The sequence below is a fragment of the Allobosea sp. MMO-172 genome, assembly GCF_037147855.1.
Classification (GTDB): domain Bacteria; phylum Pseudomonadota; class Alphaproteobacteria; order Rhizobiales; family Beijerinckiaceae; genus Allobosea.
In genome coordinates this window covers 396,748-454,418 of sequence record NZ_JBBCUM010000002.1, presented here as the reverse complement: position 1 = coordinate 454,418, position 57,671 = coordinate 396,748, and the positions used below count along the sequence as shown (strand labels likewise).

At 67.8% G+C, this 57,671-nt stretch carries 39 protein-coding genes (2 of these 39 only partly in view); 16 read left to right on the top strand and 23 right to left on the bottom strand.

What is annotated here, in order from left to right; translation table 11 throughout:
* Positions 1-44: the start of a GDP-mannose 4,6-dehydratase gene (gmd, locus tag WFK61_RS05260; protein WP_336810473.1), read on the bottom strand. The gene continues 1,024 nt to the left of window position 1, outside the view; the window shows 44 of its 1,068 coding nt (coding positions 1-44); it begins with the start codon at positions 42-44; its stop codon lies beyond the left edge, outside the window.
* A 387-nt stretch (positions 45-431) separates the two neighbouring features.
* Here gmd and WFK61_RS05255 point away from each other — a divergent pair, with 387 nt between their 5' ends.
* The 3 genes from WFK61_RS05255 (at position 432) to WFK61_RS05245 (ending at position 5,590) form a co-directional block, all read left to right on the top strand.
* Positions 432-3,764, top strand: a complete 3,333-nt coding sequence (locus tag WFK61_RS05255; protein WP_336810472.1) for an autotransporter domain-containing protein — start codon at positions 432-434, stop codon at positions 3,762-3,764.
* Positions 3,765-3,926: 162 nt separating this feature from the next.
* A complete protein-coding gene (locus WFK61_RS05250; protein ID WP_336810471.1) occupies positions 3,927-4,517 on the top strand; it encodes a TetR/AcrR family transcriptional regulator in 591 nt (196 codons plus the stop codon).
* A gap of 287 nt (positions 4,518-4,804) precedes the next feature.
* Positions 4,805-5,590 (top strand): hypothetical protein, encoded by a 786-nt coding sequence (locus WFK61_RS05245; protein ID WP_336810470.1) that lies wholly within the window; start codon positions 4,805-4,807, stop codon positions 5,588-5,590.
* A gap of 28 nt (positions 5,591-5,618) precedes the next feature.
* Here the strand turns inward: WFK61_RS05245 and WFK61_RS05240 are convergent, their stop codons facing one another.
* From WFK61_RS05240 to WFK61_RS05210, 7 genes are all read right to left on the bottom strand, one after another.
* On the bottom strand, positions 5,619-6,329 hold the full coding sequence (locus WFK61_RS05240; RefSeq protein ID WP_336810469.1) for a SapC family protein: 711 nt from the start codon (positions 6,327-6,329) through the stop codon (positions 5,619-5,621).
* Positions 6,330-6,358: 29 nt separating this feature from the next.
* Positions 6,359-7,945, bottom strand: coding sequence for a ShlB/FhaC/HecB family hemolysin secretion/activation protein (locus tag WFK61_RS05235; protein ID WP_336810468.1), 1,587 nt, complete (start codon positions 7,943-7,945; stop codon positions 6,359-6,361).
* 44 nt (positions 7,946-7,989) lie between these two features.
* A complete protein-coding gene (locus WFK61_RS05230; RefSeq protein WP_336810467.1) occupies positions 7,990-24,981 on the bottom strand; it encodes a leukotoxin LktA family filamentous adhesin in 16,992 nt (5,663 codons plus the stop codon).
* Between the two features lies 1 nt (position 24,982).
* Positions 24,983-25,588 carry an invasion associated locus B family protein gene (locus WFK61_RS05225; RefSeq protein ID WP_336810466.1) on the bottom strand — a complete coding sequence of 202 codons (606 nt, stop codon included), beginning with the start codon at positions 25,586-25,588 and terminating at the stop codon, positions 24,983-24,985.
* 258 nt (positions 25,589-25,846) lie between these two features.
* A complete protein-coding gene (locus WFK61_RS05220) occupies positions 25,847-27,202 on the bottom strand; it encodes an MFS transporter (RefSeq protein WP_336810465.1) in 1,356 nt (451 codons plus the stop codon).
* A 94-nt stretch (positions 27,203-27,296) separates the two neighbouring features.
* Positions 27,297-27,830: an ureidoglycolate lyase gene (locus tag WFK61_RS05215; protein ID WP_336810464.1), complete on the bottom strand. Its 534-nt coding sequence runs from the start codon at positions 27,828-27,830 to the stop codon at positions 27,297-27,299.
* A gap of 20 nt (positions 27,831-27,850) precedes the next feature.
* A complete protein-coding gene (locus WFK61_RS05210; RefSeq protein WP_336810463.1) occupies positions 27,851-28,471 on the bottom strand; it encodes a TetR/AcrR family transcriptional regulator in 621 nt (206 codons plus the stop codon).
* 201 nt (positions 28,472-28,672) lie between these two features.
* Between WFK61_RS05210 and WFK61_RS05205 the strand changes: the two genes are divergently transcribed.
* Genes WFK61_RS05205 through WFK61_RS05195 form a run of 3 tightly spaced genes read left to right on the top strand, consistent with a single transcriptional unit; the run spans position 28,673 to position 31,944 of the window.
* A complete protein-coding gene (locus WFK61_RS05205; RefSeq protein WP_336810462.1) occupies positions 28,673-29,131 on the top strand; it encodes a (2Fe-2S)-binding protein in 459 nt (152 codons plus the stop codon).
* 3 nt (positions 29,132-29,134) lie between these two features.
* Positions 29,135-31,315, top strand: coding sequence for a xanthine dehydrogenase family protein molybdopterin-binding subunit (locus tag WFK61_RS05200; protein ID WP_336810461.1), 2,181 nt, complete (start codon positions 29,135-29,137; stop codon positions 31,313-31,315).
* Positions 31,315-31,944 carry an Isoquinoline 1-oxidoreductase subunit gene (locus WFK61_RS05195; protein ID WP_336810460.1) on the top strand — a complete coding sequence of 210 codons (630 nt, stop codon included), beginning with the start codon at positions 31,315-31,317 and terminating at the stop codon, positions 31,942-31,944. Before WFK61_RS05200 ends, WFK61_RS05195 begins: the two co-directional genes overlap by 1 nt.
* Before the next feature lie 61 nt (positions 31,945-32,005).
* Here the strand turns inward: WFK61_RS05195 and WFK61_RS05190 are convergent, their stop codons facing one another.
* The 4 genes from WFK61_RS05190 to WFK61_RS05175 form a co-directional block, all read right to left on the bottom strand.
* Entirely contained in the window at positions 32,006-32,566 is a 561-nt protein-coding gene (locus tag WFK61_RS05190) for a thioredoxin domain-containing protein (RefSeq protein ID WP_336810459.1), read from the bottom strand.
* Positions 32,567-32,747: 181 nt separating this feature from the next.
* On the bottom strand, positions 32,748-33,464 hold the full coding sequence (locus tag WFK61_RS05185) for a hypothetical protein (protein WP_336810458.1): 717 nt from the start codon (positions 33,462-33,464) through the stop codon (positions 32,748-32,750).
* A gap of 36 nt (positions 33,465-33,500) precedes the next feature.
* Positions 33,501-34,073, bottom strand: a complete 573-nt coding sequence (locus WFK61_RS05180; RefSeq protein ID WP_336810457.1) for a MarR family winged helix-turn-helix transcriptional regulator — start codon at positions 34,071-34,073, stop codon at positions 33,501-33,503.
* A 198-nt stretch (positions 34,074-34,271) separates the two neighbouring features.
* Entirely contained in the window at positions 34,272-35,021 is a 750-nt protein-coding gene (locus tag WFK61_RS05175; protein WP_336810456.1) for an SDR family NAD(P)-dependent oxidoreductase, read from the bottom strand.
* A 188-nt stretch (positions 35,022-35,209) separates the two neighbouring features.
* Between WFK61_RS05175 and WFK61_RS05170 the strand changes: the two genes are divergently transcribed.
* From WFK61_RS05170 to WFK61_RS05135, 8 genes are all read left to right on the top strand, one after another.
* Positions 35,210-35,920 (top strand): GntR family transcriptional regulator, encoded by a 711-nt coding sequence (locus tag WFK61_RS05170; protein WP_336810455.1) that lies wholly within the window; start codon positions 35,210-35,212, stop codon positions 35,918-35,920.
* Positions 35,921-36,084: 164 nt separating this feature from the next.
* Entirely contained in the window at positions 36,085-37,044 is a 960-nt protein-coding gene (locus WFK61_RS05165) for a dihydrodipicolinate synthase family protein (protein WP_336810454.1), read from the top strand.
* A 123-nt stretch (positions 37,045-37,167) separates the two neighbouring features.
* Positions 37,168-38,409 carry an NAD(P)/FAD-dependent oxidoreductase gene (locus WFK61_RS05160; RefSeq protein ID WP_336810453.1) on the top strand — a complete coding sequence of 414 codons (1,242 nt, stop codon included), beginning with the start codon at positions 37,168-37,170 and terminating at the stop codon, positions 38,407-38,409.
* Positions 38,410-38,421: 12 nt separating this feature from the next.
* Positions 38,422-39,423, top strand: coding sequence for a 4-hydroxyproline epimerase (locus WFK61_RS05155; protein ID WP_336810452.1), 1,002 nt, complete (start codon positions 38,422-38,424; stop codon positions 39,421-39,423).
* A gap of 161 nt (positions 39,424-39,584) precedes the next feature.
* A complete protein-coding gene (locus WFK61_RS05150; protein ID WP_336810451.1) occupies positions 39,585-40,379 on the top strand; it encodes an inositol monophosphatase family protein in 795 nt (264 codons plus the stop codon).
* A 68-nt stretch (positions 40,380-40,447) separates the two neighbouring features.
* The gene (locus WFK61_RS05145) at positions 40,448-41,506 is read left to right on the top strand and encodes an ABC transporter ATP-binding protein (protein ID WP_336810450.1); all 1,059 of its coding nucleotides are present in this window, start codon (positions 40,448-40,450) and stop codon (positions 41,504-41,506) included.
* Positions 41,503-43,143: an ABC transporter permease gene (locus tag WFK61_RS05140; RefSeq protein ID WP_336810449.1), complete on the top strand. Its 1,641-nt coding sequence runs from the start codon at positions 41,503-41,505 to the stop codon at positions 43,141-43,143. The genes WFK61_RS05145 and WFK61_RS05140 overlap by 4 nt, the downstream gene beginning before the upstream one ends.
* A gap of 80 nt (positions 43,144-43,223) precedes the next feature.
* Positions 43,224-44,222, top strand: coding sequence for an extracellular solute-binding protein (locus WFK61_RS05135; RefSeq protein ID WP_336810448.1), 999 nt, complete (start codon positions 43,224-43,226; stop codon positions 44,220-44,222).
* Between the two features lie 106 nt (positions 44,223-44,328).
* Here the strand turns inward: WFK61_RS05135 and WFK61_RS05130 are convergent, their stop codons facing one another.
* Genes WFK61_RS05130 through cyoA form a run of 5 tightly spaced genes read right to left on the bottom strand, consistent with a single transcriptional unit; the run spans position 44,329 to position 49,184 of the window.
* Positions 44,329-45,069: an SURF1 family protein gene (locus WFK61_RS05130; RefSeq protein WP_336810447.1), complete on the bottom strand. Its 741-nt coding sequence runs from the start codon at positions 45,067-45,069 to the stop codon at positions 44,329-44,331.
* A gap of 10 nt (positions 45,070-45,079) precedes the next feature.
* Positions 45,080-45,451 (bottom strand): cytochrome o ubiquinol oxidase subunit IV, encoded by a 372-nt coding sequence (gene cyoD, locus WFK61_RS05125; RefSeq protein WP_336810446.1) that lies wholly within the window; start codon positions 45,449-45,451, stop codon positions 45,080-45,082.
* Positions 45,448-46,080, bottom strand: a complete 633-nt coding sequence (gene cyoC / locus WFK61_RS05120; RefSeq protein ID WP_336810445.1) for a cytochrome o ubiquinol oxidase subunit III — start codon at positions 46,078-46,080, stop codon at positions 45,448-45,450. The genes cyoD and cyoC overlap by 4 nt, the downstream gene beginning before the upstream one ends.
* A gap of 9 nt (positions 46,081-46,089) precedes the next feature.
* A complete protein-coding gene (cyoB, locus tag WFK61_RS05115) occupies positions 46,090-48,090 on the bottom strand; it encodes a cytochrome o ubiquinol oxidase subunit I (RefSeq protein WP_336810444.1) in 2,001 nt (666 codons plus the stop codon).
* An 11-nt stretch (positions 48,091-48,101) separates the two neighbouring features.
* Positions 48,102-49,184, bottom strand: coding sequence for a ubiquinol oxidase subunit II (gene cyoA, locus WFK61_RS05110; protein ID WP_336810443.1), 1,083 nt, complete (start codon positions 49,182-49,184; stop codon positions 48,102-48,104).
* Between the two features lie 184 nt (positions 49,185-49,368).
* On the opposite strand from cyoA, the gene WFK61_RS05105 reads away from it, so the two are divergent.
* Entirely contained in the window at positions 49,369-50,694 is a 1,326-nt protein-coding gene (locus WFK61_RS05105) for an MFS transporter (RefSeq protein ID WP_336810442.1), read from the top strand.
* A 15-nt stretch (positions 50,695-50,709) separates the two neighbouring features.
* On the opposite strand, the gene WFK61_RS05100 is transcribed toward WFK61_RS05105, so the two are convergent.
* From WFK61_RS05100 to WFK61_RS05075, 6 genes are read right to left on the bottom strand one after another with little or no spacing between them, the layout of a single operon-like run.
* Complete coding sequence (locus WFK61_RS05100) at positions 50,710-51,507, bottom strand: enoyl-CoA hydratase/isomerase family protein (RefSeq protein ID WP_336810441.1); 798 nt, start codon at positions 51,505-51,507, stop codon at positions 50,710-50,712.
* A gap of 42 nt (positions 51,508-51,549) precedes the next feature.
* Positions 51,550-53,166 (bottom strand): class I adenylate-forming enzyme family protein, encoded by a 1,617-nt coding sequence (locus WFK61_RS05095; protein ID WP_336810440.1) that lies wholly within the window; start codon positions 53,164-53,166, stop codon positions 51,550-51,552.
* Positions 53,159-53,968 (bottom strand): ABC transporter permease, encoded by an 810-nt coding sequence (locus tag WFK61_RS05090; RefSeq protein ID WP_336810439.1) that lies wholly within the window; start codon positions 53,966-53,968, stop codon positions 53,159-53,161. The genes WFK61_RS05095 and WFK61_RS05090 overlap by 8 nt, the downstream gene beginning before the upstream one ends.
* Positions 53,965-54,801: an ABC transporter permease gene (locus WFK61_RS05085; protein WP_336810438.1), complete on the bottom strand. Its 837-nt coding sequence runs from the start codon at positions 54,799-54,801 to the stop codon at positions 53,965-53,967. The genes WFK61_RS05090 and WFK61_RS05085 overlap by 4 nt, the downstream gene beginning before the upstream one ends.
* 28 nt (positions 54,802-54,829) lie before the next feature.
* Entirely contained in the window at positions 54,830-55,876 is a 1,047-nt protein-coding gene (locus WFK61_RS05080; RefSeq protein WP_336810437.1) for an ABC transporter substrate-binding protein, read from the bottom strand.
* A 39-nt stretch (positions 55,877-55,915) separates the two neighbouring features.
* Positions 55,916-57,016 (bottom strand): ABC transporter ATP-binding protein, encoded by a 1,101-nt coding sequence (locus tag WFK61_RS05075; protein ID WP_336810436.1) that lies wholly within the window; start codon positions 57,014-57,016, stop codon positions 55,916-55,918.
* 107 nt (positions 57,017-57,123) lie between these two features.
* Between WFK61_RS05075 and WFK61_RS05070 the strand changes: the two genes are divergently transcribed.
* Positions 57,124-57,671, top strand: partial view of a TetR/AcrR family transcriptional regulator gene (locus WFK61_RS05070; protein ID WP_336810435.1) — the 5' portion only. It continues 145 nt past the right edge of the window; only the first 548 of its 693 coding nucleotides appear in the window; it begins with the start codon at positions 57,124-57,126; its stop codon lies beyond the right edge, outside the window.

The window sequence follows — 57,671 nt, the reverse complement described above, 5'->3', positions numbered from 1 at the left end:
CCGTCCTGTCCCGTCACGCCGGTGATAAGTGCTCGTTTCTGCAAGATTGTCATCCGTCCGTTTGGAAGCGCACCGGCTCTCCGGAGGCCGTTCTGTTTGGTTCAGGCTGCGATGACCTGAGGCAAGAATTTATATGTCGCTTTGCTCGTCATGGCCCCATCCTCTCAAGGGTTGAGGTCTCCGACAGACCTGAGGCTGTTCAAGCCCTGCGGCGGCGACCGATTTCCTTGGGACCTATAGCGGCAAGACCATCTTCAAGTCACGCCCGCAAGTGAAGTTGATCCGGCTTTGTGAAGGCCTGACACGCCCCGAACGCGCCATCCCGCGATGCCCCCGTCAAAAATAGTCAGCCTGCCGCGGCATCCGGGAGGTTGCCGTAGCGTCTTGCCCCCCGCAAAGACAAAGCTTGCACGGGCTGGGGGAGAAGTCCTTTGCAGAGGTCGAAGAACCGGAGCGCCTCGATCGAAAGCAGGCGCGAGGCGCCGCTCGTTTCGCGTCTGCTGGCAGGCACTGCGCTGACCCTGCTGGCCGCGGTCCTGATCGTGCCCGCTTCGTCCTTCGCCCAGTCCGTGACCGGGACAGGCGGCATCAACCCCGGCATTCCTGCGCCGCCACTCGCCACCTGGAATGTCGGAGCCGATCTCGAGGTGGGCCGCGACGCCGATGGAACGCTGACCATTGCCGATGGCGGCACCGTGACCAGTCAGGCTGGCCGGATCGGATATTCGCTGAACGCAAACGGCGCCGTAACGGTCTCCGGCGCCGGCTCGACCTGGAGCAACGACAACGCGCTTCATGTCGGCAATTTCGGTACCGGCACTCTCGCCATCACAGCGGGCGGCAATGTCAGCTCGGTCATAACGTTCTTCGCCAGCAATGCCGGATCAACCGGAACGCTCGATCTTCTCGGCAGCGCTGCCGGCGGGCGCGGCGTGCTGGAAACCGGTCAGCTCTTTGCCGGCCCGGGCAGCGCCACGCTCAATCTGAATGGCGGCGTGTTGCGGGCGACGCGCGACGAGGCGAGCTATCTCGACGGCTTCACCGCGCTGACGATCGGGAGCAACGGCGCGTTCATCGACAGCAACGGCTACAATATCGGCATCGCCACCGATTTTTCCGGCCCCGGCGGCCTGACCAAGCTCGGCGCCGGCACGCTGACCCTGTCCGGCGCCAACAGCCATACCGGAGACACGGTGATCGCGGCTGGCCGGCTGGTCGGCGACAGCGTCGGAAGCTTCTCACTGGATTCCAATGTCGCGATCGCGGCCGGAGCCACGCTCGAAATCTCCAGCTTCGCCGTCGTCGCAGCAGTCGGCTCGCTCTCCGGCGCGGGCGCCGTCGAGATCGGTGCCGGCGCGACGCTGATCACCGGATGGAGCGACGCCAGCCGGACCTTCTCGGGCAGCTTCTCCGGCGATGGCTCTCTGGGCTTCACCGGCGCGGGAACGCAGATTTATACGGGGACCGGCGCGCTGGGCGGCGGCTTCATCACCTGCGCCTGCATCGGCGGGGCATTCATCATCCGCGGCGGCTCGCTGACCTTCGGCGGCGATATCCAGCTCATGGGGGGCGCACTCCGCGTCGATCAGGGCGGCCGGCTCGACAATAGCGGAGGAGCCCTCGTCGTCGCCTCCAGCCTCACGGTCGACGGCGCCGGCTCGTCCATCACCGCGGGCATCACGCTGGTCGACAGCATGGCCGGAACGACCTTCCTCACCGTTTCGGGTGGCGGCGCCCTCACCGGCACCGGTGGCGCCAGCCTGATCGGCGGCACGGGCACGGTGGAAGCCCTCGTGACGGGAGCCGGTTCGCGATGGAGCGTCGGCGGCAGCGGCCTTGCGATCAGCCCCGGCGCAAGCGGCCCGACATCGCTGACGGTCGCCGAGGGCGGCATGCTGCAGATCACCTCAGGCGATCTCCAGATCGCCAGGCTTGGCCAGCTGAACATCGGCAATGGCGGCCGCGTCGGCATCGTCGACATCGTAGCAGGCGCGATCATCAACGAGGGGGCCATCGTCGCCAATTTCACCGACCGCTACACCCAGCCCGGAGAAATCGCCGGCAGCGGCACCCTGACGAAGGCCGGCACCGGCACGCTCATCCTGAGTGGCATCAGCAGCTATACCGGCGCGACCGCTGTCGATGGCGGCACCCTGCTGGTCAACGGTTCGATCGCCACGTCTTCCGAGGTGACCGTGGCGGCCGGCGCAACGCTCGGCGGCTCGGGCAACCTGCCTGCGACGGTGATCAACGGCGGCACGCTCTCGCCCGGCAACTCACCGGGCACGCTGACCGTCAACGGCAATCTGACCCTCAATCCCGGCTCGACCTATCTGGCCGAGATTCAGGGGGCGGTAGCGGACCGCGTGAACGTGACCGGCACGGCCGCGCTGGCGGGGACGCTCCGGATCGTGCCGCTCGGCGGCCATTACAGCTTCAACAACCCCTATACGCTGCTCTCGGCCACGGGCGGCCGGGCCGGCACGTTCGACACGGCCACCGGCTTCGGCGCCGGCGTCACCACGACGGTGAGCTACACCGCAACCGACGTGCTGCTGACGCTCAGCCCGAACGCGCTGACATCGCCGAACCTGGGAATGAATGCGCCACGCAACGCCTATGCTGTCGCCACCGCGATCGATGCGGCCGTGGCGAATGGAGCAGACCCGTCCTCGCTGTTCGGCATCTACAACCTGCCGGCAGCCGCGATCCCGGCGGCGGTGAACAGCCTCTCGGGCGAGATCCATGCAGCGGCGCCGGCAATGGCGCATGTCGTCTCGGGCCAGTTCCTGCGGACGATGCTGGATCCGGGTGCAGCCGGACGTTCCGCAGCCGGCATAGCCGGACCTGGTCCTGCAGGCTATTCCAGCCTCGTCCGCAAGGGAGCGGACCAGCCGGCGGGCGCTTCGCGGCTGGACATGCCGTTCTACTCGGTCTGGGCTGCGGCCTATGGCTCGCATGGCCGCACCGATGGCAACGCCGCCATCGGTGCGGCCATGCGCGTGATCGACGATGCGCATCTGGCGACGGGCATCGATATCCGGCTCATGCCGGGCACCGTGGCGGGCCTCGCAGTCTCGGGCGGCAAGGCGCAGGCCTCGCTGCCCGGCGTGATCGGCAAGGTCGACGCCGATGTCTTGCAGCTGGGCCTCTACGGTTCGGCGCAATTCGGGCCGGCACGTTTCGGCGCCGCGCTCAGCCATGCGCGTCTCGACAATGAAGTCAGCCGCAGCATCCCGGCGCTCGGCTCAGCCCTATCGTCCTCTTATACGACCACGGCCTGGAGCGGCCGCTTGCAGGCAAGCGCGATGGTGCTGAACTGGGGAGGGCTGTCGATCTCCCCGCTCGCGGCGGTCCAGGGGACACGGGCGCGCAGCCCGGCCGTGATCGAAGCGAACTGGGCCGGCGCCAATGCCGGAGCGCTGGCGCTGGCCAAACGCAACGGCGTGACGGCGCGCGGCGAGCTCGGCCTGCAGCTCGATGCCGATACCGTGTTCGCCGGTATCGCCGTGGCCGGCCATGTCCGAGTCGCCTGGGCGCATTACCTCCAGCGTGATGCCGCCCTGACCGCCAGTCTGGTCGGGCTGCCTGGCGCGAGCTTCAAAGCAACCGGGGCCAGACGCGGCAGCGACAGCGCGCTCGTCAGTGCCGGCATCATGGCCAGGCTGAGCGGAAACGTCTCGTTCGGCCTCAATCTCGACGGCGAGCTCTCGGCCAGCGACAAGCGCCTCGGCGGAGCAGCGCAGCTCAGGGTCAGCTTCTGAGCGGACCGGCATCGGGGCAAGGGTGGCGGCACCGGCTGGCTTCCGGGGCCTAGCAAGCGACAACCCACAGAGTGATTGCGCTGCGGAGGCAGCCGAGCGAGAACGAGGAACCGGATACGGGAATCGTTTTGCAGGGCCGCCGCGCGCCGCCTGGAAGGTCAGATGGTTACACGCGCCGAATTGGCATCGGGGGTGGAACGCGCGTTCCTCGACCACGGCTACCAGCATCTGACCATGTCAGCGCTGGCCGAAGCCATCGATGTGACGCGGCGCACGGTCTATAACTATTTCGGCTCCAAGGAGGAGGCCTTCCGGTTCCTGATCGAGGAGGCCAATGCCTATGCGGTGACCGCCGGGCTGGCGGCGGGGCGATCCGTTCTCGAGCAGGGAGCGGATCTCGTCGAGGTCCTCGCGACGGTGCTGGACGTCCGCTATGGCGATAATCGTCGCCGTCTCGCGAAATCGCCGCATGCGGTCGAGATCAACGATCAGGCCTTCCGCCGCTGCCGTGATCTGATGATCGCCTCCGCGACGTCCTTCCAGGTGGAGCTGGCGAGCTTCATCACGGAATTGCAAGCCCGCCGGACATTCCGGCTCCGAGCGGATATGGACGCCGATACCCTGGCGCAATTGCTCGCGGACGGCGCGCGCGGCACCAATCAGAGCCTGCCCCCGACCGACCCAGAGACGTTGAAGCTGCGCTACCGCGCCATGGTCGGCGCGATCCTGTACGGCACGACCGATCGACCCTGACCGTCGCCGGGACCGGCAAAAATCCGGATAGGCACATCCGGATCAAGGACAGGTGGCAAAATTCTCAAATTGCGCTAAAATGTGCAACCTGCTCTTGATCATTCAAGCGCCGGAACGGCTGCGGATCGTCGGGGGGCAGGATGAGGACGATGGAAGACCGGGCAGCGGAGTTGCTGAGCATACCCGGATTCGATCGTGTCGCCCACGGCCTTGCCAATGGATTCCTGGCCGTCCACGAAGCCGCACCGCGGCTGGCCTCACTCTTTTCCACGCAGCAGCGCTGGCTGATGTCGCATGTCGCTCTGGCGCGCCATTTCTGGGGCGTTCGGGCCGGGAGGCCGGGCCTGTCCCGGCGTGAGCTTCTCGAAGATCTGCAGCCTCTCGGCCTGGCGAGCCGGAATACGGCAGCCGCGTTCTTCTCCGAGGTCCTGCATTACGGCATTATCCAGCCCGCTCCGGCCGCCGGCCGCGCAACCGACCTGTTCGTCCCTGCCCCGGCGACGCTCTCGGCGCTGACCGAATGGTTTGCCCTGCATCTGGGAGCGCTCGATCGGCTCGATGACGGTGACCGCGTCGCGCATCTGCGCCAGCGCGAAGAAGCCCTGCTGATCGAGATGCAGCCGCGGGTCGCCGCCGCACTGCTCGGCAACCGCACGATCCGGACGCCCCCGCCGACCTATGCGATCTTCGCCTCGATCGACGATGGCGGGAGCCTGATGGACCGCCTGATCTGCGGGCTGGATGCCGAGGCGGCCCCGCATCAGGAACAGGCGCTCACCAATGTCACCTCGGTCTCGGCGCTGGCCCGAAAGCTCAATCTCTCGCGCACTCATGCCGGCCGAACGCTCGCCGCCGCGGTCGCGGTCGGCGCGCTGGGCTGGAGCGGGGCCCCCGGCCATTCCAGGCTCTGGCTGTCCCGGGCTTTCCGCGCCGAATACGCGCAGATGCAGGCGATGAAGCTGGCCATCCTCGACGACGCCTTCGAGGCGACCGTCAGCAGAAGCGCCTCGGCGCTCGCCGCCGAGATGCTCGGCCCGAAAGCCGAAGAGACCCGGGCGAACCCGCCTCATTGATTGGAGGCGGGCGTTTTCACTCCGCCTTCTAGAGGCGATCGCCGAGCAGGGCAAAATTCGCCAGGCTGATCAGATGCGCGTGGATCGGCACGAGATAGCCCTTGCGCCGCAGATCGAGCCAGACCTCGTCGGACAGCGCGTTGAGCCGGTCTTCGGCGATCGCCGAGAAGCCGCTATAGCTCGATGTCGTGCCGTCGCCGGCGCGAATGTCGATATTGATCGTCTGGAACAGGTCGAGCTCTTTCATCGCAGCTGTGAAAGCCCCCGTCGCCTTGGCCGCCTCGGCATATTCGGCGACGAAGCCGATGACGCGCTGCAAAGCCTCCGCCGGCTCGCCATCCTCGCCGAACAGCCGCTCGCCCGCCTCGTTCTGCAGCCCGGCATAGCCGCCATCGACGCAGATGATCTGCTGCTCGGCCGAGACGTCGCCGCCGATGAAGGGGTAGCGCCGCAGATAGGCCGGCGCATGCAGGCCGCGCCAGCGCCCGTCGCCATCGACGAAGCGGCTTTCGCCTGGGCGCATCCCGACCATGAAGAGCGGCGAGACGGTGCCGCCTTCGTCCAGAAACAGGATCGGCATGTCACGGCAGCCGGGCACGAATTCCGCCATCAGTGCGGGCAGGACATGGGCCTGGGCCGCGAAGGCATAGGGCTTGTCGACGGGCGCCAGGCGAGCCTCGCGATGCGTGTTTCGGTCGAGCGCGGCGATGCTGGTGTAGAAAAGCGGCAGAGCGGCCATGGTCCTGTCCTGATGGCGGTCGATCGATATCAGATGGTCTTGCGCAGCGTCAGGCGGAAATACAGTTCCGCGTCGCGCTGGGCGGCCGAGACACGTTCGAGCGGCCGCCCGATGCCGCCTTCCAGCGTGGCCCATTCCAGCGGGCGCCAGATCAGCCCGGCGCCGACGGACGTGGCGCGCATCATGAAATTGGGGTTGGCATAGGTCCGGCCATGATCGAGGAAGGCGAAGACCTCGAACGACTTCAGAATATCCGGCAGCGTGTAGTGCAGCTCCGCCTGGCCATAGAAGCCCGAATTGCCGAAGGCGGAGCCGATCGGATACCCACGCACCGTCGTCGGCCCGCCGATCTGGAAGATCTGGTCGCCCGGCAGCTGCGTCTCGCCGGTATATTGCCAGGCACCGATGAGCGTGCCGTAGAAATCGTCGCTGATGCGCCAGACCGAAGCGGTGTTGCCGGTCAGGATCGTGTAGTTGCGCTTTCTCTCGGCCAGCTTGTCGTGATGGGCGATCTGCGACCAGTTGACCGTCGATGAGTGGTTCAGATTCGTGAGGTTCACGCTCAGCGCGGCGCCGGCGCTCGCGCGGGTATAGCGGGTATCGACGGTCGTGAAGTCGAGCTGCTTGCTCCGCCCGGTGCCCAGGCCGGCCGCGCCTGTCGCCTGCAGAAGCATGGACTCGGTCGCGAAGATCGGTTGGGACAGGGTGAGCGAGCCGGTCTCCGAAACGCCTTTCGGACGCAATTCGCGGATCGCGCCATTGACGATGTGATAGCCCGAGCGCGTGAAGCTGACGCCGAGCCGCGTTCCCCAGGGCGAGACCGGCAAGGTGTAGCTGCCGGTACCGACGACGCTGCCGCGGGTCCGCGAGCCGTAGAAGACCAGCCGGTCGTCGATGCCGAGCAGGTTGCTATGCTTCAGGAACAGCGTGCCCTGATAGCGGCCCGTCGACAGGACGCCCTGGTTGTCGAAGGAGATCTGGGCAAGGTTGCGCGGCGCCTCGGTCAGCCCGAGATCGAGATCGGTGAGACCGAAGCTGGCACCGGCATTGAGCTGCGCCCTGATCTGCGCCTCGTTGAGGCGATTGAAGATCGAGACCGCGCGATTGAGCTCCGGCGTGTCGACCACCTCCCCCTCGGCGATCGGCACCTGCGAACGGATGTACCAGGGCCAGCTCTGGGCCGCTCCCGAAACCGAAACCTTGCCGACGCGGCCCTCGACGAGGTTGATCTTGAGGGCGCCGCCGGTGAGCTTCTGCGGCGGCAGCACCGCGCTCGCGGTGATCTGCCCCTTCCCGGCATAGAGATCGTTGACCGCCTGCAGGATCTTGCCGATCTCGGCGAGATCGACGCTGCGGCCGACATAGCGCGCCCGGATGGCATCGAGCTCGGCTGCATCGAGAAAGCGCGAGGCATCGAAGTCGATGCGCGTCAGCACCACGCTGGCGCCGCCAGCGGGAAACTCGAGTCGCGGCCCGGCTGGCGCCGCGACCACGCCGGGGCCGCTCTGGCGCTGCGGCGCGATGCGGCGCTCGATCTCCAGCCGCTGCCGCTCGGCCTCGTTCTCGATCGTGCGCGAGACGACCTGTGCCGAAGCGGACCCGGACGCACAACCCAACAGAAGAACGCAACTAAGGCGCGAAACAGCGCGCCGAGCCATTCTCAAGGCCTGTCCTCCGTCTCATCCAGGTTGACGGGCGGCTGGCCGGGTTTGGCCGAGGCGACGAAGTCGAGCGGCTGCCCGGCGGGCAGGCCGCGCCAGCTTCCGGAGCCGGCCCAGAAGCCGCGCCAGTTTCCGCCGGTGCCGAAGCTCAAACCGCTGCCCGCGACCTCTCCCGCCGTATCGGTCAACAAGGCGCCTAGCCGGGCCACATCGCGCGTCAGCGAGCCGCCGGACGAGAACGGGACATCGACCACATCGGAATCGACGCGAAGGATATAGGCGTTCGTCATCAGCTTCGAACCGTTCAGGTCGAGATAGAACGGGCGCCCGATCACGAAGAGCTGCGCGTCATAGGCATAGTCTGGCGCCAGCGTGCGGTTGTTGGTGAGCACCGTCATGGACGGCGTCGTCACCACGAACGCTCCGGGGATGAAGGCTTCCGCGATCCCCACCTTGCTCGCCGTCGTGGTCAGCCTGCCGTCGGTCGCCGCGATCCGGCTGGCAAGGATGCTGTTGGCCGCGATATTCAGATCGACACGATCGGCGCTGCGGCTGCGGAACCCCGTAACGTCGAGCGCCAGAGGCAGTTCGCCGCCGGGCAGCTGAACGATATCGGCCGCGATCTGGGTCCCCGTGATGACGATGCTCTCGCCGGCGCTGAAACGACCGAGCCGGACCATGTCCGGGGCACCGGCGACAAGCCGGCGCGCCGCGCCATCGACGATCCTGATCGAGCCCTGGCCGCTGCTTCCCGCAAGGAACGCCAGCGTGTCTCGCGCCGCGATCGTTCCACCATCGATATCGCCGGCAGCCATCAGAACCGCAGAGCCGCCGGAGGTGACGGTCGAGACGGCAATCCCGGCTTGGCTCGACGACAGGCGGATATCGCCATCGGCCAGAAGCGTCGCGATCGAGACGAGGCCCGCCCCCTCGACAGCGGCGCTTCCGCCGCTGGTCAGGCTGGTCGCGGAAATCGTCCCCGCCATGGACCGGATGGAAAGGTCGCCCCCCGCATCGGCCGTTCCGAGCAGAACAGCGCCCGAGGCACGCAGCCCGAGCGCGCCACCGGCCCGTACATCAGCGATACCGATCGTGCCGGCCGTCGCGGAGACCTCCGCCGCGCCGCCTGCCGTCAGGCTGGTGGCGACCGAGACCGGCCCGGCTGCGGTCAGTGTCGCCGCGCCCGCCGCGTCGATCGTCCCGGCCGTGATACCGGCCGCGCTCGATACGGCCGAGAGGGCGCCCGCCGTGGTCGTCGCGCTGGTCAGGCTGATCAGGCCGCTCGCTTCGAGGGCAGTCGCGCCGCCGGCCCGCAGGCTGGTGAGGGTCAGCGTGCCATTCTGCGCCGTGATATCGGCCGTGCCGCCCGCGACGATCGCGCCGGTCGCTGCGATCGAGGTCGCCGCCGTCAGAGTCAGGGTGCCGACCACGTCGAGCCCGGCCAGCGACAGGTTCGCGCCGGTCGAGATGACCGTGAGATCGCCCGCGGTCGTCCCGGCATCGCCCAGTGCCACCGCGCCCGAGGCCGAGAGCGCCGAGTTCGCACCGGCCGTCAGGCCCGCGATGTCGAGCGTGCCGGCCGTCGTGGTGACTTCCGCCGCGCCGCCTGCCGTCAGGCTGGTCGTGACCGAGACCGGTCCGGCTGCGGTCAGCGTCGCCGCACCCGCCGCATCGATCGTTCCAGCCGTGATACCGGCCGCGCTCGACACGGCCGAGAAGCCGCCCGCCGTGGTCGTCACGCTGGTCAGGCTGATCGCGCCGGTCGCTTCGAGGGCAGTCGTGCCACCCGCCCGCAGGCTGGTGAGGGTCAGCGTGCCATTCTGCGCCGTGATATCGGCCGTGCCGCCAGCGACGATAGCGCCGGTCGCTGCAATCGAGGTCGCCGCCGTCAGGGTCAGGTTACCCGCCGCCTCGATCACCCCAGCCGCGATGCCGGCCGCGCTCGACACGGCCGAGAAGGCGCCCGCCGTGGTCGTCGCGGTGGTCAGGCTGATCAGGCCAGTCGCTTCGAGGGCAGTCGCGTCGCCCGCCCGCAGGCTGGTGAGGGTCAGCGTGCCATTCTGCGCCGTGACGTCGGCCGTGCCGCCAGCGACGATAGCGCCGGTGGCTGCAATCGAGGTCGCCGCCGTCAGGGTCAGCTTACCGGCCACGTCGAGACCGGCCAGCGACAGGTTAGCGCCGGTCGAGATGACCGTGAGATCGCCCGCCGTCGTCCCGGCATCGCCCAGCGTCACCGCGCCGGAAGCCGAAAGCGTCGAGTTCGCACCGGCCGTCAGGCCGGCGATATCGAGCGTGCCGGCCGTCGTCGAAATATCGGCACGGCCGGCAATCGTCGCCGTATCGATCCTCAGGTTGCCGCCGGCAGTCAGGGTCGCGGCTCCGGCATCGGCCAAGAGGCTCGTGACATGCGTCGCTCCCGACGCGGCGAGATGGATATCGCCGGCAAGGCTGCGAACGGACAGGCGCGGCGCCGCGACAGTCAGGGCGTCGGTCGCGCTGCCGAGACTGACACCCGCCTGCAATGCAATCGCCCCGCCCGCAACGCCGGCGTCCAGCAGCGTGCCCGCATCACCGTTGGAGAGAATGGAGCCTGCCGCCGTGATCACGATCGAAGCCGCTCCCGCCGGTGCGGCGAGCGCGCTCGCGACATGGCCGAGCCTGATGTCGCCGCTCGAGGCGAGGCTCGCCCGGCCCGCCGCCTGAATATCGGCGCCACCATTCATGACGATCCCCGCGCCAGTCAGCGCGATCGCGCCGGCCGACGAACGCAAGGCGCCGAGGACATCGATCTCGCCATCGGCCGTGACGGTGAGGCCGTTCACGGCGCTGACCGCACCGAGCCGCAGGGCGCTGGGCGACTGGCCGGAAACGGCCGGGCCGGAGAGCCAGGCCTGCCCGCCGGCCTGGCCCGAGACGCTGCCGCTCGCGCCGACCTGCAGGCCGAGCGCCGCGGAAGCCGAGCCGATATTCCCGGTGGCATTGAGCTGCACGGAGCCAGCCGAGATCGCGATGCCCGGCAGATAGCCCTGGATGCCACCGCTGCGCGCCGTCAGCGACGCCGTGCCCGAGGCGAAGATGCGCCCGATCTCGGCGTTGCCGGCATTGGCGATGAGATAGGCGTCGCCGGCCGCGGCCGAGGCCGAAACCAGCCGGCCGCCGATCTGATAGGTCAGCGGCACCGCCGCAGAGCCGATGCCGCCGCCGCCCGCGGCCAGCACGAGATCGCCCCCGGTCTGGATCTGGACCGGATTGCGCGGCGTCGTCCCATCCGCTTGCGTGCCGACGACGATGCCCTGTGGCGCCTGCAGGTTGATCGCCCCCGTCGCGGTGACGCGGCCAATTATCAGCGTTCCGCCGGCCGAGCGCGGCGTGGCGGAGGACTGCACGTTCGTGGTCGCCTGGACATAGGCATCGCCCTGGGCCGAGGCCGAGAAGGTGCCGGTCGCGTTGACGAAGAGCGGCGCGGTCTGCTTCACGTCCACGCGGATGAGCGTGACGCCTGCTGGCACATTGCCGAGATCGGTCACCTCGACGAGGCTGCCATCCTGCCTCTGGCCCATGATCTTGACGCTGCCGGCCGTGGTCGCGACCGAGAGCGCCGCGAGCTGCGCATCGGTGACCGTGCCGTTGCGGATCGCATCCAGCGCGACCTGCATGTCCGGCGCAAGTGACCCGATGCTGCCGGCGATATTGAGCGTCACGTCGCGGCCGACGACCAGTGCGGTGCCATTGCCGACAACGCCGGAGGCTGGTTGCAGCGCGGATTTGTTGATCGCCGAGATCAGCTGCCGATCGGTCCAGACGGCGTCCCCGGCGATACGGGTCGCAAGGCCCTGGGCGGCATCGGGCGCGGCGGCGCTGAAGCTGAAATTGCTGTCGGCCGTGGCGGGGTTGAACCGGGCCTTGCTGGCCCAGCCGCTGCCATAGGCCATCTCGAAGACGCCGGAATAGGCGGCGTAGCGCGCGGCCGCGTAGTCCTTGACCTCCTGCGCGCTCGCCGCGTGCCCGAGCGCCGCATCGGCGAAGGCCTGATAAAGCGCAAGCGCATTGTCGTTCAGCGTGAAGACCTTCTGGCTGACGCCGTTGACGGTCCGGGTGCCGACGCTGCCATTGCGCATCAGGGCGATGTAGAGCCCGTAGCTCTGGGTCACCTGCTTTTCGAAGCTGGCGACGCTGGCCTGGGCCGCCACCTCGGCGCCATCCGCCGAGGTCAGCTTCAGCGAGCGCGAGACCTCGGACAACTGGTCGGCGCTGAGCGCCTGCGCCGCGGTTTGCCCGGTCGCCGAGACCAGCCGGCCGGCATTGACGTCGATGCGGACATTGCCGGCCTCGCTCGCGATCTCGCCGACGCGCAGGTCGCCCGAGACCTGCGCGATGCCGATATCGCCGAGGGCGCTGACATTGACGACGCCGTCGACATAGCTGCCGTTCGGCAGCAGCGTCGCGACCGCGCGCATCTTCAGGGGATTGGCGATCGAGCCGACGCTGCCGGTCTCGCTGGAGAGGGTGATGTTGCGGCCGACGACATTGGCCGAGCCCGAGACCACCGAGTCCAGGCTGCCGGTGGCGCGGACCCGGATATCGCCATAGGCGCCGGACGTGCCGTCGGCCCGCAGCGCGGCGATGCGCGCACTGCCGGTGATGTCGAGATTGATGCCGCCGCGGCCGGTGACCGCGCTGAGCTGCGCGCCCGAGGTCAGGGTCGTCTGGATCGCCGTCGCTTGGGTGCCGATCGAGTCGCGCGCATTCAGGTTCAGGCTGTTGCTGAGGATCGAGGCGTTGTTCGTCTGGGTGAAGCTGCCGCCGGAAGCGGTGATCGTCGTCGTGCCGCTAGGATTGACGATGGTACCGTTCTGCAGGATCGAGCTGTTCGAGGTGACGTTGACGGCGCCGGCGGCATTGCCGGCGAAGCTGATGCCGAAGCGGTTGTCGGCCTTGACCGAGGCGGTGACCTGCACGAAGGCGCGGGTCACCATCTGATAATTCCAGATCGCCTGCCCTGCCCCGGGCTGCGCGACGAAGTCGCGGTCGCAGTGATTGATCGCCTGCAGGTTGCACCCGCTGTAATGCGCTTCGTTGTTGATGAAGTCGAGCTGGCCGCCGGTGATCTCCTGCGTCAGTCCGACGCCGGTCAGACCAGGCTTGTTCGTGATCCGGCCCGACACGCCCCCGCTGGGAGCCTGCGCATTGCGTGACCACCAGTACATCCAGTCCGCGCCGGGATTGGTGCTCGGCGACTGGGCGTCGACATAGACCCACGGGTTGCCGGACGAGCCGGAATCATAGCGCCAATAGGAGACGAGGTCGCGCACCTGGGTGGTCTGCGGGGTCAGGCCCTCCTTCTGGAGCAGGGCTTGCTGCGTCCACTCGTAGCGCGTGCCGGCAACGGGATCGTAGCTCGCCGTATCGCCCGCGATGAACTCGACCGGGCCGGAGGTCGGCTGGGCGCCGTTCATCGTCTTGTAGATGGCGATGCCGGACCCCGGCGTATAGGCGTAGATCTTCGTGTTCAGGCCGGAGGTGATGAGCCGGTCGATGATCGTGATCGTACTGACGCTGGCATTCACGCCGGCGGCCGTGCCGGTGTTGATGCGATTGGTGATCAGGTCGAGCCCGGACTGATTGTTCAGGCTGACATTGCCGAAGCCGCCATTGACCTTGATCTTGCCGAGCGTGTTCGTGCTGATGATCTGGCCGTCGAGCAACACCGAGCCGCCGCCCGAGGAAGCGTTGACGTCCCAGAGGACCAGCTTGTCGGTGGTGAGGTCGTAGTAGAGCGGCGCCGCGCCCTCGTTCGCCCAGGCGCCGCCCAGGGCTTCCTTGAGACCGACCTGGACATAGCCGCGATCGAGATAATACTGGCGGTCGTTCCGAAGGCGCGTTGCCATGGCGGCATCGACCGTTCCCGACCAGTTGGTGATCCGCCCCGCCTCGATCGAGGCGTTGATATTAATCGTCGTCGCCTTGATCGCGACCTGTGCGCCGTAGATCTTGGTGCCGCCGCCTGCCGCTGCCGGGTTGCTCTCCCGGTAGACCTGCCGGTCCGGGATGACCATGAAGCGGATGTCGTTGCCCATGTCGTAGCCGCCGGTGCAGGCATAGCCGGCATTGCCGATATAGCCGATGCAGTTGCCGTAGAACTGCATCGAGAAGTTGCGCCGCGTGCCCTCGTCCTGCTTGCCGTAGAGGAAATAGTTCAGGTTGGTCGCGCCCTGGCCGTAGGCGAGCGCATTGGCCGCGGCGAAGACCGCCTCGTCGACATTGAGCGCATCGCCCGGGCCGCCGCCGGGATAGTAGATGGCGCCCGCATATTCCGACTGCGGTGTCGCGCCGGCATTGTACATGCCGTTCGGGCCGTTCGAGGAGACCACGACCGCGCCGTTCGGAACGGTCGTGTTGAACTGCAGCGCATCGATGCGCTGCCCGGAGAAACCGAAGGAGCCCTGCGTGTTGTTGAGCGAGACCACGCCGGCGAGGTTGGTGATATCGCCGGCGATCAGCAGACCCGGGCCCTTGCCACTGGCATCGAGCGCGCCGGTATAGCTGTTGTCGATGGTGATGATCGGCGTCGCGTCGGGATTGCTGCGGCGCGTCAGCGAGCCGCTGGAGCCGATGATCTGGCCGCCCGTCGTCTCGGGGATATAGGCGCCGCCATCGAGGATGAGATAGGCGTTGCTGCGGTTGATCACGGTGATCGAGGGGCCGCCATTCGCGGTCAGCGTACCGCTACCCTCGACCCGGCTGCCGCTGACGCGGACATTGCCGCCTGCGGCATAGAGCTGGCTGAGGCGCACCGCCTTGACCGGCGATGAGCTGACGCCGGAAAGCAGCGTGCCCGCAACCGTTGGGTCGTAGTTCGCGTTGACATAGGCGACCACGTTGAAGGCCGGGTCGTAACCGGCGGTGATCGGCGCGCCGCTGATGAAACGGATCGTCGGCGCGTCGTTGGGGCCGCATTGCACGGAGGCCGTAGGTCCGCAGCCGATCTCGATGCGCTGGGTGTTGTAGATGCCCGCCGTCGCCGTACCGTTCATCACCAGCGTCGAGCTCGACGAGAAGCCGGGGCTGCTCGTCCCGGACGTCACCGGGATGAAGTAGAGCTGGTAACCGTGCCCGGTGCCGTCTGCATCCGCGTTGAGCAGCCCGTCATAGGCGCCGAGGCCAACATTCTGGGCGCTGGAGATGGTGGCGCCGGAATCCACCTGGACCTTGGCGTGGTTCTGCAGATTGGTCGAGGCGGCGGCGACGGGCACGGCGATAATGCCGCGGACATAGCCGAGCGCGGTCGCCTTGCCCGTGAGACTGTTGAGGCGCAGGCCGGAGCCTTCGCGGCCAGCCACCACATTGACGTCGGCGAGCCCGATCAGGGACGAATTCGCACCGATCTTGACGTTGTTGTTGGTGATGACGGTGACGTCGGCATCCGCGACGCCGACACCGGCCAGGCCATAGGTGTTCACATAGGCGTTGGCCTGCACCATCGCGGTCGTATAGGTGCCGATGTTGATCGCGCCGAACGAGGTCAGCGCATTGTTGCGGCCGAGCGTGACCTCGTTATCGACACGGGCGCTGTAATGCGCGGTGACGCCGGCTCCCTGCAGCAGGCCGCCCGTGGTCAGCGAGGCCGTGTCGTCGGCGCTGAGCTCGGTCCAGGCCTGGATCAGCATCGGTCCCGGTGCGGCCGTCGGGCTCCTGCCCGAAGCGATCCCGACATTGTCGCCGAGGATGACCTTCGAGGTGCCGATGATCTCGGTGGTCGAGGTCGCGCCGGCGCCGTTGATGCCGCCGCCCGCCGCCGCCTGCACGCTGTCGCCGAGGTCGAGCTGCGTGAAGGCGTTGCGGCTGGTGATCGAGACCGCCTGCAGGCAGCTCGACAGATAGCAGCCGGCGGTATTCGGGCCTGCCGCGGTGATGCTGCTGCCGGCGCCGAGCGAGGTCAGCACGTCCACATCGGCGTCATGGCGCCCGAGCGCGGCGCTGGCGCCCACGGCCGAGGCCTGCAGGCTGTCGATCAGCGACGCATAGCGATCGTCATGGCTCGCCGCGACCGTGACGAAGCCGGTATTGATCACGGCGTTCTCGCCAAGCGAAGCCGTGACGGTAGCGGTATTGCCGGTCACGCCCTCGGCGCCGGAACCGGCATAGAGGCCGCCGCTGCCCGCCTTGGCATGGGCGATCTGCGTGTCGCTGCCGGTCGCGGTCAGCGAGAAGCTGCCCACCCCGCTCGCCGCCATGGTGGCGCCGTTGCCGAGCGACGCCAGGGTCGTGGTGTCGCTGTCGGCCAGCGCCTTGACCGAGCCGATGGCGGCGCTGCCGCCAGTGGTGATGCCGGTCGAGGTCGCAGCCTGGGTCGTGGTGTTGCTGGCGGTGATCGTGACGACGCCCGTCGGCAGGCGGACATGGTCGCCGACAAAGGCCATCACCGAGGCGGTGTTACGGGCCTGCGCATCGGTGCCGACCGCGCTGACGTAATAGGCGCCGGAGCCGGCGATCGCCGAGGCGGCGGCGGAGGTGCCGCCGCGGCCGAAGCTGCCCGTGCTACCCGGCAATTGCGAGGCATCGCCGGCCGGCGTGCCGAAGACCGAGCCCGTCGCCAGCACGGACAGCGTGCCCGCCGTGAACTGGTCCGCGGGCAGGCTGGCATTGCTCTCGATGGCGGCGCGCACCGTCGGAGCGGCGTTGGCCTTGGCAACCGCTGCGCCGACAGCGAGACCACCCGCCACCGCGATGCCCCTAGCCGAGGCCTTGGCGTCCGGCGAGGCCGTGGCCGCGACGGTGATGGTGCCCGTCCCGACACGGGCTCGGGCGCCGGCCCCGATCGTGGCGGACACGTTGGTGCTGTCGTCGGCATCGGCTTCGGCGCCGGAGCCGGCTGCGAGCAGGCCGCCCACGCCGGCAACGGCCGCAGCATGGGCCGCGCCCGTGCTGGTCGCATTGATCGACAGGCCCGTGCCGCTGAAATTCGACCCCGCGAGATAATTCGCGGCAACCCGGCTCTCGGCCGCGCTCTTCGCCAGCGAAACGCCGAGCGCGAGCCCACCGGCCACCGTGGCGCCGAACGCATCCGAACGACCGGTCTGGCTGTTGACGGCATTGACGGTGGTCGCACCGGTCGTGGTCAGCGCGCCGCCGAGCGTCGCGGTCACCTGATTGGACAACGTGCCCTTGGCGACGGCGGCGCCAGCCGCCGCAGCGAGGGCGCCCGCCCCGGCCGTGGCCTCGACGCGCGCAGCCGAACCCGTGCCGTCGGTCGAGCTCGCCGTTACGCTGAGCGCACCGGTCATGGCGGTCGTTGGGGTCAGGCTCGCGGAAACATTATCGCCGATATCGGTATAGGCCGTCGCCGCGCCGCCTCCGGCCGCGCCACCCGCACCGACGCCGCTGGCGATGTTGCTGGTTGTCGTGCGTGACAGCGCCGAGACGGCAATCGAACCGCTGGTGAGGCTGCCGCCGGACACGGTCGCCGCCGTCCGGGAGCCGTCGCTGTCAAGCAGCGCGGAAGCGCTCTGCGCGGCGGGGGCGATGATGCGGCTGCGATTGGCGTTGAAGAAGCTGTATTGCGCAGCCGCATAGGCCCGCACCTCGGCATCGCTCGCGGCATGGCCGAGACTGGCGGTGGCATCAGCGCGATACGCGGCAAGGCCGGCGCCGCTCAGCGTCAGCACGCCGTTGCTGACCGTGCCATTGGCGAGGAGGCGGCCATAGGCGTCGTTGGCGGCGCTGCGGATCTGGTCGGCGCTGGCATCCGGCGTGGCTGCCGTCACCGTCGCGCGATACGCGCTGACGCCGGCATCGCTCATCAGATAGGACACCGCGCCGCCGCTCAGGGCCGCGTAGCGCTGCGCTGCCCAATCCCGCACCTGCGTGTCGGTCGGGCTGGCGATGCCGAGCGCCGTCGCGGCGGCACTGCGCAGGGCGGTGACGCCCGAGCTGCTCAGGGTCAGGGCGCCATTCGCGACGCTGCCGTTGGCGAGCAACTGGTTGTAGTCCGCCTGCGCCGCATCGCGCGCCGCAGCATCGCTCATCGCGGCGCCGGCCGCGCCGCGATAGCTGCGATAGGCGGCAAGCCCGCCCGCGCTCAGCACGAGAGAGCCGTTGCCCGCGGTGAGCTGGTCGACACGCGCGAGCGTGCCGTTGCCGTTGGCATTGAGCTCGGCGCCGGCGCCGGAGGGTGTGCCGGTGCCGACCGAGATCACCGCGACCGCCGCGCCGATGCCGGCCGAGCTGCCGACGCCATAGGTCATGGTGTTCGCGTCGACGATGCGCTCGGAGGTCGCCGAAGCCGAAACACCGCCCGGCGCCGAGAGCTTCGAGCCCGTGATGTCGGCGAGCACGCGGCTGTCGAGATTGGCGATGTTGGCGGCAGCACCCGCGCCGAAGCCGCCATTGGCGCCGGCAGCGGTCGTCGCGGCGATGGTGCTGGTCTCGTCGGCGGTGACGCTGATGCTGGCGCCGCTGGCGGGGCGCAGCGTCGCGACCGCGCCATAGAGCCCGGCGCGGGTCTCGTTCTCGACATCGACGAACGAAACCATGCCGGCGACGCCGGCGAAGCCGCCCGCCGCGCCACCGGCCGAGAGCGTGGTGAAGGCGTTGGCGCTTCGCGCAGCGACGGCGAGCGCGCCGTTGAGATTGAGGACGGTCTGGCCGGCGCCGCCGCCGATGGTCGCGAGCGTGGTGTTGCGGCTGGTGCCCACGACGAAGGACGAACCCATGCCGACGCCGCCGGCCGCCCCGGAGATCGCTCGGGCATAGAAGCCGTTGCGGCTCTCGGCGTTGACGGCGGCCCGGCCGGCCGTGACGAGGCCCTGATCGAGGGTCGCGGTCGTCGTCGCCGCGAAGCTGTTGACCACCCCGGAGGCCGCCGCGCCGCCGATGCCGACCGCGAAGCCGAGCACGTTGCTCGCGGCCGCCTGTGAGGCGCTGGCCGCGATATCGAGCGCGGTGACGCCTGCGCCGGTGAAGCCCGGCGTGGTGGTTCCGAGCGTGGAGTTCGTCAGCCCGGCATGCGTGACGCGCCGCATGATCGTATTGGCATCGGCACCGGCCGCCGCAGCGCCGCCGATCGAGCCGACGGTGATGAAGGTCGCGGCATAGGAATGGCTCGCGGCCTCGATCGCGACCGCGGTCGAATCCGTGCCGGTGAGGCGCGTGTTGATCAGGCTGTCGTCGATCGTCGCGCTGGTGGTGCCGGCCAGCACGTTGCGGATCGGCACGACCGCGATCGCGGCGGAGATCGGGAAGATCGCGACGCCGCCGGTGACGGCATTGGCCAGCACCGATTGCTGCGAGGTCGCGACGACGCCGAGCCCGTGGATGCTGCGCGCGGCCATCGCGAGCGAAGGCTGGGCCGCGCTCGGACCATTGGCCGTCGAGAGATCGAAACTCGAGGCGAGTTGGCCGGCATTGTAGCTCAGCAGGCCGCTGCCGCCGGCGCGCGCATCGACGATGCTGTCCGCGCCAATCGCGGCAACCGTCGCACCGCCGATCGTGTTGTTGACGATGGAGAGCCCGCCCGCGACGCTGGGCGCGCCGGCAGTGACGCCGAGCGCGCCGGCCGAGACGGTGATCCGGTCGGCATTCGCGGCGAACACGCCGATATTGTTGCCGGCGACGATATCGGCGCCGGTGATCGTCGCGCCGACATCGGTCGCGATGCTGTTATTGGCAACCGAGCCGGCCAATCCGACATTGGGCGCCATGGCGATGCCGATGGCCAGCGTGTCGATGGTCGCGGTCGAGCCGGCGCGCAGCACGAGGTCGTTGGACGAGACCAGACGAGCTTCGTCGATCTCGGCCTTGATCTCGTTGGCGATATTGTTCTCGACGACGGAGAGCCCGAGCGCCGCCGCACCGAAGCCGAGCCCGAGCGAGCCGGCGCTGCCACGGATCGCGGAGCTTCCGGTGCTGGTGACCTCGATGATGCCGCCGTTGATGACGGTGCCGGCGCCGCCGATATGCGCGCGGGCGGCATTCTCGATCGACTGCAGCACGACAGAGGCCGTGCCGGCGAACTGGCCGGTTGCCGCACCGAGCCCGATGGCGACGCCGGTGAGCGTCGCGCCGTCCAGCGCGGCAACCCTGATCCGGCCGGAGGCCGTGACGGTGGCGAAGTCGATCGAGGCGAGATGCGACTGCGCGACCGTATTGTCGAGCAGCGCGACGCCGGCATTGTTGCGGCCGGCCTGGACCACGCCGGCGATGGCGACCACGGCGGCGCCTTCCGGGTTGGCCGTGCCGTTATTGGCAGCCCTGCCCGAGAAGTCGACCTGCGAGGCATTGGTCGACGAGACGGTCTGCCGACCGGCAATCAGGTCATCATATTCCGCGACCCGGCTGCCATCGGCGAGCACCGTGACCGTGCCGCCGAGAACCGAGACGGTCGCCAGCGCGCCGCTGACGCCCGTGATCGCCGCGCTCGTCGTCGGCGTGACGCGGTTGATGACGAAGGCGCCGCCGAGCCCATTGCCGCCGAGGCCGCCGGTCGCCGCCGAGGACACGATGCGGCTGGCATTGGTGGCGCGCACCTGCAGGGAGTCGATGCCCGTCAGGCGCGACCGCAGGATCTTGGCGCTGACCGCCTCCTTGCCATCGGGGTCGCGGATATCGGCGTAGGTCAGGGCCATGCCGACGCCGACCTGCCCGCCGCCATAGGCAGCGCCGCCGCCGATGCCGATATCCGTGGTCTGATAGGCATTGACCCGCACAGCCTGCGAAGCCGAGTGCCCCGCGGTGGCAGCCAGGCTCGAATCCGCGATGCTGGCCGCGACCCGGTTGGTCACGAGGCCGAGCGCCGCCGAGATCGCGATGGCGCCGCCGTTCGAGCTGGCGCCCGCGACGCCGAGCCCGACGACGGTCGCCCTGCCGCCGGAAACCGCCTGCACCGTCGTGTCGTAGATACCGGTCAATTGCGAGCCGGCGATGCGCGCATCGGTGCTGTTGTCGAAGTGGCCAATGGCGACGGCGCCAGCCAGCGCGCCACTGAGCGGGCTGTTGTTGCCGGCGAGATTGATCGCGGCCGAGCCTGCGCCGACCTCGGCGATGGTCGAGTTCAGGGCGGTGACGGTCGTCTTCAGACCGTCACTGCCCTTGGCGGCGAGCACCGCGTTGTCGATCCACGCCGAGGTGCCGAGCGCGGTCAGCGCCACGGAAGACGCGCCGGAGCCGGTCAGGCTGACCGAGGAGGAGGTCTTGCGGTTGGAGGCTGCGATCGCGTCCTTGACGAAATCGGGCGTGCCCGGCGGCAGGAAATTCTCAAGCCCGCCGCCGCCGACGCCGGCAGCCGCACCGGCTGCGGAGGCGACCGTGATGCGGCCCTCGGTCACCGCCGCGACATCGACCGTATTCGCGGTAATCAGGCCCTGCACGGCCGTGCCGGCAAGGCGGTCATCCGAAAGATCGTCGCTATTGTCGCCGATATAGGCGCGGGTGATCGTGGCTGCGTCGAGCACGGCGACCGCTGCACCGATCGCATTGGAGCCGCCCGCAACCAGCGCGCCGCTGAGCCCGAAGACCGAGACCAGCTGGTCCGCCTTCACCGCGACGGTCGGGGCCGTGATCGTCGCGAGATTGCTGATCGAGGCCAGCGTGCGGTTGTTCAGCCCCGAGAGCGAGACGATGCCGTTGAGCCCGATCGTGCCGGCGGATTCGCCCGAGGTCGTCGCGATGACGAACATCTTGTCGCTGGTCGTGGCGGTGACCGCGACACCGGTCGCCTCGATATTCACGCCGGCCGCGATCGCGGCGACGGTCTCGCTGTTGCGGCCGATGCTGAGCAGCGAGCCGCCCACCGCCGAGCCCCCGCCCGTCGTGCCGCCGAGGAAGGCGAAATTGCCGCCGACATCGATGCTGTGCGTCACCGTCTCGGCGGTGACATGGACCGCCTGGTCCCAGTTCTGCGTGTAGCTGTAGTCGAGCTGCGACGACCAGTCGCCGGAGGCGCCGCTCTGCGTCAGGCGGGCGCCGCTGGCGATATAGGCGGAGCTGTTGTTCTCGGCGCGGAAATAGTTGATCGCACCGGCCAGCCCGAGCTGGTCGGCCTGACTGGAGGCATTGGCATAGGTCGTCAGGATGTTGTTGACGACGCCCATATTGCCGTTGAGATGCGAGAAGGTCTCGCCCAGCCCGCCCCAGTTCTGCCAGGTGTTGGCGATCGGCATCTCGTTGAGCGCGGCGACGCCGATATGCCGGGCCTCGATGGAGACGCCCGCGCCGATCGAGGCGGTCGCGTCGTGCCTGAAATCGCCGACGCCGATGCCGAACGAGACCGACACCTGCGCCGACGGGTTGGCCGCGGTCGGGTCCTTGGAGTTCGAATTGGTCGAGCTGTCGGCGATCACGCGCACGCCGAAATCGCGCTGACGTGCGGCGACGACGACATCGCCAGCCGTGTAGATCGACGGCACCGCGGCAGCCGGATCGGCCGCGATGGCGGCGCTGGCGCTGAGGCTGCTGTTGGCGACCGCGATCGCGCTGCCGACCTTGGCGGGAACGCTGGAGCTGCCGGTCTTCAGCGTGCCGAAGATCTGGGTGAGGAGATCCGAGACGGTGGAGCCGGTGGGGCCGGCGTTGAAGAGCGCGTTGTTGCCGACCGTGGTCGCGGCGCTGGTGGCGTTCTTGTCGGTGTCGGACGTCGCCTGGACGGTCAGGCTGCCGATCTTGGCTCCGCTGGAACCGAGATCGGCGCCGAACCGCGCGTCGGCGCTCGCCTTGTAGTCGGAATAGGCGAAGGCGATACCGCCGACGCTGCCGGCAGACGCCATGGCGGTCGCCGAGGTCGAAAGGGTGTTCGAGTTGCCGGCGGAGACGTTGATCCGGCTCGCATAGGCGCCCGTGATGATCGCGCCCGAATGGACCTGGGCCGAGGTCGTGATGTCGAGCGCGCCATAGGCGACCGTCGCCGCGACGACGCTCGAACCCGTGGTCACGGTCAGCGCCGTCGCCATCAGGTTGACGTCGTTGAAGGCATTGACGTCGAGATTGCGGCCGACAGTGATCCTGGCGCCGGAGGCGACGTCCGCCTTCACCTCGCCGGTGATCTCGGCGATCGAGACCGCCGCGCCCCAGGGGAAATTCCCGGAGAGCGTGATGGCCGGCAGCGTGGCTTCCTGCACGCCATTGGCCAGGATTTTCACGTCGCGCGCGGCCGTGATCCGGGCGCCGTCCTCGATCTCGACCTTGGCGCTGACGGTGCTGCCGACATAGCCGCCGTTCAGCCCGAACATCATTCCGCCGACGGTCTGGGCGGCAAGCGCGGCAAGCGGGCCGGCGCTCGCATCGGCATAGGAAGCTTTCGCCCGCGCATCGGCCGTCATGGTGATGTCGCGGCCGGTGATCGTGCCGGAGACCTTGATGCCGGCGGTCGCGCTGGCGGGCCCGGCGATCAGCGTCTGCGACTGGGTCGCATTGAGCGTGACATCGCCGGCCGCGTAGATCGAGCCCGCGCTGACATCCGCCAGCAGCTTGCCGCGGACCGTGATGGTCGGCGCGGCGAGCGTGATGTTGCCGGAGTTGCCGAGCGAGGGATTGCCCGCAGAGAGCACGCCGCCATTGGCCGAGCGGTCGAAATTCCGGGTATCGATGATACCGTCATTGGCGATGGTGATGCTGTTCGTCGCCTCCAGCACCACATTGGTGCCGTTGGTGATCATGTTGGCGCTGCCGCCTGTGCCGATGACGATATTGGCGGGGTCGATATAGAGCAGGCCGGCCTTGCCGTTGCGGGCCGAAAGATCGACGTCGATGGCGCCGAGCGTAACGGTGTCCCTCGCGCTGAGCTCCAGGAAACCGCCATCGCCGATGCTGCCGGCGGCGGCGCGGAAGAGGGCTCCATCGGCGACGTCGAGATTGGTCCCTGCGAAGACGATCGCCGAGCCTCCCTTCGCTGCGGTGCCCGCGGCACCGCTGACATCGATCAGGGCACCTCGCGCAATCGCAATACCGGCATCCGAAACGATCGAGACCGTGCCGCCATCGCCGGTGTTCACGCTCGGCCGGTTGATCGCGGCGGATGGCGTCGGCGCAGCCTGGACACCGGTCGCCGTGATCCGCGCCGTCGCGGCAACGGTCGTGCCCTTGCCCGAGCGGATGGCGATGGACCCGGCCGGGCGACGCGCCGTCGCCTTGGCCGTCAGCGAGCCGGAGATCGAGGCGGTGCCGGCCGCGACGATCTCGATGCCGCCGCCGCGGCGGGTCACCATCGTCGCGCCCTGGCGCAGACCGTTGGTGTTGACGCTCTGGGCGAAGGCGGCGCCGTGCCGACGGCGCCGCTCGCCGAGATCGACGGACGCGGCATTCGCGGTGATCTGGCCGGCGACGCTGACCGAATGGCCGTTGAGCGTGACGCCGCCGCGGGCATTGATCCGTCCGTCGATGGCGATCGTACCATCAGGCGAAATCGGCACGTCATTGGCGCGCAGGCGCGCGGCAAGCGCCTCGTTGACGACGCCGTTCGGCCCGATGACCTGATCGAGGAACTCGCGCGTGGGCGTGTTGACCGTCAATCTGCCGGTATTGATCACGCCGCTCGGCCCGACGGTGAAGCCGGCCGAATCTGAGAAATAGATATGGCCGCCGATCTGCCCGTTCCGGTAGGAATTCAGGATGCCGTTGATGACGACGGGGCCGTCGCGGACGATGTTGACGAGCACGCCGGTATTCTGCGGCAGGTGCATGTTGACGGTCGTGCCCGCCGCCTGCTCGAAGCGCGAGAACGAATTGTAGCCGGCGCCGCCGGACACGGTCTGCGTCGTGATCGTCGTCGTCGTGCCGTTGACCGAGACGCTGGTCTGGGTGCGGCCATCGGGCGTGATGATGTTCTGCGCGAAGGCCGGGGCGTTCCACAGGGCCAGCGCCATCGCCTGGCCGACGAGGCAGTGCTGCCGCCGGAATGCCAGGACCGAGCGCGGCCTCGCTGCGAATGCGTCGTTCTGCCGGATGCCGGTCATGTCAGGCACGAAGGCCTTGGCCGGGCGGGACGAACGACGCTTGGCCATGTCAGAGGCGCTCCTTCGCGAGCGCGTCGAGCGCCTGGTCGAGGCCACGGGCGGAGAGCGGCAGGGCGAGGTCCCGGCCGGCCGCATCCTTGAACAGGATCCGACCCGGCTCGCTCGCCTTGCGCCATTGCTTCAGCACGTCATCTCCGGGAGCCGCCTCGGCGAAGCAGCCCGTCGGCAAGCAGCGCCGCCACGGCAACTCGACCGGCCTGGCATCCTTCTCGCCCATCGTGATCTGCACGCTGCTCGGGAACGAGACGCTGACCGGCATGACGGCGGTGACGCGCACCGGCTCGCCATTCGCAATCCGTCCGAGCGCGACCTGGGCGATCGGAGCCTGCTGGCCCTGGGCCTGCAGGACCTGCGCGACCTCGCAGATTCTGACGGTCTTGCCGGCATCGGCCAGCCGCTGGCAGCGCAGGGTCCAGTCCCCGAAGCTCGCCGTCGTGCTGCTGGGTTCGGCCGGGATCGGCGCGGCCGGGGCCGGCGCAGCAGCCGGCGGCGTCGCAGGCTTGGGCGAAGCGGGTTGGGCCGCGGCGTGGCCGCTCATGGCTGCGATGCCGGCGGCGAACGCCGCCCAGGCCAAGATCGTTCTCGTCGTCGTCACGTCCCCACCCCGATTCAAGCCCCGCCGCGCGAGCACAGGCGGCGCGGGAAGCGCTTCGTCGCCAGCCGGGCGCACGGCCGGACACCGGCCATGCGGGCTCACAGCGCAACGAGGCTTGCCCGATGAACAGGAGAAGATTTCCCAGATTGCTCGATATTGTGCAATACGCGTTTCAAAAATGGTCACATCGCGCGACCATCGCGATACCAGCTTTTTACCAATGAATTCAGGGTTCGAGGACGCCCCGCCCGCCGCTCGTCAAGCAACCGGCCGGCGCGTCCGCCCTTGCGGCCCGATGGTGACGATCAGCACCGCGCTCAGACCGATCGCGGCCGCGATCAGGCTGAACATCGCCCAGGGTCCGGACCTGTGGAGCAAGGCGAAGAAGACCAGCGGCACGAAGATCGACACGAAGCGGCCGATCCCCCAGGCCAGGGCCGTGCGTGACGAGCGCAGCGCCGTCGGGATGATCTCGGCGGCATAGACGCCGAGAACGCTGGCATAGATCGCGCTGCAGAAGGCGAAGGCGACGCCGATCGTCACCAGAGGCAGGAAGTCGGTGGCGGCGGCGAAGCCGAGCCCCAGCAGGGCCATGGCGACGGCGGTGGCGACAAGGCTCGCCTTGCGGTCGATACGATCGATCACGAGGGCCATGAGCAGGTTGCCGATCACGGGACCGAACATGATCAGCCCGGCCGCGATCACGGAATCGGCGACGCTGAACTGCTTCTTCAGCATCACCGCGCCGCTCATCAACAGGAAGCCGATCGTGGCCCAGGGCGAGAGGGCATAGAGCGTGCAGAGCAGCAGGAACCTGCGGCGCACGCTCGTCTGGTCGCCGCGATCGGGCGCCGCGGCCTGCGGCTGCGCCGTGATCGGGGCGGCGGGAGCGTTTGCGACCTTGAAGCGCCGCAAGGCCGCCTCCGCCTCGGCGATCCGCCCCGCGGCGGCCAGCCAGCGCGGCGATTCAGGCAGGAACCGCAACAATCCGGCGGCCAGGATCGCGAGCAAGGCCCCGGAGCCGAGCGCCCATCGCCAGCCTTCCAGCCCGAGGAAGCTCGGCGACGTCGCCCGCATCAGGAAGATGATGCCCGGCGCGCCGAGAAAGGCGAGGCCGGCGCAGATGCAGATGATGGCGCCACGCCAGCGCGGTGGCATGACATCGGCCAGATAGGCCGCGATCAGCGGCGGACAGGCACCGATGCCGAGCCCCGACAGGAAACGGAAGCCGATCAACCCGACGGGGCCATCGCTCGCCGCCGCGCCGAGCGACCCGGCTGCGATGACGAGAAGCGCCAGCTGCAGGGCCAAGCGCCGGCCCGTCCGGTCACCCAGCAGACCGAAGACCGGCGCGCCCGCTGCTCCGCCGGCAAAGATCGCCGCCAGGAAGAGCGACAGCTCGGTTTGCGTCATGCTCCGCGGCGGCACCTGGAACACCGCCCCGAGCGCATTGCCCAGGGCCACCTCGGCAATATCCGCGAAAAGCGCCAGCGTCAGGACCCAGAGGATCGCCAGACGCAGCCGGCAGAACGGCGCCGCATCGAGGCGCGCGGCGATCGTCGCCGCCGGTGGCTCGACGGAGCCAGGTCCCTCTTCGTCCAGCTTCCTCAGCATGCCGCGGCGCCCCGGCCCTGCCCGCAAGAGCCCGGAACAACAACCGCCCGCCCGGATGGATTTTCAGAACCTCGCCACGCTTCCAGCCCAAGCATCAGATGACCGCCCCTGCCCTAGGTTCGATGGCCGTTATCTCGCAATCAGCCTCTGTCCCGTCCTGCCAGGATTGGACGAGGAAACGCGCATCCGAACCCACGGCCATGATCGGGTGATGCCAGAGGCCACGGCGATAGATCACGCCCTGCGCCGCCGAGAACGAGAATGCGACCAGCGTCGCGAGATCGGGCCTGTCATCCGTGCCGTTCTGGGCGACGATGACGATATGGCCCGCGCCATCCAGGGGGACGATCCATTGGATCGAATTCACATGCCGTTCCAGCATGGTGATCGCGAGGTCCGGCTGCTGCCGCTTCGCTGCGAAGATCGAGGTCATCAGCCTGGTGCCGGCCCGGACCTCGGCCGCCGGATGCGCATGGATGTCGTGCCGGCGCGCGGTGCCGTTATTGGCGGCGCGGCCGGTCTCGCCGGTCTCCACGACCCAGCCGAAAGGCTCGAAAGCAGCCTGCGTAACCGGCCGTATCCGAAGCGGGGAGAGCGCCTGCAATCCGGTCACGCTGTCGTCCTGCATGCTGCGTTCCTTCCTTGCGCCTATCGGGACAGCGCTGTGGCGAAGACCGACGCGATCGCGTCCAGCCTGCGTGCGTAATCCGCGGCGCTGGGCGGCGTACCGAGCTTCGCGCCCGCGCTCGCAAACAGCAGGGAGGCGATCCAGTCGTCGGCGCTGGCCGGGAGGCGCGACAGATTGATCTCGCCATCGCGTTCGGCCTGCGTCAGCAATTCGCGGGCGAAGCTTGAGAATATCCGCTCGAAAGCCTGCAATTCGCGCGTCGCGATCGTGTTCATCACCGCCTTCAGTTCGACGAGATGCTCGCCGGTGCCGAAGCTGGCATAGGCCAGCCCGTGATGCGCCTGAAGCAGCGCCGCAAGCCGCTCGGGAAACGACCCCGGCCGCGTCACGACCTCACGGCAACGTGCTTCGACCCGCCGCCCGAGCAGGTCCAGCATGGCCCGGAAGACATCGTCCTTGCCCTTGAAGTGCAGGTAGAGCGTCGCTTTGGCGAGCCCTGCCTCCTTGGCGATGTCGTCCATTGAGCTGCGCTTGTAGCCGTAGCGGGCGAACAGACGCAGCGCCGCATCGGCGATCTGGTCGGTGCGGGCATTGGCATCCTCCGCAGGGAGAACGTTGGAACCTTCGTGTCCGTCCGGCATTGCAGCTTCTGCAGTCTTGACAAAATCCAAACTGCGCGCGACCATCCTAGGTAGACTCAAAACGTCTAATTAGTCCAGTCGCGCGACCCAGGGCTACGGATCCATCGCCCGCCATCTGATATGTCAGATCGGGCCATCGAGGGCGAGCCCTCGATCCGCACCATGGTGCCGCGCTGCGTCATGCCAGCATCGGAGGCAGCCATGGTCTCTCTCAAGGTCAACGGGACGACGCATACCGTCGACGTCGACGACGACACGCCCCTGCTCTGGGCGATCCGCGACAATATCGGCCTCACCGGCACCAAGTTCAGCTGCGGCGTCGCCCAATGCGGCGCCTGTACCGTCTTCATCGACGGCCAGCCGCTGCGCGCCTGCGTGACGCCCGTCTCGGCAGTCGGCACCAGCGAGATCACTACGATCGAGGGCCTCGCGGGCAAGGAGGCTGACGCCGTCCAGGCCGCCTGGATCGCCCGCGACGTGCCGCAATGCGGCTACTGCCAGTCCGGCCAGGTGATGAGCGCCATCGCCCTCCTCAAGGAGAACAAGAAGCCGAGCGACCGCGACATCGACCTCGCGATGAACGGCAACATCTGCCGCTGCGCCACTTACGTCCGCATCCGCGCCGCGATCCATGACGCGGCCCGCGCGCTGGAGATCTGAGCCATGACCGCGCATGATCCCAAGCTCTCCCGCCGCGCCCTGCTGGCCGGCGCCGGCGCCCTCGTCATCGGCATCCACCTGCCGCGCGGCGCCAAGGCGCAATCCGGCGCCGGCGCGGCCTATCGGCCCGGTGGCAACGCCACCTTCGCCCCCAACGCCTTCATCCGCGTCGCGCCCGACTCCACCGTCACCGTGCTGATCAAGCATATCGAGTTCGGCCAGGGGCCCTTCACCGGGCTGGCAACGCTCGCGGCCGAGGAGATGGATGCCGCCTGGAGCCAGATGCGCGCCGAGCACGCCCCGGCCGACGTCAAGCTCTACGCCAATCTCGCCTTCGGCGCGCAGGGCACCGGCGGCTCGACGGCCATCTCCAACAGCTGGGAGCAGATGCGCAAGGCCGGCGCCGCCGCCCGCATGATGCTGGTGCAGGCTGCAGCCGAGAGCTGGAAGGTGCCGGCCTCCGATATCAAGGTCGAGGACGGCGTGATCAGCCACGCCTCCGGCAAGCAGGGCCGTTTCGGTGAATTCGCCGAAGCCGCGGCCAAGCTGCCCGTGCCCGAAAACCCGCCGCTGAAGCCGGCCTCGGCCTACAAGCTGATCGGCAAGGAAGGCGCGGTGAAGCGCCTCGACAGCGCCGACAAGTCGCGCGGCAAGGCGCAGTTCACCATCGATATCCACGCCCCGAACATGCTGACGGTCGTGGTCGCCCGCTCGCCGCGCTTCGGCGGCAAGGTCGCGAGCTTCGATGCGGCCGCGGCGCTCAAGGTCAAGGGCGTCGTCGAGGTGAAGTCGATCGGCTACGGCGTCGCGGTCTATGCCAACGGCATGTGGCCGGCACTGAAGGGCCGCGAGGCGCTGAAGGTGACCTGGGACGACAGCGCCGCCGAGAAGCGCGGCAGCCCGGAGCTCATCGCCGAATATCGCAAGCTCACCCGCCAGCCCGGCACCGTCGCCGGCAGCCATGGCGATGCCGAGGCCGCTCTGGCCAAGGCGGAACGCGTGATCGAGGCCGAGTTCGTCTTCCCCTACCTGGCGCACGCGCCGATGGAGCCGTTGGACGGCTATCTCGAATGGGACGGTGAAAAGGCGCATGCCCGCTTCGGCAGCCAGTTCCAGACCACCGAGCACCAGACCATCGCCGCCGTCCTCGGCCTCCCGCCGGAGAAGGTGACGCTGGAGACGATGCTCGCCGGCGGCAGCTTCGGCCGGCGCGCGCAGGTCAGCCAGCATCTGGCGGCCGAGCTCGCCACGGTCGCCAAGACCATCGGCCCGAACCGCCCGGTCAAAGTGGTATGGACCCGCGAGGACGACCTGACCGGCGGCTACTATCGCCCGCTGTTCGTGCATCGCTTCCGCGGCGCGGTGAAGGACGGCAAGATCGCCGCATGGTCGAGCACGCTCGTCGGCCAGTCCTTCTTCCTCGGCACGCCCTTCGAGGCGATGGTCGTCAAGAACGGCATCGACGCGACCTCGGTCGAGGGCGCCAACGAGATCTTCTACGAGGTGCCGGATTTCCGCTGCGAGGTGCACAACCCCAAGGTCGGCGTGCCGACCCTGTGGTGGCGCTCGGTCGGCCACACCCATACCGGCTATGCCGTCGAGTGCTTCGTCGATGAGCTGTTGCAAGCGGCCGGGCAGGATGCGGTCCGCGGCCGGCTCGCCCTGATGGGCGACAAGCACCCGCGCGCAGCCGGCGTGCTCAAGGCCGTCGCGGAACTCGCGAACTGGAAGGGCCCGGGGCCGGTCGATGGGCGGGCCCGCGGTGTCGCGGTGGTCGAGAGCTTCGGGTCCTTCGTGGCTCAGATCGCCGAGGTCTCGATGGGGCCGGAAGGCGAGCCCAAGGTGCACAAGGTCTGGTGCGCGGTCGATTGCGGCGTCGCCGTCAATCCCGACATCATCCGCGCGCAGGTCGAGGGCGGCATCGGCTTCGGCCTCGGCCACGCTCTCTATGGCCAGATCACGCTCGATGGCGGCCGGCCCGTCCAGACCAATTTCCATGAATACCGCTCGCTGCGCATCCACGAGATGCCGGAGGTCGAGGTCAGGATCATCGCCTCCACGGAGAAGCCGAGCGGCATCGGCGAACCCGGCGTGCCACCGATCGGGCCTGCCGTCGCCAATGCGCTAGCCGCCCTCGGCCATGGCCGGCCGCGCCAGTTGCCGATGCAGGAAGGCACCGTCTGATGAGCAGGAACCTGATCCTCGCCGCGGGCGCAGCCCTCGCGGTCTGCATCGGCGGCAGCGCGCTCACGCTGGCGCAGAATGCCGGGCAGGCCCAGCCCGGCAGCGCAAGCTTGCGCCCCGTAGCGAGCTTCACCTCGATCGCCAACCAGCGCGACCGCTCGGTCGCGCTCTTCACCGAGATGGGCAAGGTGCTGACCCATCCGCGCTGTATGAACTGCCATCCGGCGACGGAGCGCCCACGACAGGGCGACCTGCGCAAGCTGCACGAGCCCGTCGTGGTGCGCGGCAAGGACGGGCATGGCGCGGCCGGCCTGCCTTGCGCCACCTGCCACGGCAAGCAGAACTTCGATCCCGCCGGCGTTCCCGGCGACGGTCACTGGGCGCTGGCCCCGGCCTCGATGGCCTGGGAAGGCAAGACGGTCGCCCAGATCTGCGAGCAGTTGAAGGACCAGAATCGCAATGGCAGCCGCGATCTTGCCGCACTGGTCAAGCATGTCACGACGGACACGCTGGTGCTCTGGGGCTGGAACCCCGGCAAGGGCCGCACGCCCGCGCCGGGTACGGCGGCCGAGTTCGGCGCGCTGATGCAGGCCTGGGCCGACACGGGCGCAGCCTGCCCAGCATCGTAGCAGGCAGGCAGGAAGCCGGCCTGAACGCAGACAGGCCTGCTTCCCGCGTACATTCAGTCGTTCACGCAGCGCCCGTCATGGCGGGAGCCTCGCACCGGCCAGCGCCGCATCCTTCCGCTTCCGCCGAGCCGGAGCGAAGCTCCGTCGCGGGCGCGGACAAGGCCATGGCGATCCGGGCGCCCAGGGCAAGGTCCTCCTCCACCCCGAAGGCATGGTGCAGGATCGCGCCATCGCGTCCGATCAGTACCGAGGACGGCGTTCCCCGCAGGCCGAAGCGCCGCATCGTGACGGGGATGTCCGATCCCTCTTCGGAGAGGTCCACGCCGACCGGCGATCTCAATCGGTATTCGTGCAGGAAGGCGCGCAGCGTGACGGGAGACATTGCCGCATGGTGCTCGAACACCGTGTGGACGCCGATGATCTGCAGGTCGCTCCCGGCAAAGACGCGCTCGATGCGCTGCACCTGCGGAATCGCCTGCGCGATGCAGCCGGGGCAGAGCAGCTGGAACGTATGCAGGAAGACGGGCCGCCCGCGCAGCCCGGCGAGCGTCAGGGGCTGGGAGGTGTTGAACCACTCGCTCACGGCCAGTTCCGGTGCGAGCACGGCTTGATTGCCGGACATCATGGCGATCCTTCCGTCAGGCGGCTGCATGGCTGGAGAAGCCGGCGCGCTTGCGGGGCGTGCCCGTTGCGCTCGGCCGGGCGGCAAGGGTAATCCTCGTCATGTTCTGTCCTTTCATTTGCCTGGAGGGGGAGAACAGGCCGGTTCGTCGATGGCAGTCGGCGAACCGGCGCAACGCCCGTCACTTGGCGGGCACGACCTTGCCGGGCAGGCTGAGTTTGCCGGATGCGACCTTGAACACGTTGCTGACGCAGAGCAGCGGCGCATGCAGGTTGCCGTTGACCTTCAGACCCGCGGTGACGCCGTCGAAGGACGCTCCCTTGATGCCGCCGATCAGCGATACCGGGATCGAGACATCGACCGTGTCGCCCTTGAAGCTGGTCGGATAATCCGGGCTGTCGATCAGCAGCGGGACGTTCGGCCAGGTCGGCGGCACCTTCGGCTTGCTGCCTTCGGGAATGTCGATGACCTTGAGCCCGGCGCCACAGGCCTTGTCCTGCGCCAGCACGACCCAGTGCGGGTGCCAGACATGCCGGTTCTTGCCGCCATAGGCCGCATCGTCGAAATCGGGATGGAAGGTGACGGCGAGCGCCACGATGCCCTGGTCCTTCTCGAAGCCGATCTCGCCGCTGTTGAGCGTGGTCGGCCAGACATAGGCATAGACGCTGGAACCCTCGAACTTGCCGGTGGCGTCGGGCTTGTCCTTGCCGGCTTCGCCGCGTACCCGCGTCGTGAACACGGCGGTATCGCCCCTGGTCACGATCGTGGTCTCGATGATGTCGAAGGAGGCCTGGACCGCCTCGGCCGGAGGCGACTTGACCGGGTGAGCCCCGGCTGCCGCCAGCCATAGCGAAGCCGTCCCGGCGACGAGCGCGCCGGCTATCTTTCTGGCAATCATGATCTTGTTCCCTTCTGTCTTGGCCTGGAGGGGTGGTTATCCCGCTTGGAATGCTTCCCAGGTGGCAGCCCGGGAAGCGGGATCGGCTGTCTGATGGTCGCGGCAATTGATGCGCAGCTCGCGCTGGCCGAAGGCGGCGTCCACGAAACGACAATGATGTGGCCGCGCCGCGCCCGGATGGGCGAAGGGCGCGAAATACTGGCAGCTCGTGCACATGCGCTGGATCGGGATCGCGCCGGCTTCCTGAAATTCCCGGACCATCCTGATCAGGCTGAGGAGCAGCCTTTCCTGTTCGTCCGATCCGAGCGCATCGACGGCGTGGCCGGTGGCTCCGTCGAGCGTCGCGTCAGTGGCGAGCAGCGCCTTGCCCTCGCTCGTCGACACGATCGCCACTGCCCGCCCGTCGCCAGGCACCGCGCGCTTCTCGACCGCCCCCTTGCGCACGAGGGCATTGATCGAATCCGTTGCCGTGGGTTGCGAAACGCCCAGATGCGCCGCGATCTCCTTGACCCCCAGCCCACCGTCACGGCCTTCCAGCAATTCGAGGATCGCCAGCTGCGTCGGGTTGATGCCGGCCCGCTTCGCCCGCTCCCAGTCGTCGATGCGCATCACCGTCGCGACGCGGGCAAAGGCCTCGCGCAGGCGATGACTGATCAGCGTCGGGTTTCCGGGCGTTTCCATGAGGCCCAATATATAGGATTCCTATATATTTACAAGAGCCGCCGACCTGAGTTCATCCGAGAGCCTGTCGGAGAGGCTGCCGGCGCCCTTCAGGCAAAGGGCGCCGGCAGCCGGTGACTCGCGCCCTCAGGGCCCGACGAGCTGCCCGCCATCGACCACGATGCTCTGGCCGGTGACCCAGCTCGCCTTGCTAGAGGCGAGGAAGAGCACGACCTCGGCGACCTCCTCGGGCTTGCCCATCCGCCCGAAGGGGATGGATGCCAGCGTCGCATTGTAGAGCTCGGGGTTGGAGGTCTTGCGGTTCTCCCAGGAGCCGCCGGGAAACTCGATCGAACCCGGCGCGACGCAGTTCACCCGGATGCCCTTGCGCGCCAGCATCTTCGCCTGGCTGCCGGTATAGTGCATCACCGCGGCCTTGATCGCCCCATAAGGCGCCGAACGCGAGGACGCGCGCAGCGCCGAGATCGACGAGATGTTGACGATCGACGAACCCGGCTGGAGATGCGGGATCGCCGCATGGCTGCCGCGCACCACGGCCATCATGTCGACGCTGAGCGAGGCCGCCCAGCCCTCCTCATCATCGGTCTGGCCGAAGCCCGAGGCGTTGTTGACGAGGATATCGAGCCCGCCGAGCGCCTTCACCGCCTCCGGCACATAGGCCGCGATCTGGCCGGCATCGGCGAGATCGACGGTTCCCGCATGGGCCGTGACGCCCTGCGCCTCGATCTCCATGCGTGTCGCCTCCAGCGGCCCGGCGCCGCGCGCGCAGATCGAGACGGACGCCCCGCCCGCGGCGAAGCCGAGCGCGATCGAGCGGCCGATGCCACGGCTGCCGCCCATGACGATGACGCGCTTGCCGGTGAATTCCTTGGCCATGTGGCCTCCCCTTCCTGATTGATTCCCGCTTCCTATTGGCGGCGGGATGGGTCGCGCTTCAAGGCGGGCGGCGCGCATGCCGCCCCTGCGGCCCGCGGAGGACGAGCTTGCGCCCTATGAAGTACGGGGTGCCTGATTGATCCGCGGCCGCGTCAACAGTATTCCTCTTGTCGACAAGAGGATTCCCCATGAAAGCCACCAAGACCAAGGCAATGCCCGCCCCGGAGCGCAAGCGCGGCTCGGGCGTGAAATTCGTCTATGACCTGCTGCGCAATGAAATCCTCGATCTCGTCCTGCCGCCCGGCAGCCCGATCGACGAGGTGCAGCTTGCCGAGCGCTTCAGCATGTCGCGGACGCCGATCCGCGAGGCGCTGGTGCGGCTGGCCGGCGAAGGGCTGATCGACACGCTGCCGAACCGCTCGACCATGGTGGCGAATCTCGACTTCCTGAACATGTCGCCCTTCTTCGACGCGCTGACGCTGATGTACCGCGTGACGACGCAGCTCGCCGCGCAGAACCGCCGTCCGGCCGATCTGGAGGCGATCCGGGCCCGGCAGGCGGAATTCGCCGCCGCGGTGAAGGCGCAGGATGCCCTGGCGATGATCGCCACCAACGCTGCCTTCCATGCCGCCATCGCCGAGGCCGGCCGCAATCCTTATTTCAACAGCCTGTTCAGCCGCCTTCTCGACGAAGGCCGGCGTTTCCTGCGGCTCTACTACCAGTCCTATGACGACCGCCTGCCGCAGCAGTTCGTCGACGAGCATGAGGCCATGATCGCCGCGATCGTGGCCCGCGACACCGCGTTGGCCGATCGCCTCGGCAAGGCTCACGCCGAGCAGATCGTCCAGCAAATTCAGAAACTTATGATCGGCGAAGACAGGCTCGACGTCACGCTTTGAGGTTTTTGCGTAATTCTTGTCGACAAAGAATATGCAAAGAACTATAAAGCGCTCGGGAGGGGCGCGCCGCTAGAGCACGCGCCGATCGGATGGCGAAGCGATCTGATCGGTTCCGGCTCTAGCGGCGGGGTCTCCGCAGGAACGACAGCCAGAAGGAGACCGAGATGAAGGCCCAGATTTTCTCCGGCGTGATCCCCGCGCTGATGACCCCGTGCAAGGCGGACCGCACCCCCGATTTCGACGCGCTGGTGCGCAAGGGCAAGGAGCTGATCGCCACCGGCATGTCCGCCGTCGTGTATTGCGGCTCGATGGGTGACTGGCCGCTCCTGACCGATGCCCAGCGCATGGAAGGCGTCGAGCGCCTGGTAAAGGCCGGCATCCCGGTCATCGTCGGCACCGGCGCGGTCAACACCGCTTCCGCCGTCGCCCATGCCGCCCATGCCCAGAAGGTCGGCGCCCAGGGCCTGATGGTGATCCCGCGCGTCCTGTCGCGTGGTTCGGTCATCGCCGCCCAGAAGGCCCATTTCAAGGCCATCCTCACCGCTGCGCCCGGCCTGCCCGCCGTGATCTACAACAGCCCCTATTACGGCTTCGCCACCCGCGCCGACCTGTTCTTTGCGCTCCGCGCCGAGCATCCCAATCTCGTCGGCTTCAAGGAGTTCGGCGGCGCCGACGACATGCGCTACGCGGCCGAGAACATCACCAGCCGCGATGACGACGTCTCGCTTATGATCGGCATCGACACCACCGTCGTCCATGGCTACGTCAATTGCGGCGCGACCGGCGCGATCACCGGCATCGGCAACGTGCTGCCGAAGGAAGTGCTCCATCTCTGCAAGCTCTCGGTCGCGGCCGCTGCCGGCGATGCCGAGGCGCGCCGCCGCGCCATGGAGTTGGAGCAGGCGCTCGGCGTGCTCTCCTCCTTCGATGCGGGCCCGGACCTCGTCCTGTTCTTCAAGCACATGATGGTGATGAAGGGCGACGCGGAATACACGCTGCACTTCAACGAGACCGATGCGCTGAGCGACAGCCAGCGCGGCTATTGCGAAGCCCAGCTCAAGCTGTTCGACGCCTGGTATGCCGACTGGTCGAAGCAGGACGCCGTGCGGAAATACGCGGCCTGATCCTGCAACCCCGCGCGGCGGATTCCCTTCCGCCGCGCGTCGAAAAGCTCCATGCCGGGCGGGCCCGGGCCGCTGTCCGGCCGGGGCTACTCTTCGGCCCGCATTCGTGAAACGCACCCGCAGATGGCCCATCCCGATGTCATCGTCATAGGCGCCGGCGTGGTCGGCCTCTCGGCCGCGATCGCGGCGCAGGGGCGCGGCCTCTCGGTCGTCGTGCTGGACAAGACCGGGCCGGCCGCGGGCGCCTCCGCCGGCAATGCCGGTGCCTTCGCCTTCACCGATATCCTGCCGCTGGCCTCGCCCGGCATCCTGCGCAAGGCGCCGAAATGGCTGCTCGACCCGCTCGGGCCGCTTTCGGTGCCGCCGGCCTATGCGCTCAGGATCGCGCCGTGGATGTTCCGCTTCTGGCGGGCCTGCTCGCCGGCCCGCGTCGCGCATTCCACGGCGGCGCAGACCGCCCTGATGGATCTGTCCAAGGCGGAGCTGGAGCCCTTCCTGCAGCAGACCGGCACCTTCGGCATGCTGCGCAAGGACGGCAATCTCCAGGTCTACGAGAGCAAGGCCGAGCTTGAGGCTTCGCTACCCGGCTGGCAGGCCCGCGAGGAACACGGCATCGCCTTCCGGCATCTCGACGCCGACGGCATGGCGGCGATCCAGCCCGGACTCGCCACGCGCTTCACCCACGGCACCTTCACGCCGGGCTGGTACTCGATCGCCGATCCGCAGGGCTATACGCTGGCGCTGGCCGATCATTTCCGCACCCGCGGCGGCATCATCGAACGGCTCGAGGTCGAAAGCCTGCAGCCGTTTGGCGACGGCATCGCGGTCCATGTCCGCGATGGCCGCTCGCGCCAGGCCGCGCAAGTGGTCCTTGCGGCCGGCGCCTTCTCGCATCGCATTGCGAAGAGCCTCGGCGAGCGCATCCCGCTCGAGACCGAGCGCGGCTACAACACCACCTTGCCGCCCGATGCTTTCGACCTGAGGACGCAGGTCACCTTCGGCGGCCACGGCTTCGTCGTCAGCCGGCTCTCGATCGGCATCCGCGTCGGCGGCGCCGTCGAACTGGGCGGGCTCGACCTGCCCCCGAATTTCCGCCGCTCGGAGGCGATGCTGGCCAAGGCCCGCGCCTTCCTGCCCGGCCTCAGGCCCGATGACGGCGTGCAGTGGATGGGCTTCCGCCCCTCGCTGCCGGACAGCCTGCCGGCGATCGGCCGCGCCCGCGCCACGCCGCGCGTGGTCTACGCCTTCGGCCACGGCCATCTCGGCCTGACGCAATCGGCTGGCACCGCCCGGCTGGTCGCCGATCTCTTGACCGATCGGCCGCCGGCCATCGATATCGCTTCGTTCTCGCCGCAGCGCTTCTGAGGGACGCCAACCATGGCCAGCCACACCTTCTCCTGCATCGACGGCCATACCTGCGGCAATCCGGTGCGCCTCGTCTCCGGCGGCGGCCCACGGCTCGAAGGCAACACCATGCTGGAGAAGCGCGCGCATTTCCTGCGCGAGTTCGACTGGATCCGCACCGGACTGATGTTCGAGCCGCGCGGCCATGACATGATGTCGGGCTCGATCCTCTACCCGCCGACCCGCCCCGACTGCGACGTCGCCGTGCTCTTCATCGAGACCTCCGGCTGCCTGCCGATGTGCGGCCACGGCACCATCGGCACCATCACCATGGGGATCGAAAACGGGCTGATCACCCCGCGCGAGCCGGGCAAGCTCTCGATCGACGCGCCCGCCGGCAAGGTCGATATCAGCTACCGCCAGGAGGGCCGCTTCGTCGAGGAGGTCCGCCTGACCAATGTGCCCGGCTTCCTCTATGCCGAGGGCCTGACGGCCGAGGTCGAGGGCCTCGGCGAGATCGTCGTCGACGTCGCCTATGGCGGCAATTTCTACGCCATCGTCGAGCCGCAGAAAAACTTCCGGGACATGGCCGACCATACCGCCGGCGAGCTGATCGGCTGGTCGCCGAAGCTGCGCGCGGCGCTGAACGCCAAGTACGAGTTCGTTCATCCCGAGCACCCCGAGATCAAGGGGCTCAGCCACATCCAGTGGACCGGCAAGGCGACGAAGCCGGAGGCTCATGCCCGCAACGCCGTGTTCTACGGCGACAAGGCGATCGACCGCTCGCCCTGCGGCACCGGCACCTCGGCCCGCATGGCCCAGCTCGCCGCCAAGGGGAAGCTCGCCGTCGGCGACGAGTTCGTGCATGAATCGATCATCGGTTCGCTGTTCAAGGGCCGCGTCGAGGCTGCCGTGACCGTCGCCAATCGCCCGGCGATCATCCCCTCGATCGCCGGCTGGGCCCGGATGACCGGCTACAACACCATCTTCATCGACGACCGCGACCCCTTCGCCCACGGCTTCGTCGTCACCTGACACCGCCTCCGCCAGCACGCTAGCGCCCGCGGGCCGGCGCGCCCCATTGCCGGCCGCGCCGATCTGCGCATTATTGAGTATGCGGCTAACAAAAATACTTGTTGTATTTTTCTTGCATTATGACATTCTGACGACCGTTCAGACCCGATGACGAGACCCTGATGCACTCCACGGCAGAGGAAGATGTCTGGCTTGGCTTCGCCACCCTGCTCGCGCAGGAGAGCGGCGCCATATTACGCGAGGCGGCGGCCGTACGGCCCGATGTCGAGATCAAGCCGGATCGCAGCTTCGTCACCGCGCTCGACGCTCGTATCGAGCGCCGGCAGCGCGAATTGCTCGCCGACTACTTTCCCAGCCACGGCATCATCGGTGAGGAGGAGGCTCCCACCGATGGCGACGCCGATCTGGTCTGGGTGCTCGATCCGATCGACGGCACTGCCGCCTTCATCGCCGGCCTGCCTGTCTACGGCTCGCTGATCGCATTGATGAAGGAAGGCGAGCCGATCCTCGGGATCATCGACCACCCGATCACCGGCGACCGCTGGGTGGGCGTCAAGGGCCGCCCGACCACGCATAACGGCCGCCCCTGCCGCACCCGCGCCTGCGGCGCGCTCGGCGAAGCCATCCTGTCGGCCAGCAATCCCGATTTCTTCGACGAGGAAGAGACCCCGGCGCTCGACGCCATGCGCGCCGCGACCGCCTGGCGCATCTGGGGCGGCGCCTGCATGAGCTTTGGCCTGCTCGCCGGCGGGCGCACCGATGCCGCCTTCGACACGCGGCTGAAACTCTGGGATTTCGCCCCCTTCCGCCCGATCATCGAGGGCGCCGGCGGCGTCATCACCGATTGGGAAGGGCAGCCGATCACCCGCGAGACAGGCAAGCGCATCATGGCGGCCGGCGATCCCGCCCGCCACCGCGACATGCTGCGCCTCGTCGGGACCACGATGAAGCGCTGAGCCGAACACCGAATCTTCGCTCCGAGACGGCGCCGATCCGCCGGAGCTTCCAGTTAGAGGGGAACGCCATGGGTATCGCGATCGAGGATCTGGCCGTCGCCTATGGCGGGCAGCGCGTGATCGACGGGCTCGCGCTGACGATCGAGCCCGGCTCGTTCTTCACGCTGCTCGGCCCCTCCGGCTGCGGCAAGACCACGCTCCTGCGCACCATCGCCGGCTTCGTCCCGGCCGAGCGCGGCCATATGCGCTTCGGTGGCACGGAGGTGACGCATCTGCCGCCGCACAAGCGCGATATCGGCATGTGCTTCCAGGATTACGCGCTCTTCCCGGACAAGACGGTCTTCGACAACGTCGCCTATGGCCTGCGCGCCCGCAAGCTGGCGGAAAGCGCGATCAAGCCCAAGGTCCAGGCGGCACTGGAACGCGTCGGCCTCGGCCATCTGGGTAGCCGCCATCCGGCCGCACTCTCCGGCGGCCAGCGCCAGCGCGTCGCGCTCGCCCGTGCCCTCGTCATCCAGCCGAAGGTGCTGCTGATGGACGAGCCGCTCTCCAATCTCGACGCCAAGCTGCGCCTCCAGGTGCGCGAGACCATCGTCGAGCTCCAGCGCGAGGCGAAGATCACCACGGTCTTCGTCACCCATGATCGGGAAGAGGCGCTCGCCATGTCCGACCGGATCGGCGTGATGAACCAGGGCCGCCTCGAACAGGTCGGCACCCCCGCCCAGATCTATCGCGAGCCGCGCACCGGCTATGTCGCGGATTTCGTCGGCGGCGCCAACATCGTCGCGGTCGAGACCGCGGCTCGCCAGGCCGGCGAGACCGGTCCGCTCGCACTCGACGGCGCCACCATCACCGCCCGCGCCCCGGCGGCGCTGGCCGCCGGCAAGGCGACGCTGGTCGCCCGCCCCGAGGATATCCTGCTGGCCGAGCCCGGAACGGCCGGCACGCTGCCCGGCCGGATCGCGCATCGCCAGTATCTCGGCGGCAAGACCAGCTACAAGGTCGCGCTCGACAGCGGCCGCGTGCTGGCGGTCGATCTGCAGAGCGGCGCGCATGACCGCTTCGAGCCCGGCGCGACCGTCGGCCTCGGCTTCGACCCCGCCCGCACGCTGGTGCTCGCGTCATGACCCGCCAGTTCAGCTCGATCTGGTTCTGGTTCTCCGCGCTGGCGCTGGTGATCCTGGCCGTCTTCCTGCTCTATCCCCTGCTCAACGTCCTGACCGGCTCCATCGGCAGCGGTGGCCGCAACGGCTGGGTGACGCTCGCCGGCGACCCCAAATATTTCGCCGCCATCGTCAACACCATCGTGCTCGGCGTCGCGGTGACGCTGACCACGACGCTGATCGGCGTCCCCCTCGCCTATTTCACCGCGCGCTTCGACTTCCCCGGCAAGGGCATCGTCGCGGTGCTCCCGCTGATCACGCTTGTCATCCCCGAGGTCATCGCCGCCCAGACCTGGCTGATGATGCTCGGCAATAACGGCTTCATCACGCGCTGGCTCGGCGGGCATGGCATCGACATGCCGAGCTTCTATGGCTGGCCCGGCCTGATCACGGTGATGACCTTCACCTATTACACCTACATCTATATCGGCACGCTCGCCGCCATACGCGGCTTCGACGTCCAGCTCGAGGAGGCCGCCCAAAGCCTCGGCACCTCGCCAGCCCGCTCGCGCCTCAACGTCATGCTGCCGGTGGTTCTGCCCTCCGTGCTGGCGAGCGCGCTGCTGGTCTTTACGCTGGTCGTCGGCAATTTCGCCACCGCGACCATCCTCGGCAGCCGCGTGCCGCTGCTCTCGGTCCTGACCTATCAGGCCGCCGTCGCCGAGGGCGGCTCCGACCCGGTGATGCAGTCGACGCTCGCCACCGTATCGATCGCGCTGGTCATGATCGTGCTCTTCGTCCAGCGCTGGATCGTCTCGCGCGGCCGCCACGAGGTCACGCAAGGCCGCGGCGCCCGCGCCGAGAAGCTGCGCGGCCTGCCCGGCCTCTTCATCGGGCTCTCGGCCGGGCTCCTCGTCATCGTCTCGCTGCTGCCGCTGGGCTCGATCGTGATCGGCGCCTTCACCGTCTCGCGCGGCCCGGTCATGCGCTGGGGCGAATGGACCACGGCCCATGTCGAGCGCCTCGTGAAGATCGCGCCCGATCCGGTGATCAACACCTTGCTCTACTCGGCCGCCGCGACCGCGATCGGCATCACCTTCAGCGCCATCGTCAGCTACCTCATCGTCAAGAAGCGCAACATCCTGACGCCCGCGCTCGACTATCTGACGGCGCTGCCGCTGGCGCTGTCCGGCACGATCATCGGCATCGGCCTGATCATGTCCTTCAACACCGGCTTCCTGCCGCTCACCGGCACGGCCAGCATCATCGTGCTCGCCTATGTCGTGCGTCGTTTGCCCTTCGGCATCCGCAACTCGTCCTCGACGCTCTACAACATCCCGAACTCGATCGAGGAGGCCTCGATCAGCCTCGGTGTGCCCCCCGTCTCGACCTTCTTCAAGGTCGTGCTGCCGTTGATGCTGCCGGCCGTCGCCGCCGCCGCGGTGCTGACCTGGACGACCACCGTCGCCGAGCTCTCGGCCTCGATCATCGTCTATTCCGGCGGGCGCGAGACCATGCCGATCCAGATCTACAAGCTGATCGACTCCAACCTGATGGCCCCGGCCTCGGCCTATGGCCTCGTGCTGGTCGCGGTGATCCTGATCCCGATCATCGTCGCGACCCGCGTCTTCAAGATCGACCTGTTCTCGTCGAAGAGCTGAACGAACCGAACCAGACAAGGCCGGGCCGGCACCGCCTGCCGCCCGCGCTCAGAGGGGAAGGCGGAATGAAAGGAACGACCATGACCCACCTGATCGACCGCCGCACCGTGCTCGCCGGCCTCGCCGGCATGGCCGCCGCGCCGGCATTCGCCCAGAGCGCCTCGGGCACCGTCGTGCTCTACACCTCCAACAACGCGCAGTCCGTCGATGCCGTGCTCGGCGTCGCCAAGGAGAAGCAGCCCAACCTGAAGATCAGCACGATCACCGGCGGCTCGGGCCAGCTGCTGCGCCGCATCGAGGCCGAGGCCGCCAAGCCCCAGGCCGACATCTTCTGGAGCTCCAGCGCCAATACGCTGGGCGCCTTCAAGCAGCTCTTCGAATCCTATGCCTCCCCGGCCGCGTCCGCCATTCCGGCTGCGCTGCGCCACCCGGAGAACCTCTGGACCGCCTCGAACGTCCATCTCGTCGTGGCGATGATCAACAAGAACCAGCTCGGCGGGAAGCCGGCGCCGAAGACCTGGAAGGACCTGATCGATCCCGCCTTCAAGGGCAAGATCATCATCGCCGACCCCGCCAACAGCTCGACCGCCTTCACCATTCTCTGGGGCGTCGACAAGCTGATGGGCCCGGATGGCCTGAAGGCGCTCGCCGCGAACCTGACCGTCTCCAGCGCCGCCTCGACGGTGCTGCGCGCCGTCGGCCAGGGCGAATTCGCCATGGGCCTGACTTTCGAGTCGAACGCCTATGCCTATGTCGCCGGCGGCCAGCGCGAGATCTCGCTGCTCTATCCGGCCGAAGGCACCTTCTCGACGCCGGAATTCCAGGTTCTGGTCAAGGGCGCGCCGGCCGGCGCCGCCGCCAAGGCGGCCTATGACCTGATGCTGTCGAAGGAAGCGCAGATCGCCCTGCTGGAGAACGCCTTCCGCCGGCCGAGCCGCAGCGATATCGACGTCTCCAAGCATGTCGAACTGCCGGCGATGGAAAGCGTCAAGGTCTTCGCCATCGACGAGGACGAGGCCGCCGCCAAGCGCGACGAGTTCCTCAAGCGCTGGCAGTCCTACGGCACCGCCACGAAGTAAACGGAGCGCCGCTTCGGCAGGTCCGAGGCGGGACGGTACCTCAACAGTTCTCAGGCGCCTCCGGGCGCCTGATTTCGTTTGAGGAAGCGGCCCGGTTGAAGCTCTCTCACGGCGCTTCCTCGCCTCCCCGGCGGATCAGGAAGATCGCGGCACCCGCGCTCATCAGCGCGAGGCAGAACCATGTCAGCGCATAGATCAGATGCGTGTTGCGGAAGCTGACCTGGGTCATCCCGCCTTGCGGCAGCGGGCCGGGTTCGGCGGCCGCGTCGGCATCGACGAAATAGGGCGCGACCTCTCCCACCCCGCGCGCTGAGGCGATCGCAGCGACATCCCGCGAATACCAGCGCCCGGCAGCGGGATCGTTGCTGCGCAGAAAGCCGCCGCCGGGCTCGCTCAGCCGCAGCAGGCCGACCACCTTCGTGTCGCCCCTGCCTGTCGTCCGCCGCTCATCTGGTCCACGTCGGCCCTCCGGCACGAAGCCGCGATTGACCAGTACGGTGAAGCCGTCATCGCTGCGGAACGGCGCCAGAACCCAAAAGCCCGGCCCGCGCTCGGTCACCGCCATGGTCAGCGTTTCCGGGGCATCGAGATAACGGCCCTGCAGCACGACGCGGCGGTATTCGTCGGTGGCTGCGCTGATCCTCGACCATTCCGCCGATCCCGGCGCCGCGACGGGCGCAGCATGAATCCGCGCCTCGACGCGGGCGATCAGGTCGAGCTTCCAGCTGCGGCGCTCGATCTGCCAGATGCCGAGCCCGGCGAAAACGAGGACGAACAGACCAAGTGCTGTTGCAAAAGCGAACCGGGCAAAGCCGCCTCGCTTGCGCCCGCCCGCTTCCACCGGCATCGCCCCGACCTTACATGCGGTGCATGTCCGGCATCATGTTGGTGTTGAGGTGGTACATCACCCATAGCGAGCCGGCGAGCACGATCACCACGATGACGATGGTGAAGATCAGGCCCATCATGTTCCAGCCGCCCTCGGAGCGGCCGTTCATGTGCAGGAAATAGACCATGTGCACGACGATCTGCACGGCGGCGAAGGCCATGATCACGATCGCCGTCAGCGTCGCATTGCCCAGCACGTCGTTCATGACGAGCCAAAACGGGATCGCGGTCAGGATGACCGAGAGCAGGAAGCCGGTGACATAGCCGCGCAGGCTGCCATGCGGGGCATGGTCGTCGCCATGTGCTCCGTGAGCTTCGGCGTGATTCTGGGAACCGCTCATTTCAGCACGCCCATCAGATAGACGAAGGTGAAGACGCCGATCCAGATGACGTCGAGGAAGTGCCAGAACATCGAGAGGCACAAAAGGCGCCGCCGGTTGGCCTCGATCAGCCCGCGCTTCGAGACCTGCACCATCAGCACCGTCAGCCAGATCAGGCCGAAGGTGACGTGCAGGCCATGCGTGCCCACCAGCGTGAAGAAGGAGGACAGGAAGGCGCTGCGCATCGGCGTCGCACCCTCACGGATGAGATGCGCGAACTCGTAGAGCTCGATCGCCAGGAAGGCGAGGCCGAAGAGCCCGGTGATGAGCAGCCAGCGCTGCATCAGCGCCTGCTTGCCCTTGTCCATGGCCAGCATGGCGAAGCCGTAGGTGATCGAGGAGAACAGCAGCATCGCCGTGTTGATCGCGACCAGCCTGAGATCGAACAGGTCGGCGCCCGACGGCCCGGCCGCATAGTTGCGCCCGAGCACGCCATAGGTCGCGAAGAGGACTGCGAAAATCAGGCAGTCGCTCATCAGATAGAGCCAGAAGCCGAGCATGGTCGAGCCGCCGGAATGCTCGTGCTCGTCCTCGGTCACGTAGAACGCCGGAACGCTCGCGGCTTGTGCCTGTGCTTTCGCCTTGGCCATCACCGCCCCTCAGGCCTTGCCGAGCAGCTGGCTGCGCGAATCCTCTTCGCGCAGGACTGCTTCCGCCGGAATGTGGAAATCCCGGTCGTAGTTGAAGCTATGGGCGATCGCGGTGGCAACCACGCCGACGAAGGTCAGCGCCGCCAGCCACCAGATGTACCAGATCAGCGCGAAGCCGCAGATCGTGGCGAGCCCGGCGATGATCACGCCCGCCCCCGTGTTCCGGGGCATGTGGATCGGCTTGAAGCCGCCGAGCGGGCGCTGGTAGCCGCGCTTCTTCATGTCGGCCCAGGCATCGAGATCATGCACGATCGGCGTGAACGCGAAATTGTAGGCCGGCGGCGGCGAGGAGGTCGACCATTCCAGCGTGCGCCCGTCCCACGGGTCGCCGGTCGTGTCGCGGAGCTGCTCGCGCCGGATGATGCTGACGGCGATCTGGATGATGAAGCAGAGGATGCCGAACGCGATCAGCACGGCGCCGACAGCCGCGATCACGAACCAGATCTGCAGGGAGGGGTCCTCGAAGCGGCTCAGGCGCCGCGTCACGCCCATCAGGCCGAGAATGTAGAGCGGCATGAAGGCGACATAGAAGCCGATCACCCAGAACCAGAACGAGAGCAGGCCCCAGAACTTGTCGAGCTTGAAGCCGAAGGCCTTGGGGAACCAGTAGGCAATGCCGGCGAAGACGCCGAAGACCACGCCGCCGATGATGACGTTGTGGAAATGGGCGATCAGGAACAGGCTGTTGTGCAGGATGAAATCGGCCGGCGGCACCGCCAGCATCACGCCGGTCATGCCGCCGATGACGAAGGTGATCATAAAGGCAAGCAGCCACAGCATCGGCAGCTCGAAGCGGATGCGGCCGCGGTACATCGTGAACAGCCAGTTGAAGATCTTCGCGCCCGTCGGGATCGAGATGATCATCGTCGTGATGCCGAAGAACGAGTTGACGCTGGCGCCCGAGCCCATCGTGAAGAAATGGTGCAGCCAGACGAGATAGGACAGGATGGTGATGACCACCGTCGCATAGACCATCGAGGCATAGCCGAAGAGGCGCTTGCCGCAGAAGGTCGAGGCCACCTCCGAATACACCCCGAAGATCGGCAAGATCAGGATGTAGACCTCCGGGTGGCCCCAGATCCAGATCAGGTTCACGTACATCATCGGGTTGCCGCCGAGATCGTTCGTGAAGAAGTTCGTGCCGACATAGCGGTCGAGCGTCAGCAGCGCGAGGGTCGCCGCCAGGATCGGGAAGGTCGCGACGATCAGCACGTTGGTGCACAGCGACGTCCAGGTGAAGACCGGCATCTTCATCATGTCCATGCCGGGCGCGCGCATCTTCACGATGGTCGCGATCAGGTTCACGCCGGACAGGGTGGTGCCCACGCCCGCGATCTGCAGGGCCCATAGGTAGTAGTCCATGCCCACCCCGGGCGAGTAGGCGGCCCCCGAGAGCGGCGGATAGGCGAGCCAGCCGACCTTGGCGAATTCACCGACGAAGAGCGAGGCCATCACCAGCACGGCGCCGCCGACCGTCATCCAGAACGAGAAATTGTTGAGGAAGGGGAAGGCGACGTCGCGAGCGCCGATCTGCAGCGGCACGACATAGTTCATCAGGCCGGTGACGAAGGGCATCGCCACGAAGAAGATCATGATCACGCCATGCGCCGTGAAGATCTGGTCGTAATGGTGCGGCGGCAGATAGCCCTCGTTGCCGGCGAACGCGATCGCCTGCTGGCCGCGCATCATCAGCGCATCGGCGAAGCCGCGCAGCAGCATGATGACGCCGAGGATCATGTACATGATCCCGATCTTCTTATGGTCCACGCTGGTGAACCACTCGTGCCAGAGATAGCCCCAGAGCTTGTAGCGGGTGACCAGCGCGACGAGCGCGAGGCCGCCGAGGAGGACGGCCGCGAAGGTCCCGATCAGGATCGGCTCGTGATAGGGGATCGCTTCAAGGGTGAAGCGGCCGAAGATCAGCTTCCACCAGTCGGGATAGGAGGTCATCGCTCACTCGCCTAGTTGGCGGCGCGGGCGGTGACGCCCGCGGTGCCGTAGACATCGGTCGGCGTGCAGATCGCCGTCACGAACGGACGCGGCGGCATCGGCTGCCCGCCCCGGCGCACGCTCTTGTCGTATTCGAGCTGCGCGACGATATGGATGCCCTCCTTGCCGCCCCCGCCCCTGGCGTCCAGCGCCATCATGTCGCGCGTGCACATCTTGGCCCGGTCGACGCACATGTTGAGGACGGCGCTGAAGAGATCGGACGGGATGTCGCGGAAATAGCGGACGGCCTCGCGCTCGCTCGGCCGCTCCAGCACGAGATATTCCTCGCGCCCGAGCGTGCTGCCGTTGCGGATCGCGCCCTGCACCCAGTCGCCGAAGCCCTTGTCGTCGACGCCGCGGAAGCGGAAGCGCATGTCGGAGAAGCCGGCGCCGCTGTAATTGGCCGAGAAGCCCTCGAACTCGCCGGCATGGTTGATCACGGCGTTGAGCTTGGTCTGCATGCCCGGCATCGCGTAGATCTGGCCGGCCAGCGCGGGGATGAAGAGCGAGTTCATCACCGAAGACGAGGTGATGCGGAACTCGATCGGCTGGTCGACCGGCGCCACGACCTCGTTGAGCGAGGCGATGCCCTGCGCCGGGTAGAGGAACAGCCATTTCCAGTCGAGCGCGACGACCTGGATGACGAGCGGCTCCTTGCGAACGCCGTTTCCGCCGGCCTTCGCCTCGACCACCGGCTTGCCGGCGCTGATCCGGTTGAGCGGGCGATAGGGGTCGAGCAGATGCGTGCCCATCCAGGTCATGGCGCCCAGGATGACGATGATCAGCAGCGGCACCGACCAGATCACCACCTCCAGCGGCAGCGAATGGTTCCAGTCCGGATCGTAGCTCGCCTTGGCCGAGGCGCGGTAGCGCCAGGCGAAGAAGATCGTCAGCGCCATCACTGGCACGATGACCAGCAGCATCAGCGCGGTCGAGGCGAACAGGAGGTTTCGCTGCTGCAGCGCAACATCGCCGGATGGGCCGAGCAGCACCATCTGGCAGCCGCCGAGCAGCGCGAACAACGGCAAAATCGGTAGAATTCGAAAGATTCTCAAGAGACTCGAGACCTCCCTGATCCGGGAACTGCCGTTCTCTATTCCCATTCTCCCGCACTGCACATCGGACAATCTGTCCCATTGCGATGGTTTGACGGGTGGCTTCTATCCACCGTATCCATTTGCATGAGGTGCGGGCAAGTCCGGTTCTGACGGCCGGCCCGCCAAAGAGGAATTCGCGGTCATGAGCGCTGACGCGGCGAGCCGTTCATCGAGGCACAAGACGGAAGTGCGCGGCCACGGCCATGTGGCGCCGGCCGATATCGCGCTCGGCGTCATCATCGGGCGAACCTCGGAATATTTCGACTTCTTCGTCTTCGGGCTGGGCTGCGTGCTGGTCTTCCCCGAACTGGTCTTCCCCTTCGCCGACCGGCTGACCGGCACGCTCTATGCGTTCGGCATCTTCGCGCTGGCCTTTGTCACCCGCCCGATCGGCTCGGTGCTGTTCTTTGCGATCGACCGCCGCTACGGCCGCGGGACCAAGCTCACCGCCGCGCTCTTCCTGCTCGGCGGCTCGACGGCGGCGATCGCCTTCCTGCCGGGCTATGCGACGCTCGGCATCTGGTCGATCGTCATCCTCGCCGGCTTCCGCCTGCTGCAGGGCATCGCGCTCGGCGGCGCCTGGGACGGCCTGTCCTCACTGCTCGCCCTCAACGCTCCGCCGAACCGCCGCGGCTGGTACGCCATGCTGCCGCAGCTCGGCGCGCCCTTCGGCTTCATCCTCGCCGCCGGTCTCTTCGCCTATTTCGAGGGCGCGCTGTCCAAGGAGGATTTCCTGAGCTGGGGCTGGCGCTACCCCTCCTTCGTCGCGCTGACGATCAATGTCGTCGCGCTCTTCGCCCGCCTGCGCATGGTCGCGACCCCCGAATTCGCCGAATTGATGCAGACCCGCGAATTGATGCCGGTCCCGGTGGTCGAGCTCGTCCGCGCCCATGGCCGCACGATCATCCTCGGCGCCTTCGTGCCGCTGGCGAGCTTCGCGCTCTTCCACCTCGTCACGATCTTCCCGGTCAGCTGGATCAATCTCTTCACCAATCGCTCGGTCTCGGAATTCCTGCTGGTGCAGAGCGCGGGCGCCGTGGTCGGTGCCGGCGCGGTCGTGACCTCCGGCCTGATTGCCGACCAGATCGGCCGCCGCAACACGCTGCTGCTCTCGGGCGGCATGATCGCGCTGTTCAGCCTGTCCAGCATCGTCGCGCCGCTGCTCTTCGGCGACAGCCTCGCCGGCCAGACGATCTATGTCATCGTCGGCTTCGGCCTGCTCGGCCTTGCCTATGGCCAGACCGCCGGCGCGGTCGCCTCCAGCTTCAAGCCGCAATACCGCTATACCGGCGCGGCCCTGACCTCCGACCTCGCCTGGCTGATCGGAGCCGGCTTCGCTCCGCTGGTGGCGCTGACGCTGTCGAGCGCCTTCGGCCTCGCCTGGGTCGGGCTCTACCTGCTCTCCGGCGCGCTCTGCACGCTGGCGGCTCTGTGGATCGACCGGCGGCTGGAAGCACGCTACGAATAGCGCGCTTCCCCGGCCTCAGCCCTGCCGGTAGAGGAAACGGTCCGGCTGGACCGGCTCCTCGCGCAGGCCCATGCGCTGCACCCGGTAGAGATGCTTGGTGAAAGCCAGCGCATCGGCGCGAGAGAGTTCGCGGCCCCGGTAATAGGCCTCCATCTCGACACGCACCGCCTCCGGCGGATGGCGCGCGATCTTGCCGGCGACCTCGCGGGCCGTCGCCATCAGGGCGTCGGGCGCGACGACCCTATTGACCAGACGATGCGACAGGGCCTCCTCGGCCTCCATCGGCTCGCCGGTCAAAAGCATCCACATCGCGACCGTATGCGGCAGCTGCAGGCCGAGCCGCGAGGTGCCGCCCGCCCCGCCCATGCCATAGGCCACCTCGGGGAAACCGAACTTGGCGTTGGTCGAGGCGATCCGGATATCGGTCAGCGAGAGCAGGTAGATCATGCCCTGCCCCAGGCACCAGCCGTTGACCGCACCGATGATCGGCTTGAAGCGCTCAAGCGCCAGAACGTCGCGCGACCAGGAGAAGTCATGCGGCGTCTCGCCCTCGCCATTATGCGGCCAGAGATGATCGGCGAGTTCGTCACGCGAGGTGGTGCCGCGCTTGTAAGGGGTCTTGATGTCGTCCCCGGCGCAGAAGCCGCGCTCGCCGGCCCCGGTCAGGATGCCGCAGCGTATCGAGGTATCCGCCAGGAAGTCCTTGAGCGCGAGGAAGAGCTCCTTGTGGATCATCGGGTTGGTCGGATTCACCGACCCGTTCTCGATGGTGAAGACGGCGATGTCGCCATCCTTCTCGTAGCGAAGCGGCAAGGCGGTTCTCCTTCGGCGCGGATATCTCGAAACGGAAGCGGTTCAGCCGGCGAGCCAGCCGCGGGACAGGCGGTCATAGGCGCCGGCGCGCAGGTCCTCGCGCTCGGCGACGATGACGTGCTTGGCGACCTTCTCGGACGGGGTTTTCGGCAGGCTCGCGCGGAGTTCGAGGAAGCGCGGCACCTTGAACGGCGCGAGATGCGCGCTGCAATGCGCGAAGAAGCCGTCGACATCGAAGGCGTCGGCTGCGACGCCCGGCTTCAGCACGATGCAGGCCTTCACCTCCTGCCCCCGGTCAATATCGGGGACCGGAATGGCGGCAGCCTCCAGGATATCCTGCCAGCCGAGCATCACCGCCTCGACCTCGCGCGCCGCGATGTTCTCGCCCGAGCGGCGGATCATGTCCTTGATCCGCCCGACGATATAGTGGAAGCCGCGCTCGTCGCGCCGGAACAGGTCGCCAGTGCGGAACCAGCCGCCCTCGCGGAAGCTGTCGGCATTGGCTTCGGGCTTGTTCCAGTAGCCCTGCAGGATGCCGGGGCCGCGAATCCACAATTCGCCGATCTCGCCGGCAGGAACCTCGTTGCCGTCCTCGTCGCGAACGCTCGCCTCCCGAAAGGGTGAGGCGATGCCGCAGGTGCCCGAGCCGACCATCGAAGTCGCGCCATAGGGCGTGAACAGCGCCGAACCCACCTCGGTCATGCCGAAGCTCTCGCGCGCCACCACGTTGAAGCGCGCCTCCAGCTCGGCATGCATATTCTTCCGCAGGCCGAAGACCGAAACCATCTTCAGCGGGATATCGCGATCATCCGGTCGCGGCGCCTGCTTCAGGACGATCTGCGGGAAGATGCAGTATTCGATACCGTAGCGCCGGACCCAGTCGAGGAAATTGGTCCCCGAGGCCTTGGCCGCGACGAAGAGCGTGCCCTTCAGGCGCATCGCCATCAGCAGCAGCCATTGCGGGTCCATGTAGTAGAAGGGCTGGGCCGCGATGACATGCTTGACGATACCGTTGGCGCGCATCGCCGCGACCCGGCCCAGCGTCAGCCAGTAGCGGTGACTGAGCATGCAGCCCTTGGGAAAGCCGGTCGTGCCCGAGGTGTACTGGATGTTGATGAGGTCATCGAGCTCCGGCTCCCGCGCCGGCACGAAATCCGCCGCTGGGGTCGCGGCCAGCTTTTCCCAATCGCCCGCACCACCGACGACGATCGGCTTGGCAAAAGCGGCGAGATCCCTGACCTCGGGCGCCTCCGCGATCTCGGCGAGCACGCCGGCCTCGATCACGATCGTCCCGGCGCCGCTATCGGTCAGCACATAGGCGACTTCGCGCGGGGTATAGCGGACATTGACCGGCACCATGATCGCGCCGATCCGCGCCAGCGCCAGCCAGGTCAGCGGGAAGGCCGGGATGTTCGGCAGCATCACGCCGACACGGTCGCCGAAGCCGATGCCGCGCGCCGCCAGCCCCGCCGCGAGCGAGCGCGTCTTCTCGGCAAGCTCACGATAGCTCAGGACGATGCCGGCCTCGAAGAAATTCGCCGCCGGGGCATCGCCCATCTCGTTCGCACAGCCGTCGATGAAGGCCGCGAGATTGCGCGGGAATGGTTCAGCTTCGATCAGCGCGCGCAAATCCGCGGCTTCGTGCAATTCCCTATCCATCGGCCTGTTCCGTCCTGAGCCGGCGCAAGCCGGCGCTGCGTGCGATTTCCGCGATGCCGAGCCCGATCATCGACATCGCCACCATCACGCAGGCGGCGGCGGCGACCGTCGGGTCGAGCCTGAGATTGAGGTCGTTCCAGATCCGGAGCGGCAGGGTCTCGATCGCCCCGGAGACGAAGAGCGTGATGATCAGATCGTCGAAGGAGGCGAAGAAAGCGAACATCGCCCCGGCCAGGATCGCAGGCCTGAGCGCCGGCAGCGTCACCAAGAGGAAGCTCCGCCATGGGCCGGCGCCGAGCACGCGGGCAGCGCGCTCGATCGTCTCGTCGAGATTGCGCAGGGCCGCGCTGACCACGACGATGACATAGGGCACGGCGACGACCGTATGCGCGAGAACGAGCGTGGTCAGGCTCTCCAGCCATTTCAGCCGCGCGAACAGCATGAACATGCCGAGCGCGATCACGATACCGGGCACGATCAATGGCGCGATCGCGAGCCCGTAGAGCAACCCGGCGCCCGGCAGGCGATGGCGCACGATCGCCAGTGCGCTGGCCGTCCCGATGGCGACCGACAGGATCGTCACCAGCACCCCGATTTTGACGCTGAGCCAGAGCGCCCCGCTCCAGGACGCATCGGTGAAGAGCACGCGGTACCAGCGCAGCGACCAGGCGCTCGGCGGGAAGCTCAGGATCTCCGACTCGTTGAAGGAGAGCGGGATCAGGAAGACCAGCGGGAACAGCAGGAAGAAGACGACCGCGCAGAACCAGAGGGCGAGCGCGATGCGGACGACACGAGGGCTCATCGCGCACCTCCGTAGAGATTGCGCTCCGGCACCAGCCAGCGCAGCAGCGCGACCGCGGCAATCGTCGTCGCCAGCAGCACGAGCGCCATGGCGGAGGCCGCCGTCCAGTCGTTCATCTGGTGGACCTGCAGGTCGATCAGGTTGGCGATGGTGCGGTGGCGCGGCCCGCCGAGCAGCGCCGGGGTGATGTAGAAGCCGAGCGAAAGAATGAAGAGCAGCATCGCCGCAGCGACGATGCCGGGCTTCGTCATCGGCAGGTAGACATGCCAGAAGGCGCGCCAGGGCGAGGCGCCAAGCACGCGCGCGGCCCGGACCAACCCCGCATCGAGCTCGGTCATCACGCCGACCAGGGTCAGGATCGCGACCGGCAGCAGGATCTGCACCATGCCGAGATGCACGGCGAGCGGCGTGAACATGAAGCGCTGCGGCTCGGAGGCGATCCCGAGCCAGATCAGCGAGGCATTCAGCAGCCCCTCGCGCCCGAGCACCAGCGACCATGTGTAGGTGCGCACGAGCACACTGGTCCAGAACGGCAATAGCACCAGCGCGAGATAGATGCCGCGCCGCGAGGCCGGCTCGCCGGCGATGAAACAGGCTGCGGGATAGCCGAGGACGAGGCAGATCAATGTCACGCTCAGCGCAAGCTTCAGCGTGTTCAGGAAGACCACCGCGAAGACCGGCGAGGACATCAGCCAGCTGACGCCGGCCGATGCCCCACCCTTGCCCGAAAACGAGATCCGCATGATCTCGACGAACGGGACCACGAAGAAGATCGCGAAGAGCAGCAGGAGCGGCGCGGCCAGAAGCGGCGCCACCATCGACTTCCTGAGCACGTTACCTGCCTCCGGCCAGCACCTCGCTTCAGCTCAGCAGCCAGGCGGCCCAGCGCTCGGTCAGTTTCGGCCGGTGTTCGCTCCAGTATTCCGGGTTGAACGAATACTGGACCGCGACATTGTCCGGATGGATCGGCAGGATTTTCGCGAGTTCCGGGTCGACCTTCTCGATCAGGCCGGGCGCGAAGCCGGGATAGGGCGAATCCTGCAGGAGCTGCACGCCCTTGTCGGGATCGAGGCGCGTCTTCATGTAGCGCATCGCCTCTTTCGGGTGCTTGGCGCCTTTCGGCACCGCCCAGTAGGAGAGCTGCAGCGCCCCGCCGTTCCAGACGATGTCGACCGGCTTGCCCTCCTTCTTGAGCGGCGGCACGCGCCCGTTCCAGACCGTGCCCATCACCGCCTCGCCATCGACGAGCAGCTGGACCTGCTGGGCGCCGGTCGTCCACCAGGCCGCGACATGGCGCTTGATCTGGTCGAGCTTCTTGAAGGCGCGCTCGACATCGAGCGGATAGAGCTTGTCGGCCGGCACGCCGTCGGCCAGCAGGGCGAATTCGAGGTTCTGCACCGGCGAATCCTGCAGCGCGCGCGGCCCCGGAAAACTCTTCACATCCCAGAAATCGGCCCAGGATTTCGGCGCCTTGCCGCCGAACTTGTCGGTGCGATAGGCGATCACGGTCGAGAATGTCGAGGTGACCATGCCGTATTTCTGGCGGGCGATCGCCGGCAGCTTGTTATCGGGATCGACGATCGACCAGTCGACCTCGGTCAGCCAGTTGTTCTTCACGGCCTCGATCATGTCGGCCCCGCCCATCTCGGTCAGGTCCCATTCCATGTTGCCGGTTTCGACCATCGCCTTGAGCTTGGCCAGCGAGACGGGCGCCGTGGCGCGGACGCCGACCCCGGTTTCGGCGGTGAAAGGCTTCTCGTAGATCCGCTCCAGCGACTTGGCGAGGCTGCCGCCCGAGCCGTTGACGGTGATCGTCACGGCCTGCGCGCGGGCACTCGTGCCCCATGCGGTGAGCGCCGCGCCGCCCAGCGCCAGGCGGCCCATGTCACGTCTCGTCACTGCGGTCATCGTTCGTTCCCTCCCCTTGTTATGTCGTGGAATCGATCGTCAGCCGTCGAGGAACGCTGCCCTTTCAAGGCTGAACCCGAGCGTCACCGGCGCGCCGGCAACGGGGCCGTCGCCACCATGGCGGCGCTGCTCCTGCACGATCACGCGCCCGGCCTGCTCGGTCTCGACGACATAGCGGTAACTGCCGCCATGGAAGGCGACATCGCCGATCCGCCCAGCCAGCGCAGGCGTAGCCCCGGCCTCAAGAACCCGCGTGAAATGCTCCGGTCGCAACGCCACCCGCCCGCGCCAGCCTTCCGGCAGGCGGGCAGGCGCCGGTGCATCGGCCCCCGCGAAGGCGAGCCGCCCCCCGGCCAGCTCGGCGGGCAGGAAATTCGTCTCGCCGACGAATTGCGCGACGAAGGCGTTGCTCGGGCTGTCATAGACCGCGGCCGGCGTGCCGATCTGCTCGATCCGCCCCTCGCTCATCACCACGATCCGGTCGGACATGGCGAGCGCCTCGCCCTGATCATGCGTGACATAGATCACCGTGCAGCCGATGCGGCGCTGCACCTCCTTGATCTCGTCCTGCATTGCCTCGCGCAGCTTGAGATCAAGCGCGCCGAGCGGCTCGTCCATCAGCAGCACGCGCGGCTCGAACACGATGGCGCGAGCGCAGGCGACGCGCTGGCGCTGGCCACCAGACAATTCATGCGGCTTGCGCCCGCCGTAGCCGGCGAGCCGGACCATCGCCAGCGCCTGCTCGGCCCGCGCATGGCGCTCGGCCTTCGGCACCCCCCGCATCCGCAGCGGGAAGGCGACATTGTCGCGGACATCCATATGCGGGAACAGCGAATAGCTCTGGAAGACCATGCCGACATTGCGCTTCTCGGTCGGCAAGCGGGTGATCGAGACACCGTCGATCAGTACGTCCCCGGCGCTGGGCTCGATGAAGCCGGCGAGGATGTTGAGCGCCGTCGTCTTGCCGGAGCCCGACGGGCCGAGGAAGGTGACGAACTCCCCGCCCACGATATCCAGCGAGAATTCCCGGAGCACCTCGACCGGCCCATAGCGCTTCGTGATCCCGGCAAAGGAGATCGGCGCCCCGCCCGAGGAGGCCTGCAACCCTTTCGCGCCGCGATGTGCTAGAGATGGGTGCATCACGATCCTGAAACTGATATCAATGTCAGTATGTGAATCGGAGACGAGACGTGTCAAGCGGCCATCCATCCGCAAAGCAGGCTCACGAGGCCATCGAAGCGGCCAGAATGGCCGCCAGCGCAGCCGCTGGTTCAGGCGCGGCGCATGGCGCAACCTCAGGCTTCAGCCTGCCGGAAGCGATGCGGGCCGAATTGGAAACCGCGCCGAAACTGTCTCGTTCGGAGATGACCCGCCGAAAGCTGATGATCGCAGCGGCGGAGCTGATCCAGGATGCAGGCTTCGGCGGCCTCAAGGTCGCCGATATCTGCAAGCGCGCCGATTTCGCCCACGGCACATTCTATCTGCACTGGAAGGACAAGCGCGGCGTCGCCCATGACGTGCTGACCGCCTTCATGGAAGCGATCCGTGCCCATCGGCCCCAGCGCCAGCCCGGCCAGAGCTTCTATGAGCGCCTCGTCATCGGCCACCTCTACTATATCGACCTCTATCGCCGGAATATCGGCCTGATGCGCTGCCAGGGGCAGCTTGCCGACGAACTCGACGAGTTCGCCGCGATCGGGCTGAAAGCCAATCTCGCGCTGGCCCATCGCATCCTGCGAGCAGCCGAGCGCGAACAACCGTCATTGGCCGCGCAGCCGATCCCCCAGCGCCTTGC

Coding starts and splice junctions, on each gene's coding strand:
- WFK61_RS05155 (WP_336810452.1), top strand. CDS start 38,422: ATGGCCAGCCACACCTTCTCCTGCATCGACGGCCATACCTGCGGCAAT.
- WFK61_RS05200 (WP_336810461.1), top strand. CDS start 29,135: ATGACCGCGCATGATCCCAAGCTCTCCCGCCGCGCCCTGCTGGCCGGC.
- WFK61_RS05080 (WP_336810437.1), bottom strand. CDS start 55,876: ATGACCGCAGTGACGAGACGTGACATGGGCCGCCTGGCGCTGGGCGGC.
- WFK61_RS05195 (WP_336810460.1), top strand. CDS start 31,315: ATGAGCAGGAACCTGATCCTCGCCGCGGGCGCAGCCCTCGCGGTCTGC.
- cyoB (WP_336810444.1), bottom strand. CDS start 48,090: ATGACCTCCTATCCCGACTGGTGGAAGCTGATCTTCGGCCGCTTCACC.
- WFK61_RS05165 (WP_336810454.1), top strand. CDS start 36,085: ATGAAGGCCCAGATTTTCTCCGGCGTGATCCCCGCGCTGATGACCCCG.
- WFK61_RS05130 (WP_336810447.1), bottom strand. CDS start 45,069: ATGCCGGTGGAAGCGGGCGGGCGCAAGCGAGGCGGCTTTGCCCGGTTC.
- WFK61_RS05160 (WP_336810453.1), top strand. CDS start 37,168: ATGGCCCATCCCGATGTCATCGTCATAGGCGCCGGCGTGGTCGGCCTC.
- WFK61_RS05185 (WP_336810458.1), bottom strand. CDS start 33,464: ATGATTGCCAGAAAGATAGCCGGCGCGCTCGTCGCCGGGACGGCTTCG.
- WFK61_RS05090 (WP_336810439.1), bottom strand. CDS start 53,968: ATGAGCCCTCGTGTCGTCCGCATCGCGCTCGCCCTCTGGTTCTGCGCG.
- WFK61_RS05175 (WP_336810456.1), bottom strand. CDS start 35,021: ATGGCCAAGGAATTCACCGGCAAGCGCGTCATCGTCATGGGCGGCAGC.
- WFK61_RS05245 (WP_336810470.1), top strand. CDS start 4,805: ATGTCGCATGTCGCTCTGGCGCGCCATTTCTGGGGCGTTCGGGCCGGG.
- WFK61_RS05095 (WP_336810440.1), bottom strand. CDS start 53,166: ATGGATAGGGAATTGCACGAAGCCGCGGATTTGCGCGCGCTGATCGAA.
- WFK61_RS05105 (WP_336810442.1), top strand. CDS start 49,369: ATGAGCGCTGACGCGGCGAGCCGTTCATCGAGGCACAAGACGGAAGTG.
- WFK61_RS05170 (WP_336810455.1), top strand. CDS start 35,210: ATGAAAGCCACCAAGACCAAGGCAATGCCCGCCCCGGAGCGCAAGCGC.
- cyoD (WP_336810446.1), bottom strand. CDS start 45,451: ATGAGCGGTTCCCAGAATCACGCCGAAGCTCACGGAGCACATGGCGAC.
- WFK61_RS05220 (WP_336810465.1), bottom strand. CDS start 27,202: ATGCTGAGGAAGCTGGACGAAGAGGGACCTGGCTCCGTCGAGCCACCG.
- cyoC (WP_336810445.1), bottom strand. CDS start 46,080: ATGGCCAAGGCGAAAGCACAGGCACAAGCCGCGAGCGTTCCGGCGTTC.
- WFK61_RS05145 (WP_336810450.1), top strand. CDS start 40,448: ATGGGTATCGCGATCGAGGATCTGGCCGTCGCCTATGGCGGGCAGCGC.
- WFK61_RS05250 (WP_336810471.1), top strand. CDS start 3,927: ATGGTTACACGCGCCGAATTGGCATCGGGGGTGGAACGCGCGTTCCTC.
- WFK61_RS05150 (WP_336810451.1), top strand. CDS start 39,585: ATGCACTCCACGGCAGAGGAAGATGTCTGGCTTGGCTTCGCCACCCTG.
- WFK61_RS05210 (WP_336810463.1), bottom strand. CDS start 28,471: ATGCCGGACGGACACGAAGGTTCCAACGTTCTCCCTGCGGAGGATGCC.
- WFK61_RS05205 (WP_336810462.1), top strand. CDS start 28,673: ATGGTCTCTCTCAAGGTCAACGGGACGACGCATACCGTCGACGTCGAC.
- WFK61_RS05215 (WP_336810464.1), bottom strand. CDS start 27,830: ATGCAGGACGACAGCGTGACCGGATTGCAGGCGCTCTCCCCGCTTCGG.
- WFK61_RS05140 (WP_336810449.1), top strand. CDS start 41,503: ATGACCCGCCAGTTCAGCTCGATCTGGTTCTGGTTCTCCGCGCTGGCG.
- WFK61_RS05190 (WP_336810459.1), bottom strand. CDS start 32,566: ATGTCCGGCAATCAAGCCGTGCTCGCACCGGAACTGGCCGTGAGCGAG.
- WFK61_RS05230 (WP_336810467.1), bottom strand. CDS start 24,981: ATGGCCAAGCGTCGTTCGTCCCGCCCGGCCAAGGCCTTCGTGCCTGAC.
- WFK61_RS05135 (WP_336810448.1), top strand. CDS start 43,224: ATGACCCACCTGATCGACCGCCGCACCGTGCTCGCCGGCCTCGCCGGC.
- WFK61_RS05075 (WP_336810436.1), bottom strand. CDS start 57,016: ATGCACCCATCTCTAGCACATCGCGGCGCGAAAGGGTTGCAGGCCTCC.
- WFK61_RS05240 (WP_336810469.1), bottom strand. CDS start 6,329: ATGGCCGCTCTGCCGCTTTTCTACACCAGCATCGCCGCGCTCGACCGA.
- WFK61_RS05180 (WP_336810457.1), bottom strand. CDS start 34,073: ATGCGCATCGACGACTGGGAGCGGGCGAAGCGGGCCGGCATCAACCCG.